The sequence below is a fragment of the Rouxiella silvae genome (assembly GCF_002093625.1).
GTDB classification, from domain to species: domain Bacteria; phylum Pseudomonadota; class Gammaproteobacteria; order Enterobacterales; family Enterobacteriaceae; genus Rouxiella; species Rouxiella silvae.
Map to the genome: position 1 here is coordinate 1 of NZ_MRWD01000034.1, position 56,425 is coordinate 56,425.

Annotated in this window: 52 protein-coding genes and 1 rRNA gene; 19 read left to right on the forward strand and 34 right to left on the reverse strand. The window is 50.9% G+C overall.

Going from position 1 to position 56,425, the window contains the following annotated elements; all coding sequences use genetic code 11:
- The first annotated feature begins 249 nt into the window (after positions 1–249).
- Together rrf and BS639_RS14410 are read left to right on the forward strand one after the other, a co-directional pair.
- Positions 250–365, forward strand: a 5S ribosomal RNA gene (gene rrf / locus BS639_RS14405).
- A 290-nt stretch (positions 366–655) separates the two neighbouring features.
- On the forward strand, positions 656–1,954 hold the full coding sequence (locus BS639_RS14410) for an MFS family transporter (protein ID WP_055776355.1): 1,299 nt from the start codon (positions 656–658) through the stop codon (positions 1,952–1,954).
- 36 nt (positions 1,955–1,990) lie between these two features.
- Here the strand turns inward: BS639_RS14410 and BS639_RS14415 are convergent, their stop codons facing one another.
- The 5 genes from BS639_RS14415 to trxC all read right to left on the reverse strand — a co-directional run bounded on the left by BS639_RS14415 (position 1,991) and on the right by trxC (position 7,937).
- Positions 1,991–2,326 carry a YfiM family lipoprotein gene (locus BS639_RS14415; RefSeq protein ID WP_055776358.1) on the reverse strand — a complete coding sequence of 112 codons (336 nt, stop codon included), beginning with the start codon at positions 2,324–2,326 and terminating at the stop codon, positions 1,991–1,993.
- Positions 2,327–2,408: 82 nt separating this feature from the next.
- Positions 2,409–3,764 carry a CDP-diacylglycerol--serine O-phosphatidyltransferase gene (gene pssA / locus BS639_RS14420; protein ID WP_055776361.1) on the reverse strand — a complete coding sequence of 452 codons (1,356 nt, stop codon included), beginning with the start codon at positions 3,762–3,764 and terminating at the stop codon, positions 2,409–2,411.
- 181 nt (positions 3,765–3,945) lie between these two features.
- Positions 3,946–6,621: a bifunctional acetate--CoA ligase family protein/GNAT family N-acetyltransferase gene (locus tag BS639_RS14425; RefSeq protein WP_084983439.1), complete on the reverse strand. Its 2,676-nt coding sequence runs from the start codon at positions 6,619–6,621 to the stop codon at positions 3,946–3,948.
- Between the two features lie 31 nt (positions 6,622–6,652).
- Positions 6,653–7,357 carry a tRNA-uridine aminocarboxypropyltransferase gene (locus BS639_RS14430; RefSeq protein WP_055776367.1) on the reverse strand — a complete coding sequence of 235 codons (705 nt, stop codon included), beginning with the start codon at positions 7,355–7,357 and terminating at the stop codon, positions 6,653–6,655.
- Between the two features lie 160 nt (positions 7,358–7,517).
- Positions 7,518–7,937 carry a thioredoxin TrxC gene (gene trxC, locus BS639_RS14435; protein WP_084983468.1) on the reverse strand — a complete coding sequence of 140 codons (420 nt, stop codon included), beginning with the start codon at positions 7,935–7,937 and terminating at the stop codon, positions 7,518–7,520.
- A 222-nt stretch (positions 7,938–8,159) separates the two neighbouring features.
- Here trxC and BS639_RS14440 point away from each other — a divergent pair, with 222 nt between their 5' ends.
- Complete coding sequence (locus BS639_RS14440) at positions 8,160–9,299, forward strand: tRNA/rRNA methyltransferase (RefSeq protein WP_055776370.1); 1,140 nt, start codon at positions 8,160–8,162, stop codon at positions 9,297–9,299.
- An 80-nt stretch (positions 9,300–9,379) separates the two neighbouring features.
- On the opposite strand, the gene BS639_RS14445 is transcribed toward BS639_RS14440, so the two are convergent.
- A complete protein-coding gene (locus BS639_RS14445; protein WP_084983440.1) occupies positions 9,380–10,321 on the reverse strand; it encodes an AraC family transcriptional regulator in 942 nt (313 codons plus the stop codon).
- A gap of 116 nt (positions 10,322–10,437) precedes the next feature.
- Between BS639_RS14445 and BS639_RS14450 the strand changes: the two genes are divergently transcribed.
- Entirely contained in the window at positions 10,438–11,451 is a 1,014-nt protein-coding gene (locus BS639_RS14450; protein WP_084983441.1) for a zinc-dependent alcohol dehydrogenase family protein, read from the forward strand.
- Between the two features lie 63 nt (positions 11,452–11,514).
- Here the strand turns inward: BS639_RS14450 and emrB are convergent, their stop codons facing one another.
- The 5 genes from emrB to BS639_RS14475 all read right to left on the reverse strand — a co-directional run bounded on the left by emrB (position 11,515) and on the right by BS639_RS14475 (position 18,041).
- Positions 11,515–13,053 (reverse strand): multidrug efflux MFS transporter permease subunit EmrB, encoded by a 1,539-nt coding sequence (emrB, locus tag BS639_RS14455; RefSeq protein ID WP_072156443.1) that lies wholly within the window; start codon positions 13,051–13,053, stop codon positions 11,515–11,517.
- A gap of 17 nt (positions 13,054–13,070) precedes the next feature.
- A complete protein-coding gene (emrA, locus tag BS639_RS14460; protein WP_055776378.1) occupies positions 13,071–14,249 on the reverse strand; it encodes a multidrug efflux MFS transporter periplasmic adaptor subunit EmrA in 1,179 nt (392 codons plus the stop codon).
- A 26-nt stretch (positions 14,250–14,275) separates the two neighbouring features.
- Entirely contained in the window at positions 14,276–15,730 is a 1,455-nt protein-coding gene (locus tag BS639_RS14465; protein WP_055776381.1) for an efflux transporter outer membrane subunit, read from the reverse strand.
- 27 nt (positions 15,731–15,757) lie between these two features.
- A complete protein-coding gene (gene mprA / locus BS639_RS14470) occupies positions 15,758–16,273 on the reverse strand; it encodes a transcriptional repressor MprA (RefSeq protein WP_055776383.1) in 516 nt (171 codons plus the stop codon).
- A 565-nt stretch (positions 16,274–16,838) separates the two neighbouring features.
- Positions 16,839–18,041: an MFS transporter gene (locus BS639_RS14475; RefSeq protein WP_084983442.1), complete on the reverse strand. Its 1,203-nt coding sequence runs from the start codon at positions 18,039–18,041 to the stop codon at positions 16,839–16,841.
- 118 nt (positions 18,042–18,159) lie between these two features.
- Between BS639_RS14475 and BS639_RS14480 the strand changes: the two genes are divergently transcribed.
- On the forward strand, positions 18,160–19,044 hold the full coding sequence (locus BS639_RS14480) for a LysR family transcriptional regulator (RefSeq protein ID WP_084983443.1): 885 nt from the start codon (positions 18,160–18,162) through the stop codon (positions 19,042–19,044).
- Positions 19,045–19,121: 77 nt separating this feature from the next.
- Here the strand turns inward: BS639_RS14480 and proX (BS639_RS14485) are convergent, their stop codons facing one another.
- The 6 genes from proX (BS639_RS14485) to BS639_RS14510 form a co-directional block, all read right to left on the reverse strand.
- Complete coding sequence (gene proX, locus BS639_RS14485) at positions 19,122–20,117, reverse strand: glycine betaine/L-proline ABC transporter substrate-binding protein ProX (RefSeq protein WP_055778147.1); 996 nt, start codon at positions 20,115–20,117, stop codon at positions 19,122–19,124.
- A gap of 17 nt (positions 20,118–20,134) precedes the next feature.
- Positions 20,135–21,118: a glycine betaine/L-proline ABC transporter substrate-binding protein ProX gene (gene proX, locus BS639_RS14490; RefSeq protein ID WP_407690308.1), complete on the reverse strand. Its 984-nt coding sequence runs from the start codon at positions 21,116–21,118 to the stop codon at positions 20,135–20,137.
- 44 nt (positions 21,119–21,162) lie between these two features.
- The gene (proW, locus tag BS639_RS14495) at positions 21,163–22,368 is read right to left on the reverse strand and encodes a glycine betaine/L-proline ABC transporter permease ProW (RefSeq protein ID WP_055776395.1); all 1,206 of its coding nucleotides are present in this window, start codon (positions 22,366–22,368) and stop codon (positions 21,163–21,165) included.
- Positions 22,365–23,564 (reverse strand): glycine betaine/L-proline ABC transporter ATP-binding protein ProV, encoded by a 1,200-nt coding sequence (gene proV, locus BS639_RS14500; protein WP_055776399.1) that lies wholly within the window; start codon positions 23,562–23,564, stop codon positions 22,365–22,367. Before proV ends, proW begins: the two co-directional genes overlap by 4 nt.
- Positions 23,565–24,086: 522 nt before the next feature.
- Positions 24,087–24,800, reverse strand: coding sequence for a response regulator (locus BS639_RS14505; protein WP_084983445.1), 714 nt, complete (start codon positions 24,798–24,800; stop codon positions 24,087–24,089).
- 15 nt (positions 24,801–24,815) lie between these two features.
- Positions 24,816–26,483, reverse strand: coding sequence for an ATP-binding protein (locus BS639_RS14510; RefSeq protein WP_084983446.1), 1,668 nt, complete (start codon positions 26,481–26,483; stop codon positions 24,816–24,818).
- Between the two features lie 205 nt (positions 26,484–26,688).
- Between BS639_RS14510 and BS639_RS14515 the strand changes: the two genes are divergently transcribed.
- Both BS639_RS14515 and BS639_RS14520 read left to right on the forward strand, forming a co-directional pair.
- Entirely contained in the window at positions 26,689–28,080 is a 1,392-nt protein-coding gene (locus BS639_RS14515; protein ID WP_084983447.1) for a 2-hydroxycarboxylate transporter family protein, read from the forward strand.
- Positions 28,081–28,359: 279 nt separating this feature from the next.
- Positions 28,360–30,030: a lytic polysaccharide monooxygenase gene (locus tag BS639_RS14520; protein WP_158086934.1), complete on the forward strand. Its 1,671-nt coding sequence runs from the start codon at positions 28,360–28,362 to the stop codon at positions 30,028–30,030.
- Between the two features lie 77 nt (positions 30,031–30,107).
- On the opposite strand, the gene nrdF is transcribed toward BS639_RS14520, so the two are convergent.
- The 5 genes from nrdF to BS639_RS14545 form a co-directional block, all read right to left on the reverse strand.
- On the reverse strand, positions 30,108–31,091 hold the full coding sequence (gene nrdF / locus BS639_RS14525) for a class 1b ribonucleoside-diphosphate reductase subunit beta (RefSeq protein WP_084983449.1): 984 nt from the start codon (positions 31,089–31,091) through the stop codon (positions 30,108–30,110).
- Positions 31,092–31,114: 23 nt separating this feature from the next.
- The gene (gene nrdE, locus BS639_RS14530) at positions 31,115–33,265 is read right to left on the reverse strand and encodes a class 1b ribonucleoside-diphosphate reductase subunit alpha (protein WP_084983450.1); all 2,151 of its coding nucleotides are present in this window, start codon (positions 33,263–33,265) and stop codon (positions 31,115–31,117) included.
- On the reverse strand, positions 33,247–33,651 hold the full coding sequence (nrdI, locus tag BS639_RS14535; RefSeq protein ID WP_055776421.1) for a class Ib ribonucleoside-diphosphate reductase assembly flavoprotein NrdI: 405 nt from the start codon (positions 33,649–33,651) through the stop codon (positions 33,247–33,249). The genes nrdE and nrdI overlap by 19 nt, the downstream gene beginning before the upstream one ends.
- An 8-nt stretch (positions 33,652–33,659) precedes the next feature.
- Positions 33,660–33,899, reverse strand: a complete 240-nt coding sequence (gene nrdH, locus BS639_RS14540) for a glutaredoxin-like protein NrdH (RefSeq protein WP_084983451.1) — start codon at positions 33,897–33,899, stop codon at positions 33,660–33,662.
- Between the two features lie 421 nt (positions 33,900–34,320).
- On the reverse strand, positions 34,321–34,629 hold the full coding sequence (locus BS639_RS14545; protein ID WP_055776428.1) for a DUF883 family protein: 309 nt from the start codon (positions 34,627–34,629) through the stop codon (positions 34,321–34,323).
- Between the two features lie 357 nt (positions 34,630–34,986).
- Here BS639_RS14545 and BS639_RS14550 point away from each other — a divergent pair, with 357 nt between their 5' ends.
- Positions 34,987–36,183, forward strand: coding sequence for an MFS transporter (locus BS639_RS14550; RefSeq protein ID WP_055776430.1), 1,197 nt, complete (start codon positions 34,987–34,989; stop codon positions 36,181–36,183).
- A 133-nt stretch (positions 36,184–36,316) separates the two neighbouring features.
- Entirely contained in the window at positions 36,317–36,652 is a 336-nt protein-coding gene (locus tag BS639_RS14555) for a DUF2002 family protein (RefSeq protein WP_084983452.1), read from the forward strand.
- A gap of 51 nt (positions 36,653–36,703) precedes the next feature.
- Here BS639_RS14555 and BS639_RS14560 read toward each other — a convergent pair whose 3' ends face one another.
- Complete coding sequence (locus BS639_RS14560; protein ID WP_055776435.1) at positions 36,704–37,144, reverse strand: DUF1198 domain-containing protein; 441 nt, start codon at positions 37,142–37,144, stop codon at positions 36,704–36,706.
- Between the two features lie 146 nt (positions 37,145–37,290).
- Between BS639_RS14560 and BS639_RS14565 the strand changes: the two genes are divergently transcribed.
- Together BS639_RS14565 and BS639_RS14570 are read left to right on the forward strand one after the other, a co-directional pair.
- On the forward strand, positions 37,291–37,818 hold the full coding sequence (locus tag BS639_RS14565) for a class IV adenylate cyclase (RefSeq protein WP_084983469.1): 528 nt from the start codon (positions 37,291–37,293) through the stop codon (positions 37,816–37,818).
- 44 nt (positions 37,819–37,862) lie between these two features.
- The gene (locus BS639_RS14570) at positions 37,863–38,744 is read left to right on the forward strand and encodes a PhzF family phenazine biosynthesis protein (protein ID WP_084983453.1); all 882 of its coding nucleotides are present in this window, start codon (positions 37,863–37,865) and stop codon (positions 38,742–38,744) included.
- A gap of 7 nt (positions 38,745–38,751) precedes the next feature.
- Here BS639_RS14570 and BS639_RS14575 read toward each other — a convergent pair whose 3' ends face one another.
- Both BS639_RS14575 and BS639_RS14580 read right to left on the reverse strand, forming a co-directional pair.
- Positions 38,752–40,029: a lysine N(6)-hydroxylase/L-ornithine N(5)-oxygenase family protein gene (locus tag BS639_RS14575; RefSeq protein WP_084983454.1), complete on the reverse strand. Its 1,278-nt coding sequence runs from the start codon at positions 40,027–40,029 to the stop codon at positions 38,752–38,754.
- Positions 40,030–40,078: 49 nt separating this feature from the next.
- Positions 40,079–40,933 carry a LysR family transcriptional regulator gene (locus BS639_RS14580; RefSeq protein WP_055776444.1) on the reverse strand — a complete coding sequence of 285 codons (855 nt, stop codon included), beginning with the start codon at positions 40,931–40,933 and terminating at the stop codon, positions 40,079–40,081.
- 225 nt (positions 40,934–41,158) lie between these two features.
- On the opposite strand from BS639_RS14580, the gene BS639_RS14585 reads away from it, so the two are divergent.
- The 3 genes from BS639_RS14585 (at position 41,159) to BS639_RS14595 (ending at position 44,914) form a co-directional block, all read left to right on the forward strand.
- A complete protein-coding gene (locus BS639_RS14585; protein WP_084983455.1) occupies positions 41,159–42,346 on the forward strand; it encodes a M20 family metallopeptidase in 1,188 nt (395 codons plus the stop codon).
- Positions 42,347–42,419: 73 nt separating this feature from the next.
- Entirely contained in the window at positions 42,420–43,226 is an 807-nt protein-coding gene (locus BS639_RS14590) for a transporter substrate-binding domain-containing protein (RefSeq protein ID WP_084983456.1), read from the forward strand.
- Positions 43,226–44,914: a M28 family peptidase gene (locus BS639_RS14595; protein ID WP_084983457.1), complete on the forward strand. Its 1,689-nt coding sequence runs from the start codon at positions 43,226–43,228 to the stop codon at positions 44,912–44,914. The genes BS639_RS14590 and BS639_RS14595 overlap by 1 nt, the downstream gene beginning before the upstream one ends.
- 11 nt (positions 44,915–44,925) lie before the next feature.
- Here BS639_RS14595 and BS639_RS14600 read toward each other — a convergent pair whose 3' ends face one another.
- Both BS639_RS14600 and BS639_RS14605 read right to left on the reverse strand, forming a co-directional pair.
- Positions 44,926–45,381, reverse strand: coding sequence for a GNAT family N-acetyltransferase (locus BS639_RS14600; protein WP_233427679.1), 456 nt, complete (start codon positions 45,379–45,381; stop codon positions 44,926–44,928).
- Between the two features lie 10 nt (positions 45,382–45,391).
- Complete coding sequence (locus tag BS639_RS14605; RefSeq protein ID WP_084983459.1) at positions 45,392–45,946, reverse strand: helix-turn-helix domain-containing protein; 555 nt, start codon at positions 45,944–45,946, stop codon at positions 45,392–45,394.
- Positions 45,947–46,021: 75 nt separating this feature from the next.
- On the opposite strand from BS639_RS14605, the gene BS639_RS14610 reads away from it, so the two are divergent.
- Both BS639_RS14610 and ada read left to right on the forward strand, forming a co-directional pair.
- Positions 46,022–46,543 (forward strand): GNAT family N-acetyltransferase, encoded by a 522-nt coding sequence (locus BS639_RS14610; RefSeq protein WP_084983460.1) that lies wholly within the window; start codon positions 46,022–46,024, stop codon positions 46,541–46,543.
- Between the two features lie 76 nt (positions 46,544–46,619).
- Positions 46,620–47,681 (forward strand): bifunctional DNA-binding transcriptional regulator/O6-methylguanine-DNA methyltransferase Ada, encoded by a 1,062-nt coding sequence (gene ada, locus BS639_RS14615; protein ID WP_084983461.1) that lies wholly within the window; start codon positions 46,620–46,622, stop codon positions 47,679–47,681.
- 33 nt (positions 47,682–47,714) lie between these two features.
- On the opposite strand, the gene BS639_RS14620 is transcribed toward ada, so the two are convergent.
- Entirely contained in the window at positions 47,715–48,428 is a 714-nt protein-coding gene (locus BS639_RS14620; RefSeq protein WP_084983462.1) for a GNAT family N-acetyltransferase, read from the reverse strand.
- A gap of 283 nt (positions 48,429–48,711) precedes the next feature.
- Between BS639_RS14620 and BS639_RS14625 the strand changes: the two genes are divergently transcribed.
- Entirely contained in the window at positions 48,712–50,238 is a 1,527-nt protein-coding gene (locus tag BS639_RS14625) for a glycoside hydrolase family 28 protein (protein ID WP_084983463.1), read from the forward strand.
- A gap of 77 nt (positions 50,239–50,315) precedes the next feature.
- The gene (locus BS639_RS14630; protein WP_084983464.1) at positions 50,316–51,095 is read left to right on the forward strand and encodes a HalD/BesD family halogenase; all 780 of its coding nucleotides are present in this window, start codon (positions 50,316–50,318) and stop codon (positions 51,093–51,095) included.
- A gap of 64 nt (positions 51,096–51,159) precedes the next feature.
- Here the strand turns inward: BS639_RS14630 and BS639_RS14635 are convergent, their stop codons facing one another.
- Entirely contained in the window at positions 51,160–52,263 is a 1,104-nt protein-coding gene (locus BS639_RS14635) for a DUF2817 domain-containing protein (RefSeq protein ID WP_084983465.1), read from the reverse strand.
- 59 nt (positions 52,264–52,322) lie between these two features.
- Positions 52,323–53,102, reverse strand: coding sequence for an ABC transporter substrate-binding protein (locus tag BS639_RS14640; RefSeq protein WP_055776481.1), 780 nt, complete (start codon positions 53,100–53,102; stop codon positions 52,323–52,325).
- 211 nt (positions 53,103–53,313) lie between these two features.
- Here BS639_RS14640 and BS639_RS14645 point away from each other — a divergent pair, with 211 nt between their 5' ends.
- Positions 53,314–53,790 (forward strand): GNAT family N-acetyltransferase, encoded by a 477-nt coding sequence (locus BS639_RS14645; protein ID WP_084983466.1) that lies wholly within the window; start codon positions 53,314–53,316, stop codon positions 53,788–53,790.
- A 91-nt stretch (positions 53,791–53,881) separates the two neighbouring features.
- Here BS639_RS14645 and BS639_RS14650 read toward each other — a convergent pair whose 3' ends face one another.
- The 4 genes from BS639_RS14650 to BS639_RS14665 form a co-directional block, all read right to left on the reverse strand.
- A complete protein-coding gene (locus tag BS639_RS14650) occupies positions 53,882–54,316 on the reverse strand; it encodes a GNAT family N-acetyltransferase (RefSeq protein WP_055776485.1) in 435 nt (144 codons plus the stop codon).
- 129 nt (positions 54,317–54,445) lie between these two features.
- On the reverse strand, positions 54,446–54,838 hold the full coding sequence (locus tag BS639_RS14655; protein ID WP_055776488.1) for a VOC family protein: 393 nt from the start codon (positions 54,836–54,838) through the stop codon (positions 54,446–54,448).
- A gap of 33 nt (positions 54,839–54,871) precedes the next feature.
- Positions 54,872–55,954 (reverse strand): bifunctional transcriptional activator/DNA repair enzyme AdaA, encoded by a 1,083-nt coding sequence (locus tag BS639_RS14660; protein ID WP_084983467.1) that lies wholly within the window; start codon positions 55,952–55,954, stop codon positions 54,872–54,874.
- A gap of 169 nt (positions 55,955–56,123) precedes the next feature.
- The gene (locus BS639_RS14665; protein WP_055776494.1) at positions 56,124–56,372 is read right to left on the reverse strand and encodes a hypothetical protein; all 249 of its coding nucleotides are present in this window, start codon (positions 56,370–56,372) and stop codon (positions 56,124–56,126) included.
- Positions 56,373–56,425: the final 53 nt, after the last annotated feature.

Consider the following 56,425-nt stretch of genomic DNA (forward strand, 5'->3'; position numbering starts at 1 on the left):
AGCTAACCAGTACTAATGACCCGTGAGGCTTAACCTTACAACACCGAAGGTGTTTTAGAGAGACACAAAGACTTAAGTAAATTTTTCAGCAGGTTCCAGATAAAGAATTCGCGGGAACGAAAGATTTTGCGCTGAAGCCAGGCGGCAACGGAGTGTAATGAAGGAACATACAGAGGTATGTGACAGAATTACGCGAAGGCGGCCAACGCAGCAGCAGGGTAAAAGATTCGTTTCATGCACCAAGATTTGCCTGGCGGCAGTAGCGCGGTGGTCCCACCTGACCCCATGCCGAACTCAGAAGTGAAACGCCGTAGCGCCGATGGTAGTGTGGGGTCTCCCCATGCGAGAGTAGGGAACTGCCAGGCATCAAATAAAGCACAGAACCTCAGCGAAAGCTGGGGTTTTTTGCTAATTGGCGTTTGTAAAAGGGCGAAAAGCCGGATCAACTGCCACGAAAAGCAGGCCCCTGTCTGACGACAGGGGCCTTTTTGCGTCAGGGTTTTGCATCCCATAGCTCACAAATCATTCATTCAAATTGATAAATAAGCATTAATTCTCGCGTTTACCCCCTATCTTCTGCTTAACTAAATGGTCAGATTGCATAAAAAATCATATAAGACCACCTTTGGGCTGCACTTCGCAGGAGAGAATAAAAATGACAGAGATATCTCGTTCAACTTCGCAGGAAATGGCGGATAAAGATAAAAAGAACCGAATATTTGCCATCGTCGGCGCATCATCAGGAAATTTAGTCGAGTGGTTTGATTTTTATGTCTATTCTTTCTGCTCGATCTACTTTGCCGCATCGTTCTTCCCGAGTGGAAATAGCACCACTCAACTGCTACAAACGGCAGGAGTATTTGCCGCTGGATTCTTTATGCGACCGATCGGCGGCTGGTTATTTGGATACATTGCAGACAAACACGGTCGAAAGAACTCGATGTTAATCTCGGTATGCATGATGTGCGCCGGATCGTTAGTCATTGCCTGTCTGCCGACCTATGAAATGATTGGCGCTTGGGCACCTGCCTTACTGCTATTTGCGCGTTTGTTTCAAGGGCTTTCCGTGGGGGGGGAGTACGGTACCAGTGCGACTTATATGAGTGAGGTTGCGATTAAGGGGCGTCGCGGATTTTTCGCCTCTTTCCAGTACGTTACCCTGATTGGTGGTCAGCTTCTTGCATTATTGGTGCTGGTAGGCCTGCAACAAATCCTTTCTGGCGACGAATTAAGAGCCTGGGGATGGCGTATTCCGTTCGCTCTGGGTGCCGTTTTGGCCGTAGTAGCACTGTTCTTACGCCGCTCACTCAATGAAACCTCGGATGCAAAAACGCGGGCGCATAAAGACGCAGGGAGTCTTTCGGGCCTTTGGAAACATAAAAAGGCTTTCCTTATGGTGTTGGGTTTCACCGCAGGCGGTTCATTAAGCTTCTATACTTTCACCACATATATGCAGAAATACCTAGTGAATACTGCCGGAATGGAGACTAAAACGGCAAGTGGATTAATGACTTTGGCACTATTCGTATTTATGCTACTTCAGCCAATAGTGGGTGCGTTGTCCGATAAAATAGGGCGCAGAAATTCAATGCTGATATTTTCAGGCTTCGCGACGTTGCTGACCATTCCTATTCTTTATACTCTGCAAAACGTCACTAATCCTTATTTAGCATTCACTTTAATTGTTATTGCCTTGGCGATCGTAACGTTCTATACCTCTATTAGTGGCCTGCTAAAAGCTGAAATGTTTCCTGCTGAGGTCCGTGCACTAGGGGTGGGATTATCCTATGCCGTTGCTAACGCCGTATTTGGTGGATCGGCAGAATATGTCGCGTTGAGTTTTAAATCGTGGAATATGGAGGAAGTCTTTTTCTGGTATGTTTCTGGAATGTGCCTGATAGCCTTTATTGTCTCAATACGTTTGCACGCTAAGGGCAAAGAGGTCCAGCTATAACAAAATTTCGAATATACAAGGGCCTCTGCTGAGGCCCTAATTGTGACGAATCAGCTGATACGCGCTATATCCAGCGGCAGCGCCGGCAATATCCCAGCTAAAGTCTTTCCAACTCCAGCCACTGCCTGCTTCACGACTGTCGTATAACTCTTTTCCTGCTCCTAATCCCACGGAAAACATCAGTCCGAATGAGCGGCTTTGTGCCGAATTCCATCCTTGGTTGTTCGCATATGCAGTGCCTGCAGCAGCAAGGGCCGCAGACGCAACAAAGTGTTCAGCCTTGTCCTTACCCGTCCAGCTGTCATTAGCCCAGTGACTACATCCGCTGCAAATAAGCAACGGCCCGATAGCAATAGGTAAAAGTATCCGCATTGGGTAACGTTCCTCAAGGTGTTAAACCATAAAAATAGCATAAAAAAGCCTGGGACCAAGCCCAGGCTTTAAATATAGCGAATTACAGTATACGGCTGATTAAGCGGTCAATTCGAATGCGTCGCAAACGGCGGATAAGTTTGCGGACTTTCACCGGATAATTAGGGATGCTTTCAAGTTCCATATAGTGCGAGACAATTTCGGTATGTTCACGAATATTATCCAACTCTTTCTGACGCTGTACTAACATCTCCTTATTCGGGTCGTGAATAAGGATCGCATTTTCAAGATCAAGCCGCCAGGCGCGTGGATTGAGGTTATTACCCGTGATCAATTGCCAACGATCGTCGACCCAAATTCCTTTGAGATGGTAGCTATTTTCACCATCTTTCCACAATCGGACGATAAGCTGTCCGCTGTCGATAAAACGTTGCAAACGGCCAAGAAAACGACGTAGGTTTATTTCATACAGATAAGGCAGAGCGCCGATAATTTTAAAAGGCTGATCCTGTGGAATATAAAAATCATTTGCCGTTTTATCGCCGACGATAATTTCAACCTGCTTGCCACGACGCAGAAGTCCCATAATATTTCGGGCCAGCAGGGCTGGCATATTAAAATATGGCGTACAAAGCGTCAGTTTTTCATCGGTACTGGCCATCAAATGATAGATGGTACGGTTCAGCTCGTTTTGCTTGCCCAAGCCAACCATCGGCGTAACCGCCAGTTCGTTCTCGGAGGCCGCATCTTGAAAATGATAGCCACAGTCTCGCAAAGTCTGGCGGAATTGGCGGGTCTCGTTTTTGATCTCTGGACTTTTTGGACGATCTTCACGATCCAGACGTTGAACCGCACTGGCGCTAAGCAAAGACTTTTGAATATAGTTGACCATAGTATCGGCCAGCGGGGCATTGCTCAGCAGGTGATAGCGATCGTAGCGGTATTTATCGTGACGATGCAGATAAACGTCATTCAGGCTTGCACCGCTATAAATAACGCGATCATCAACAATGTAGCCCTTGAGATGCAATACACCCAGCGCTTCACGGGTGTTTACCGGCACGCCGTAAACGGGAACCGCAACATCAGGGTTCTCTTTGGCCATTCTGCAATACCAGTCAGCATTGGTGTTGGTCGCAGCTGCACCGATGCGACCTCGCTGTGCACGGTGCCAGTCAACCAGCACGCAAACTTCTAGCTCAGGACGTTGACGCTTGGCTTCATACAGCGCCGATAATACATCTCGCCCGCCGTCATCGTTCTCCAGATACAGAGCAACCAGATAAATCCGTTGGGTGGCGTTGGCGATGACCTCAAGCAGCGTCGAACGGAAATCTGTGGCGCTGTACAGAGTCTGTACAGCATCAACCGATTGGGGGAGTTTAGGCAGTTGGGCAAGATGTTGTTGATGTTTATTTCGTTTGAATTTAGACAACATCACAGTGCGCTTCTTCTCTCTTTAATGAATGGCAATTGCGGCACTCATAGACAAAACAGACCGCACAATCGGTCGATAATACCATTACTCTCATCCGATGTGCGCAAGTTTTGCCTTAGAGGCCGTCTTAAATCTGTAACGCTGCATCATTAAATCTTAAAAACTACAGATTAAAATCGTTTTATTTCGGCAGTTTTTGGCTATTTTGTCCGTCCTGCAATAGCAGGGAAAGGCTAACGATCCCCTCCGACAACTGCACGTCCACCTCAAATCCCAGCTTGCGCGCCAATGCCAACATGCCACGATTGTTTGGCATGGTGATGCCGGCCAAACGATGAATGCCGTGCTCGGTGGTGTAGGCAATCATCTTCGACAGCAATCTTCCTCCCAGGCCAAGTCCTTTGAGGTCAGAGCGGACCAACACCGAAAATTCGGCATCAATATTATCGGGATCTGAAATCGCGCGCGTGACGCCGATAATTTCAATTTCATGCGTTTGCCCGCGCACCGCGACGAAAGCCATTTCACGATCGTAGTCGATTTGGGTCATATTAGCCAAATCCTCATGAGTGAACTCGTTGATCTCGCTGAAGTAGCGGTAATAGAGGTCCTCTTTGGTGACCTTCTGGATGAATGCTTTTAATAAAGGCTCATCTTCAGGCAGGATAGGGCGGAACAGGCAGGGAGAGCCGTCTCTCAGCGTCACTCTTTCTTCAAGCCCCTGCGGGTAAGGTCGAATAGCTAAACGCGCCTGCTGGTCATTTTTATCGGCGCTGAGCTGAAGCGAAACGTCGAGCAGCGTTAACTCATTGCCCGAAGCCAACAGGGGATGAATGGTCAGCTCTTTAATTTCCGGGCAATCAATGATCAAGTTTGATACCTGCACCAGCAAGTGGCTTAGTGCCGGAATATCTAATGGACGCAGCGCATTGCGCTCGCGGATTTTTCCACTCTTTAGCCCCTGAAGAACCAAATAGCGCGCCAATGCCATGTTTAACGGAGGCAGTGCGACAACGGCATGTTGCTCCGGTCGCCACTCTATCCCACCCTCGCTAAGCATAATCAACGGTCCAAAAACGGCATCGTATTGCACTACAATCCGCAGCTCTTGTGCCCCGGGGCGGTTAGCCATAGTTTGTACTAACAAACCATTAATGCGAGCTTGAGGAAATGCCCGCTTTGCCCGTTGGAAAATGGCATCTGCCGCTTGGCTCACCTCATCAGGAGTGCGCAGATAGAGCATTACACCCTGCACTTCGGAGTTGTGGTCAATATCCGGTGAGCGCAGTTTGAGTGCCACAGGATAGCCCACTCGACTAGCAATCTCGACGGCTTCGGCACTGTCGCCAGCGATCCAGGTAGGCAGTACGGACATGCCATAATCTTTAAAGATAGCCCTGACTTCGTGAGTATCGAGTCGGGTGGTTCCGCTGCGCAACGCATCTGCCAGTAGACTGTGTGCCCGATCGGTATTTTTATTCAAATCCAGCGGCAGCGAGGGGGTCTCTTTAAGCTGTTTCTGGTTGCGGCGATATTCAACCATGTGCATAAACGCCGTTACCGCGCCTTCTGGCGTACGGTAGGTCGGCAGACCCGCTTCAGTGAACAATCCACGCGCTTCAACCGAAGAAAACTCACCACACCAGTTAGTCAGCAGCGTAACGCGCTTGCCTCGCGGGTGTTGTTGAATCGCTTCGATAATCCGTTGAGCCGTAGCCGTACCCGGAGAGGCTGCGCTTGGGGCATGAATAACCAGAAGAGCATCATAGTCTTGGCTGTCCAGAAGCGTAGTAAGCACTGACTGATAAAGTTGAGGGTTGGCATCGTCGCGTAAATCTAAGGGGTTTCCTACGACGATATTTTCCGCCAACTGTTCCCGCAGGCGCTGGGCCGTTTCATCACTCAACGAGGCGAGCTTGCCGTTATGGCTTAGTAGCTGATCTAACGCCATTGCCGCTGGAGCCGCCCCGTTGCTGACGATGAGTAAGCGCTCACCTCGAAGTGGTCTCATGTGGCTCAACGTTTCAACCGCCGAGAACAGTTCATGGGTGTCTTGCACACGCAGCAAACCGGCACGTTGAATGGCGGCGTCATAGGCTGCATCCAGACTCAACGGGCTATTGAGCAGCGTTTGTGCCTGCGCACTGCGTCCGCTTTTGATGACTAAAATGGGCTTATTGCGCGATGCACTGCGAGAGGCTGAGAGGAAACGGCGCGCATCGCTCACATGTTCAAGGTAAAGTAGAATGGCACTGGTTTTGCTGTCGCGTGCTAAAAAATCAAGCAAATCATCGATATCTATATCCAGACTATCGCCGAGAGAAATAAAGTAGGAGAAGCCTACGGAACGCTGCTGCGCCCAGTCGAGAATAGTGTTGGCCACCGCCGCAGACTGGGAAATAAAGGCCAGTTTGCCGGGCAAAATAGGCACCGGCGAAAAGCTGGCATTCAGCCCAAGCCAGGGGGCCAGAATCCCCAGACTGTTTGGGCCGAGCAGGCGCATTGCATAGCGTTGGGCGGTGCTTTTGAGCGCGGGGAACTGCTGCTGGTGTGAGGAAAGAACGATCACCGTCTTACAGCCCAGCTCGCCAAGTTGCTCAAGCAGGGCAAGATTTCTGTCGGCGCGGGTGCAAATCACCGCCAGATCGGGCGTCATCGGCAGGCTAGCGACGTTGGGATAAGCCAATACGCCGCACACGGCTTTCCAGGCAGGGGTCACCGGCAGCACTGGCCCTTTGAAGCCGCCGGCCAGCAGGTTACGCATCATCAGATAACCGGCGCGACCGGGCTTATCCGATGCACCGAGTACTGCGATTGATTTTGGTCGTAATAAAGCTTCTAACCCGCGCTGGCTCATCCTGCCTCCTGTTAATTACGTTCCCTCGATTCTAGAGGCTTTCGTCAGAGATTGCTGTGAGTTGATGCACCGGATGATGAGGTTTTCCAGCTAAATATTGCGTACGGAAAAGACTAAACAGTGCCGACATGCTTTCAGATGCCTGAATATCACCCGATTTTTCGAGCAATGCTGCGGCAACCTCTACCGTGCAGTGTTGATCTTCACGCGGCGATTCACGCAGCACATAGCTCGATTTTGCGCTGACATCGAGTGAAAATACCGGCAGTCCATCAAGGTACGGGCTTTTACGGAACATTTTGCGCGCTTCATTCCAGGTACCGTCGAGCATGATAAAAAGCGGCGGTTTGGCGTGGGTCGGCAATTCGGTAAATACCTGACGCGGCGCGTGCGCAAATGAGGCGGGGAACACCACGTAGGGCTGGCGACTCGGGTCTGAAATGGCTGCCAGCAGTGCAGGGTCAACCTCGGTACGCGACCACATAAATGCTTGCGTATCCGGTAAAATATCGGCGATTAACCGCCCAGTATTGCTCGGCTTTAGCGGCTCGGTATCGAACATCACCAGACAGAAACGGCTTTTTGCGCGCTGTGCCTTAACGTGGCTGCACAGGCAGTTGCGTTTGGGTAGCAGACAAGACTGACAGCGGATCACGCGGGAGCCACGAGCTAGATAGGGGCGTGTAGATTTTGCGAGGCGCTGGGCGCGCAAGCGTAGTACGGCATTTTCCGGCATGGGGGATCCTGCAACGGTAAATCGGACTATTGTAATCCGATGCGTCGCACATCGATAGTGCCAGAGTCGGGTTGATAAACGTTGCGATAAAAAATGCGAGGCGTTGTGAAGAAATCAACTGGCCCCTCGACAATGCAGGGGCCGACAACGTCGTTATGCGTTACAATGATTCATTGAGCCATTGATTGAACGGAGCCTTAGGCATGGCGCCGCTCAGCTGATCGACCATTTTTCCCTGGTTGAACACCATAATGGTGGGAATACTGCGGATACGGAAACGCGCACCAAGCTCAGGTTCATCCTCGGTATTCACCTTGATAAAACGGACTTTACCCGCGCGTTCTCCCGCCACGTCTTCAAAAATTGGCGCGAAGTTAACGCAGGGGCCGCACCAAGGCGCCCAAAAATCGATGACGACCGGCAAGTCATCCTGCAGGTATTTATCGAGCGTCGCGGCGGTTGCGTGCACAACCTCACCCTGGAACAACGGGTGACCACAGCGACCACATTTGGCTCCGTCGTCAATACGGTCTTCAGGTAAACGGTTTGTCGCCTGACATGAAGAACAAATCGTATTAATAGTCATAGTCTAGCCTCTGTCATTGAGACCGTATCCCGCCTGCGAAGAAATTGCGGGTGTTCAGGATACGAAGAAATACGGACAATTATGCGGTTTGACAACGATGTGAACAATGCGATTTACCCAATGAATACGATAGTTTTTAGCTTTTGGTCCAAAGCAAGTGGCTTACCACTCAGACATCAGGTAATCTTCGCGCCCAGCGCGTAGGTGGAGAAAATAATGAACGATTCATTCAGTGGCAAGAACGGCAAAGTCAAAGTGATGTACGTCCGCAGTGACGACGACGGCGATAACCGAAATAAAGATCAACGTCCTTCTAACAATAAAGGACGTCCCGGTGATAAAGCTCGCCCGGGTTCCCGTCCCTTTGAAGGTCGCAATAACGAGCGTCGCGGCAGCGATTCCCGTGGCAGTGACTCGCGTGGTCCGGATGCACGTCGCGGTGACTCACGTCCCGCCCGACCCGCTAGCCGACCAGGCCGTGATACTGAAGGCTCAGGTTCATCTTCACCGTGGGAAAATTCCTCACCGTGGAAAACTGTTTCCCGTGCACCTGATGATGAATCAGTACCGGACCACGGTGGCATCAGCGGTAAAAGCTTTATCGATCCCGAGCAGCTGCGTCGTCAGCGTCAGGAAGAGACCCGTGTTTACGGTGAAAATGCCTGTCAGGCGCTGTTCGCAAGCCGTCCGGACTCAATCGTTCGTGCCTGGTTTGTGCAGTCTGTTACGCCGCGTTTTCGTGAAGCGCTGCGTTGGATGGCCGCTAACCGTAAAGCGTATCATGTGGTTGAAGACGATGAGCTGGCGAAAGCTTCCGGCACTGAACACCACGGCGGCGTGTGCTTCCTGATTAAAAAACGTCAGGGTCTGGACGCAGAGACTTATCTGCAAACTGCTCCAGCAAAAGACTGTGTCTTGGCGCTGGAAAACGTCGGCAATCCGCATAACCTCGGCGGTATCATGCGTACCTGTGCGCACTTTGGTATCAACGGGATGCTGGTGCAGGATCCGGCACAGCTGGAATCCGGTGCCGCAGTGCGTACCGCTGAAGGCGGCGCAGAACACGTGAAAGCAATCATTGCCGATAACTTTATCGACGTACTGGCAAACTTCCGTAATGCGGGTTACACCATCGTCACTACTTCCAGCCATAAAGGCACCGCACTCGGTAAAGCCGAACTGCCGGCAAAAATGGTGTTGGTATTGGGTGAAGAAAGTGATGGTTTGTCCGACAGCGCATGGCAGCAGGGCGATCTGAACGTTTCTATCGGTGGCACCGGTAAGGTTGAAAGCCTTAACGTTTCCGTCGCGACCGGCATTTTGCTGGGCGAATGGTGGCGTCAGAATCAAGGCTAATTTCTGCAGTTTGCCGCAATAACCCTGCTTCAATAGTTTTGCTTAAAACGGACGCACATTGCGTCCGTTTTTGTTTTCTGCTATTTCGCTTGTACCTCCGCCGTAGGCAATGTCAGTCCCTGCTGTTGACGATATTCGCCGGGCGTAATGCCTTGAAAACGTTTAAATGCCCTGCCTAAAGTAATCGCCGAGTCATAACCGACGCGTTCTGCAATGGTAGTAAGCGTTAACTGGGGGTGCCGCAGCAGGCAGCGCGCTCGATACATGCGCCACTGGGTCAAGTAGTCTCCAGGCGTGTCTCCGGTTACTGCTTTGAAATGAACGGCAAAAGATGAGCGCGACATTGCCGCCTGAGACGCCAGTGACTGGAGGCTCCAGGGGTAAGCGATGTCATGATGTATTTTTTGGATTACCCCACGTAGTTTTGCGTCTGACAGTGCGGCAATCCATCCCCTCTGAGTCTGCTCACGTAAACAGTGTGCCCGTATTGCCTGCACAAAAAGCACGTCTGCCAGCCTGCTTATCACTATTCTCGAGCCAAGGTTTTTCTCAATCGTTTCTAATGCCAGCAGTTTTAGCGTTGCTTCCAACAGCGGTGAGCGAGTGGCATCGGCAGGGATCGTCACTACCGCAGGCAGTAATGAAAGCAGCGGCTCGGCACCTGAGTTATCAAACGTCAAATAGCCGCAAAGCATGTCCGCAGGTTCGCCGGCTCCCCCAAAACGGCCTTCTTCTCCAGCATTGTCGGCAAAGACCTCCTCGCACCAGCGCGTTGGGCTGGTGGGGGTATCTCGAAGTGAAAATGGCGTATGGGGTTGAACGATAAAACCTTCGCCCTGTTGCAGGAAAATAGGGCAGGCAGCGCCGTCAATCACCAGCCAGCCCGAACCTTCAATCATAAAGCCAAAACGGATAGAAGCACTTTTGACAAAACTCACGCCCCATGGCGCACGCGGCGTGAGGCGAGAGTAGAGCGCGCTTTGCAGGCGCATAGCGGCGAATACGTCGTCGAGAGGATCCATAACAAACTCACTAATGTGGACGATGAGTCAGTAAAAATACTCTTTCAGTCATTCAACGTCCAGGCGTTGGGCATTAAGGTAGAGCAACACTTTAAGCAGGATGAAAGGAAATCGTTATGCAAAGCTATCGTCTTGAGCATTTTGGTCGTATCGAAGGGTTGCACTTGGTCAATGAGGTGCGCCCGGTTCCCGAACACAATCAGGTGTTAATTCGCGTTCGTGCCTGTAGCCTGAACTACCGGGACCTGGCTATTTTGCACGGCACCGGTACGCTTTCGCCAAAACCGGGCCTGATACCGCTGTCGGACGGCGTTGGAGAAGTCGTCGAGGTTGGGGAGAACGTGAGTTTATTTTCCGTCGGCTGTCGCGTGGCGGGTAGCTTTTTTCCCTACTGGTTTGTGGGTCCGCTGGATACCGCCGCGGGCAGAGGTGCCTATGGCACACAGGCTGACGGCTGGCTGACCGAGTACAAGGTTGTTGATGAAGAGGCGCTGGTGTCTATTCCTGATTACCTGTCTTGGGAACAGGCGGCAGCTCTGCCTTGTGCGGCGGTCACGGCCTGGAACAGCCTGCAAAAATCGCGTCCGCTGCAGCCGGGAGAAACGGTGCTGACGCAGGGTACCGGCGGCGTTGCCCTGTTCGCCGTGCAGTTTGCCAAATTGATGGGCGCACGAGTCATTGCGCTGACCTCGAGCGACGAAAAGGCCCAGCTTTTGACCTCGTTGGGCGCCGATAGCGTCATTAATTATCGTCAACATCCTGAGTGGTCGAACAATGTGCGGGAATTGACTCAGGGAGCGGGCGTGGCGAGAGTGGTTGAAATTGGCGGACCGGGTACCCTGAACCAGTCGCTGTTGTCCTGCCAGCCCGGAGGAGAAATTGCTCTGCTGGGATTCGTCGCCAGCGGCGGTCCATCCGTCGATTTTATGACGCTGTTTAAAAGTGGGGCGACGGTGCGTCCTTTTAGCGTTGGCAGCCGTGAAGATTTTATTGCCATGAACCGTGCGCTGAGTTTTAGTGAGCTTCAGCCGGTCGTTGACCGCGTCTTTACTTTTGAACGGGCGATAGAGGCGTGGCGCTACTTCGACAGCCGCCAGCAAATTGGCAAAGTGATTATTTCGATGCTTTGAATCAGCCATTAAAAAACGGACGTCTTAGACGTCCGTTTTTATATTTCAGCGAAGGCATCCGCGCTAGTGCGCGCCGCCTCCATCACCGCCTGCGGTAAACGGTGCACGAGCAAACCACACCAGAATCAGCAACAGAATGAACACACCGCCCGCCGCCCAGAAGACCTCATTGGCGGAGATGATAAGCCCCTGATTGGTTATCTCTCGCGCTATCCAGCCCGACGCCTGCTGGTGGCTCATTCCCAAGCCTTGCAGCTGGGCATAAGTCTGCTGGGTTGCGGGATCAAAGGGCGTAATGCTCTCAGTAAGATGCGCATGATGCAGTGATTCCCGATTACTCCACATGGTGGTGGTTATTGAAGTACCAATCGAACCAGCCAGCGTACGGGTAAAGTTGGACAGGCTCGATGCTGCCGCCATTCGAGAGGGAGGTAGCCCCGACAATATGATGGTTATCAGCGGCATGAAGAAGCAGCCTACGGCAAAGCCCTGTACAAACTGCGGCCATGCCGATGCACCAAAGTCCATTCCCGGCTCAAATGTATAAGCACGCCAGTAAAAGCACACTGCATACATAATGAAGCTGAAGGTCACCAGCCAGCGCATGTCCAGCCGGTGGGCAAATTTACCGATAATCGGCGACATCAGAACCGGCAGGATCCCGACCGGTGCTGACGCCAGACCCGCCCAGGTTGCGGTATAGCCAAATACCTCCTGTAATAGCTGCGGCAAAAGAACGATAGAGCCGAAGTAGAGCATGTAGGCCAGACTGATACACAGCGTACCGATAGTGAAGTTTCGCGATTTAAACAGCGATAAATCGACTATCGGGTTTTCATCGGTCAACTCCCACACGATAAGGAACGCTATGCACACCACGGCGACAATGGTTAGGGTTATTATCTCCGGCGAGTTGAACCAGTCCAACTCTTTTCCTCGGTCGAGCATCACCTGCAAACAGCCGATCCCCAGCACCAGCAGCACTAATCCCACACTGTCGATTGGCCTGATTTGGGTCTCAGTCTCTCGCCCTTTCAGGGTTCTCAGCGTCAGCAGCACCACCACAATACCGATAGGAATGTTGATAAAGAAGATCCATCCCCAGTGGTAGTTATCACTGATGTAGCCGCCCAGGATCGGGCCGCATATCGGCGCCACGATAACCGTCATCGACCACAGCGCCAGCGCGGTACTTCGTTTGGCGGGAGGGTAGTTGTTTAGCAGCAAACTTTGCGATAGCGGAATAAGTGGACCTGCCACCAACCCCTGAATAACGCGGAAGAAGATAAGCATTTCGAGGCTGTTTGAGATACCACACAGCCAAGACGCGAGGGCAAACAGCCCTGTCGCCCAAAGAAATAGCCTGACCTCACCGACACGCTTTGCCAACCAGCCGGTGATCGGGATCGAGATGGCGTTGGCCACCCCGAACGAGGTAATGACCCAGGTACCTTGAGAGTTTGATGCCCCCAGGTTACCGGCGATCGTCGGGATCGCCACGTTGGCAATGGTCGAGTCCAATACCTGCATAAAGGTGGCCATAGCCAGCGCCACCGTCATCCAGGCGAGGGGCGCGCCTTCCAGCGGTTTTCTAGCAGCCACGATGACCTCCGAAGCACTTAGCCCGCATTAGCATTGATAACGTCATTAATAATGGCGTCAACCGGAGCCAGATTTAAGGTCAGCGCAGATGTCTGATAAAGCGGCGTTGTACGGACTTTATCCGACAAAATCAGGCCATCAAGATTTTGAGTATCTACCGTGACCAGCGTAGAAAGCCCGATGCGCAGCGGATGCTGTTTCACTTCGTTGGCATCAAGCTCGATACGAACCGGCAGGCGCTGAACCACTTTGATCCAGTTACCGGTGGCGTTCTGTGCTGGCAGCAGGGAGAACGCGCCACCAGTACCCATGTCCATGCCGACCACTTTACCGTGGTACACCACGTCATCGCCGTAGATATCACTGACAACGGTCGCCGATTGGCCGATGCGCATATTCGCCAATTGAGTCTCTTTAAAGTTGGCATCTACCCACACGTTGGTGGCAGGCACAACGGCCATTAGCGCGGTGGCGGTGTTAATTTGCTGGCCGACCTGCACGCTGCGGCGCGACACATAGCCGTCAACTGGGCTGACAATTTTTGTACGCTGTAGGGCTAACCAGGCATCACGAACCTGTGCGGCGGCCTGCAACACCTGCGGCTGTTGGTCAACCGGAGTATTAAGGACCATCGCCTGATTGGCGTTGAGTTGCTGAACGGCGACTTCAAGCTGTGCCTTGGCGCTGTCAACGGCATCATGGGCGTGTTGTAACTCTTCACGACCGATAGCGTCTACCTGTCCCAACACCACGCGGCGTTTCAGGTCTGCCTGCACCTGATTAAGCTGGGTCTGGCGCAGCGTCACGTTGGCCTGATACTGCTTGCTGTTAATAATCAGCTGATGCGTTTGACGCACGCTGTTGGCCAGTGCGGTCTTGGCGCGCTCGAATGCCTGCTCGGCGTCCGTCGGATCCAGAACGACTAGCGTGTCACCTTTTTTAACGTAATCGGTACTGTCGAAATTGACGTCGGTGACGCTGCCTGAAACCTGCGCCATAATCTGCACCTGGTTACCCGCGACATAGGCATCGTCAGTATCTTGGAAGTGACGCAATACCAAAAACCAGTAAATCAAATAGGCAATGGCAATAATGATAAAAATGCCGGTCAAGACGAGCAACGCCACTTTCCGCGATCTCTTTTTCTTATTCACTGGTGGCGGGGTCGGTTGTTGAACTTCCGCGTTTGCGCTCATGATTTTCTCCACGCTGGGTCTTGTTATTATGCTTTAGTGTCCGCTGCAGGGGCCTGATAACCGCCACCCAACGCACGAATTAAACCGATTTTCGCCTGCAAAACATTACTGGCGGCGGTCAGAGCGGCCTGCTGCTGTTGTAATAGCGCAGCCTGGCTGGTGAGGAGCTGATCGCGTCCGATAGTGCCAGCGGAATAACGAGCACTGGCAACGCGATAAACGTCCTGCAGGGATTTTTCTGCTGACAGCGACTGCTGCAGTTGCTGAGTCGTGCTTTTTTGCACGGTTATCGCATCGGCAGTTTGTTGAATTGCATTCAGCAACGTCTGGTTATAAGACTCAACGGATTGGTCATACAGCGCCGACTCTTCACCTAATTTGCTGCGCAGCGCGCCTGCGTGGAATATTGGCAGTGAAATAGCCGGGGCGAGGTTCCAGGCCTGGCTCGCGGCTTCAAGCAGGTTCGGACTGGTACTGCCGTAGTTTGTGGTGCTTAAACCGGCAAAAGCGCTGATCGACAGGCTTGGATAGAAATCTTTTTTCGCGGCGGCAATGCGCTGCGAATAGGACTCAACCAGCTCACGCTGTGCCACGATATCCGGACGCTTGCCCAGAATATCTATCGTCAATTCACCTTTGGGAGCCAACACGTCGTCACCCGGCAGCGCCACAGGACGCAGATGATTCATTGCATCCGGGCCCTTGCCGGCCAAGGCGGCCAACTGATGTTTCTGTTGGTCAATCTGCGACTGGAGTTCAATAATCTGCTGTTTGGCACCGTCGGCCTGAGCCTGCGTCTGCTGCGGAATATCTATTCCGTAGACGCCGGCCTGATACTGCGCTTTTCGCAGATCGGCTAAATGTTGGTTGTTGTCGACCTCCTGCTGCAGCACCTGTTGCACGGCATAGTTGGCCTGCAGTTGGTAATAGGTCGCCACCACCGAACTCGACAGGGAAAGTGCTGCCTGCGCCTGTTCCGCACGCGCCGAATCTACTTGGGCCTTCGCGGCATTGACCTGATTACGGTATTTACCCCACCAGTCAAATTCGTAGCTGAGGTTCAGCCCCAGATTATTCGTGGTTTCGTACACTGGGCTAGCAGGGTATCCGCCGAGGAACGGCTGATAGGTATTCTGGGAGATCTTTTGACGGTTGCTTGAGGCATTCAAGTCAACATAAGGACCATTGGCCGCATTGGTTTCGCCGACAACGCTTTGAGCTTCGCGCACGCGCGCGGCTGCCTGGCGTAAAGACGGCGAATTCTGCAGAGTTTCGGTCATTAAACTGTCGAGCTGCGAATCGTGAAGACCTCGCCACCACTGTGGGCTGATAGCCAAAGAGCTGACTTTTGGCTGTGTCAGATTCAGCTGCTGGTTATCCAGCAGCGTGGACTGAGGCGCAATATTATTGCTGGAGGCACAACCCGCCAATAATAAGACAGCAAACAGCGGCGTAAATCTCCAGCTGACGTGAAGAGACATGGATTAATTACCTGAACAAATAATCGGTTATGAAATCGAGTTAGCGTCCATCTGGTCGAGGCGTGTCAACAGTTTGCGCGTAAGCGTTTCTAACTGTTTTTGTTCTTCGATGTCCAAAGTAGACCAGAGTAAATGCAAACTTTTGTGCTGAGGTGGCAACAGTTGCTGAATAAACGCTTCGCCGTCTGCAGTCAGGTGCAAGTGCAGGCAACGACGGTCGTTATCGCTCTCACGTCTTTCAATCCATCCGCGTTTTTCTAACTCATCGGCAATACGCGTCGCATTGGTGCGAGACGACCCCAGCGCAGCACTCAGTTCAGAAGGCTGGATACTGTGCGATTCCCGAGCATCGAGCGTGATCAGCGCCATAAATAGCGTTTCGTTGATCCCCTGCGCTTTCAGCATTTTATTTCTGTTTTCCAGCAGCTTACTGTGCATGTGCATACACAGTCGGGTGAGCAGGATTTCCTGATAAGGGAAATCTTTCTGCTTTTTAGCGCGGAAATTTAACATGTGTTCAATAGGTGCGAATGAACTTTCCATCGTGAGAAACCTCATTAGTTACAATTGAGATAGTAACCAGTGTAATTAATAATGTAAATGTCATAAGCCATTAAATAGTTAGCTATTCGTGTGGTTTCATGACGGTTGAAGGTGAAGAATTTTTTCATAGCGAACAGGATTAAGTGTTCGCATGGGTAAAACATTGCGACGCCGCCCAATCGATTGCGTAGTCGTCAACACTCGGCGGGCAATGGCGTAAATCAAGGTGGAGAAAAACAGACGATTACGTAGGGGAGAATCAGTGACTGCCACACGAAGCCCAGAAAAAAAAGAGACGGGTAGAGAGCCACGGATGTCTGGCTCGCGGTTAAATACGCTCTTTACCAAGGCGTAAACACCCGGTTCTGAAGAATTTTCTTGGGTTGTGTCGCTATACATAAGAGGTTTGCTGCTAAATAAAAGCAAAATGTTTCGTTAGCGTATAATTTATGGAAAAAATAATATCAGACTGTTAGTAATCTTTATACCCTTTGGTTCAAAAAAAATATCTTGCAAAATTATTTGCATGCTAATGAGGGGCGTGACCATCACGCCCGTTATACTTTTAGGCGATTTTATGTTTATGTCCGAAGAGCCAGATAACCAGATTGATTAGGCAAAACGCCGCGCCAGCCGCACAGACGCCATTCCATCCTGCCATTTCAAAGGCGGACGCCGAGACCAGCGACCCCACCGCACCGCCGATAAAATAAGTGGTCATGTAGCCCGCCGTCAGTCGGTTACGCGCTTCCGGCATCGATTTATAAATCACACTCTGGTTAGTGATATGTACGCCCTGAACGCACAGGTCGAGCACGATGATGCCGATAATCAGGGAAATAACAGAATGCTGGCCGTAAACAATAGCTATCCAGGAAAGCAGCAGCAGAATCAGACCGCCGGTGGTGGTCAGATGGGCTTTACCTTTATCGGCAAGATGTCCGGCGCGGGTGGCGGCAAGCGCACCGGCGGCGCCAACCAAGCCAAACAGTCCAATCACGCCTTCGGAATACCCAAAGTTAGGCCCTGCGAGCAGGAAGGCCATCGACGTCCAGATAATGCTGAAATTGGCAAAAACGAACATCCCAAGCAGGGCGCGGGTACGCAACACCGGTGTGAAGAAGAACAGGGTGAAAATCGATTTCATCAGTTGGAGGTAGTTTAGATGCGTTTCCTGCTTGTGGCGAGGCAGTGCGCGCCACAGTACCAGCGCCATCACCACCATCAGCACACTGGCAACCCAATAAACTGTGCGCCAGCCACCGAGCGAGGCCAGCAGGCCTGCCACGGTCCTTGCCAGCAGAATACCCAGCAGCAGGCCTGACATGATCATGCCCACGATTTTACCTCGGCGCTCCGGTTCGGCGAGGGTCGCCGCCAGTGGCACCAATACCTGAGCCACCACGGAAAAGAGTCCGGTCAGCGCGGTGCCTATCAGCATCATCGTAATCGACGTTGAATTGGCGGTAATCAGTAATCCGGCGGCCGACAGCAGGGTCATCACCACGATCATCGTTCGACGTTCGAACATATCGCCGAGCGGCACTAAAAACAGCAAACCGAACGCGTAGCCGAGCTGGGCGGTCGTGACAATAAATCCAGCCTGATTGACCGACAGATGAAAGGCGCGGGCGATGGTTTCCAGCAACGGTTGGGCATAATAGTTGCTAGCGGCGGCCAGTCCGGTGGCAACGGCCATCAGCAGGATAAGACCCGGACTGAGTACCGGAGCGGACTTTTTCGCAGCTGTTTGAGCTGAAGTTGTCATAAGATTTATTTCTTTTAAAGGGAAAGATTTAAGGGATTTCGGGGTGAGTATCTGTTAATTAAAAGTAATAAACCAATGTATAATTACCATCCCAACTATCTCATTTCGAGATGACTAAATGAATCTAAAGCAGATCCGCTTTGCGCTGGCCGTTGCTCAGGAACAGAATTTCACACGGGCCGCAAAACGCTGTCATACCGTGCAATCCGCTTTGAGTCACCAGATAGCCAAGCTTGAAGAGGAATTAGGCAGTCAGCTATTCGAACGTACCTCAAGAAAGGTCGAGCTTACCGCTGCCGGGCGAGCATTTTTGGTGCCAGCCGAGCAGTGGCTGGCCGCGCATAATCATTTGCTGGATACCATGGAAGCGCTGAAAGGGGAGCTTGGCGGCACCCTAACGGTTGGAACCATATCAACGCTGAATACGATTGATCTTATTGGGCAGCTCGCGCGTTTTAATCAGCGCTATCCTTTGGTGAATATTCGCTTGTACGTCGCGATGAGTGAAAAACTGGTGGAGGACATTCAGCAATCGCGAACCGATGTTGCCTTTGTGGGTCTGTGGCCCGGTGACAAGGAGAGGCTGGCGATGCCACATAAGCTGTTGAGCGACGAACCGCTGGTGGCGATAGTGAGCCGAGAACACCCGTTTGCCGGTCGTGAGCGCCTGCGTTTATCTGAACTCTCTCAGGTGCCTCTGGTCGATTTTTATCAGGGTTCCGGTGCCAGAAGGCAAACCGACAAAGCTTTTTTGGCCGAGGGCGTGACGCGGCATGTCAGTTTTGAAATTGACCATATTGAGTGGTTGGAAAATATCGTGCGTAAATCGCTGGCAGCGGGCATTGTGCCACTATCGACGGCTGAACATGCCAAGGGATTGGTATCTGTCCCGATTGACAGTGCGATTCGACGTCAGGTGTTTTGCGTCTGGCAGCACAGCCTGTCGGCGGTCGCTGAGCGGTTCATGGCGTTCTCTCAGGAAGAGGGTAGAGTTAGCGCCTAGCTTGCCGGATGCTGCATAAAAAAGGGGCAACAGAAAGACCTGTCACCCCGTATTCAACGATCAGCTGATGTTAAGTCTTATTTTGCTGCCGCAGCGGCTTCTTTCACCCAACCGTCAAACGTAGCCTGGTGGGCTTTGATCCAGCCGTTAGTCTGCGCTTCAATGTCTGCTTCAGAACTCTGACCGTTGTGCATCGCGGCGTTTTGCGCATTGATGTCTGCCAGCGGCAGTTTCATGATAGCAAACAGCTTGGCAGCAGCCGGGTTAGCCTGTGCCCATTTCAGGTTAGCGACAATGTGCATCGTGCTCACCGGGAAGCCATAGTTTTTGCCATTAGGCAGTTTGGTATCGGCATTTTTCTGACCCGGGATCACTGAGAATGGCACCTGCAGCCAGACGGTGTCTTTACCCGGGATAAGCACATTACTCACCCAGTAAGGCGTCCAGGTGTAATACAGGATCGGTTTGCCTTCTTTATAGCGAGTAATGGTGTCGGCAATCATCGCCGAGTAGTTACCCTGATTGTGCTGCACGGTATCGGTCAAACCGTAGTCTTTGATTTGCTCGTTCAGCGCCGTTTCACAACCCCAGCCCGGCGTACAGCCAGTCAGATCGGCTTTACCGTCGTTATTGGTATCAAACAGCTTGGCGATTTTTGGGTCTTTTAGCTGTGCAATATTGGTGATGTGGTATTTATCGGCGGTTTTCTTGTCGATCAAATAGCCCTGAGCCGCGCCGGTCACGTAGGTTCCTTCACGATAGAACTTTTTGCTGCCGCCGGCGGCTTCGTACATGTTGTCGTGCAGCGGCTTCCAGTTGGCGGCCATAAAGGTGCCATCACCCTCAGCGATGGTGGTGTATCCAACGTTGTAGTCAACTTCACGAATAGGCTGAACGGTGTAACCGAGTTTTTCGAGCGCCTTGTCAACCAGCAGCGTTTGGAAGGTCTCTTCACTGATGGTGCTCTGGATTGGCGTCACGGTCACGCCTTTACCCGGCAGATCGGCGGCAAAGGTGGACGCTGCGCTGAAGGTCGTCAGGGCGGCAACCGCCCAGAGGGATTTCTTGTTCATCATGGTTGATTCCTTTTTTATTTTTTGGCCGCAGCGGTCGCGGTGTTAATCCAACCGTCAAAGGTTGCCTGATGCGCTTTGACCCAGCCATCGACCTGTTGCTGGATATCCTCAGCCGAGGACTCGCCGTTGTGCATACGCATGTTTTGGGCATTCACGTCGGCCAGAGGTAATTTCATGATGGCAAACAGTTTTGCCGCCGCCGGATTGGCCGCTGCCCACTGCTTATTGGCAACAATATGTTCTTCATTCACCGGGAAACCGTAGTTCTTGCCGTTAGGCAGGGTGGTATCCAGGTTTTTCTGGGAGCCCGGGTTGGCCGAGAAGGGTACCGTTAGCCAGACCACGTCTTTACCCGGTTTTAGCACGTTGCTGACCCAGTAAGGCGTCCAAGTGTAGTAAAGCACCGGTTTGCCCTGCTGATAGCGGGCCAGCGTATCGGCCATGATTGCCGCATAGTTGCCGGAGTTTTGCTTAACCGTATTGGCCAAGCCGTAGGCTTTGATCTGAGTTTCAATGACTTCGCCACAGCCCCATCCCGGCTCACAGCCGACCATATCAGCCTTACCGTCACCATCGGCATCAAACAGTTTGGCGAGCTTCGGATCTTTTAGCTGCGACAGGTCGTGAATGTGGTATTTATCGGCCGTTTTCTTGTCGATGAGGTAGCCCTGAGCAGCACCGGTAATGAACGTGCCCTGACGGTAAAACTTCTTGTCCCCCCCGGCGGCGTTAAACATGTCGGTTTGCAGCGGATCCCAGTTCACGGCCATGTAGGTGGAGTCACCGCTGGCAATCGCGGTATAGGCCACGTTGTAATCGACCTCACCGGTTTGCTGAACGTCATAGCCCAGCTTGGTCAGCGCGCGGTTAACCAGCTCAGTCTGAAACGATTCTTCAGCGAGGGTGCTTTGCAGCGGTTTAACCACCACGCCTTTGCCAGGCAGGTCTGCTGCCATAGCCTGTGAACTTACCAGCACGGTGAAAGCCAGAGTGACCATGCCGCGGTTACGTAATTTATGGGTGTTATTCATCGGTATGTTCCTCAAGCTTTTTTAATGAAAGGTTTGGTTAACAGACCGATAGGACCATGAGCATACCAACGGGTAATGCCTTTGCTGCGACGGTCGCGGCCTAATGCCTGCGTCAGACGGTCGAGAATAATGGCGAGAATAACAATACCTACCCCACCAATCGACGCCAGACCCATGTCAAGACGACCGATCCCGCGCAGAACCATTTGACCCAAACCGCCGACCGCAATCATGGAGGCAATCACCACCATTGACAGCGCCAGCATCAGCGTCTGGTTAATACCGGCCATAATGGTCGGCATTGCCAGCGGCAGCTGAACTTTAAACAACAGCTGGCTTGGGCTGGAGCCGAACGACTCGGCGGCTTCTATCAAGTCTTCGGGTACCTGATTGATACCCAAAATCGTCAGGCGCACGATAGGCGGCAGGGCGAAGATGATGGTGACCACTACGCCCGGAACGTTACCGATACCAAACAGCATCACGATAGGCACCAAATACACAAACGCCGGCGTCGTCTGCATGGCATCGAGCAGGGGACGAATAATTTTGGCTGCACCTTTGCTGCGGGCCAACCATATGCCGAGCGGCAGTCCTATCAATACGCAGAAGAACAGCGAGGTGAGCACGAGCGCCAGTGTGACCATCGCCTGTGACCACGCGCCAATCGCACCGATAATCACCAGCGACACCAGCGTAGTAACGCCCATGCCGACCCCGGCCATTTGCCAGGCGATCAGCGCAAAGATGATGATGGCTAAGGGTGCAGGCAGGGACTCAAGGCCGTGCTGGAAGCCGCTCAGAACGAAATCTACCGGTACGCGGATCCCTTGAAAAACAGGACGGAAATGTGAAACCAGCGAGTCGATCCCGTAGGTTACCCAGCGGTCGAGCGGGATCAGCGTGTTGTGAAACGGATCGAGAATATTAAAATGCTGGTGCTGCTCTGGTGCCACGTTCAGCCAGCTGTCGGCGCTGGGCGCACTTTGCGCCGCGGCGTGATGTGCGGCATCCGGCGTGCTGGTGGCCGCATCGCTACCGCCCCAAGGGTCACTGCTGCCTGCGCTGCTTGAAGCCGAATCAGCAGGGGCTGGGGCTTGTGTGGCGGCATCGCTGCTGCCACTGGCCCATGGATCGTTGGCGTCGGCGGCCTGTGCGGCCTGCGCGTGCTGTGCGATATGAAGATTAGTCGAAGAACTGGTTAACTGTTGACTCATTCTGATGTCCCCTCTTTATCCAACGCCTGAAGCAGCATGGCCTTGGAAATAATACCGATATAGTTGTTCTCTTCGCTGACGACGGGCACCGCACAGGGTGCGGCCGCCACCTGAGAAATCAGTTCGCTGAGCGGCATGTCTGCCGGTACCGGAGCCGGTAATTCCAGCAAGGCACTTTCCAGCGGTTGATTCTCTTTAAGCGCACGTTTCAGAGAATCTGCCGACACAACGCCGATAAATTTCTGTCCACGCTCAAGGACATAACCATATTCGCGGTCTTCATCTTCAAGCAGCTTCAGAGCGGCACGAGGACCAAAACCAGGGGTCTTGCGGATAAGCGTCACCGGACGACGGCGGGCAATATCTTTGGCGCTGAATACCTGACTGATATCCACGCCGCGGAAGAAAGTGCGCACATAGTCGTTGGCCGGGTTGTTAAGGATCTCTTCCGGCGTGCCGACCTGCACCACTTCGCCGCCCTGCATAATGGCGATACGGTCGCCGATGCGCATGGCTTCATCGAGGTCATGAGAAATAAACACGATAGTGCGCTGATGCTGAGCCTGCAGTTTTACCAACTCATCCTGCATTTCTGTACGGATCAGCGGGTCAAGCGCCGAGAACGCTTCATCCATCAGGAGAATGTCTGGGTTATTGGCCATAGCGCGAGCCAGACCCACGCGTTGACGCATACCGCCTGACAGTTCATCGGGGTAAGAGTGGGCGTAGTTTTCCAGACCGACTTGGCGCAGGGCATCAAGCGCCTTGGCGTTACGCTCACCTGTGGGTACACCGGCCAGCTCCATACCAAAGGCGGTGTTATTGAGCACGGTAAGGTGTGGCATGAGGGCGAAAGACTGGAAAACCATGCTGATTTTGCTTCTACGCACCTGGCGCAGTTTTGATTCAGATATTTTGGCAATATCTTCACCATCAATCAGCACTTCCCCACGGGTTGGTTCTATCAGACGATTGAGAAGGCGTACCATGGTGGATTTTCCGGAACCGGAAAGCCCCATGATGACAAAAATCTCGCCTTCTTCAATGGCCAGACTGGCGTTTTTCACACCAAGTGACAGACCCGTTTTCTCGAAAATCTCTTCCTTTCCTTTGCCGGAATCAATCAGCTTAAAGGCTCGCTCAGGGTGCTCGCCGAAGACTTTATATAAGTTCTTAACTTCGATTTTAATTGCCATGCAATTTTTCGTTCCCTTGGTCGTATTTTAAATACTGTTATTTGAATGCGTGCTATAGAAAATTTCCTGTAAACAGAATATCAAGCGGTCTATACCCTAACACACTAGAAATCTGAGACAAGTCTCAAGCTTCGGCGAGAGGAATTAGGACGAGTCCAATTATTATCTCAAATTATTGGCCTGAGGCCTTGTCCGTTAAGGGATATTTGCGGTTGAGGTAGGCTAATTATTATTTGTCATATTTATAACGTAAACGGAACTATTTTAGGCCATTTTAATTGATTTTAAATAATAAAATCTACATGTTAAGTTATTGTTTTTAATGTGTTTGTGTCGCGCTATTTGATTTAATTTTTTACAGTGTAAATAACTGTAATGTGAAAATTTCAAGATATTGCGGGGATGGGCGGGAATAGGCGTGTTAATAGGCCGTGTTGTGGGGATGGGAAATGCCTGGAAAGCGGGCCGTTGAGTCACTGAAATAGGTATTTTAATGCCGATTTTTTTCATGAAAATACGCCACTATTTTATGGCGTTTTCAGGAGAATTAGCTTTCCGATACAGGCGTCTCGGATGGCCAATATTGCCGTACTGCATCTCAACCATTATGAACGCCGTTTCGACGCAATACTCCAGATATCGGCGACCAGTCGTTTTACTGATGCCCACCTGCTCTACCACCTGATCTACCGACCAATTTCTCTCCGGTTCACTGATGAAAACCTGCTTCACCAGCTCCAACGTATTGGGTTCTATGCCTTTGGCCAGCGGTGTTTCCGGCTGTTCGCTGCCGGGCAAATTAAACAGCTTGTCGAGGCTCTGCTGATCCAGTGTTTTCACATGACGCAGGCTTTGCGCCAACTGCAGAAATCGCGTCAGCGAACTTTGTAGACGATGAAACGAAACCGGTTTGATAATGTAATCAAAAGCGCCCGCCCGCATCGCCTGACTACAGGTCACCATATCGCTGGCGGCGGTGATGAAAATAACCGAACAATCCATGCTCTTGAGCAGCGAAGAGTTGATGAGTTCAATGCCTTGACCGTCGGGCAAAAAGTTGTCGAGCAGCACCAGACGCGGCCGATAAAGCTCGAGCAGCTTTTTGGCCTGTGCCAGCGTTGGCGCAATGCCTACTACGCGCAGGTTAAAGTTTTGCTCGATGAATTCACGGTGCAGAAGGGCGAGATGGCTTTCATCCTCGACGATCAGCACGTCCATGGCACTGTAGTTATTCATAATTGTTATCGTTATTCACAGTAGAGAGTCATCTTGCGGGTTCCTGGGAGTCAATGGCGACGGCTCGTCTAAATAGGGGATAAACACCGAAAATACGGTGCCGCGTGGGCGATTATCCGAGATTTCAATCATCCCCTGCGCCTGACGGACGTAACTTGCTACCACATAAAGGCCGATACCATGTTCACAACCGATGTGCTCAGAATGGCTAACAGCCTTGCTGCTGACGCCCTGTTCAAACAGCAGCGGGCGCAGCTTGTCGTCGATACCTGCTCCGCAATCGGCAACCTCGATAATCAGCTGGTCTTTGCTTTGGGTCAAATAGAGTTCCACCGGCGCGTGCGGTGCATCAACTTTCAGCGTGGCTTCCACCGCATTATCGAGCAGATTACCGACTATCGACATTAGCTCATTTTCGCTAAGCGCGGAGGGTATTTGGCTTACCCCACAGGCAGGGTCAAAGTGTAACTCAACGCCTTTTTCTTTGGCGCTAACGAATTTACCCAGCAGCAGGCCGCACAGCGCGGGTGACTGAAAACGCTGCGAAACAAAGTCCAGCACCGCCTGAGCGCCCGCAGACTGCGCCTGAATGTATTTCAGCGCCTCGTCATAGCGCTGCATTTGCAGCATTCCGGCCAGCGTAGCGGTCCAGTTGAGCTGCTCGTGGCGCATAATGCGCAGATTGTCGGCGTAGCGTGTCACCTGACTTAGTTGGCTGCTCAGGGTATTAATGTCGTTTTTATCACGAAAACTGAACACCCAGCCGTGCAGCGCCGGTGCGGGAAGCTCTATCGGCACGCGGTTGACGATAACCTGCCGCTGATTAAAGAGTGCAATCTCGTCGTGGCGTTCACCCAAACGCTTGTCGGAGGTAAAAAAGTCATCTGGCGTAGCGATAACGTCCGTGAGGTTCTGCCCAATGAGTTGCTGTTCCGGCAGCGTTAAGCCCAACAGCTCGCGCGCCGCACGATTGATGGTCAAAATATGCAGACGATCGTCAATGGCGATCACCCCCTCATAAATGGCCTCCATCAGTGCTTTCTGCTGACGCACCAGCATCGCTATCTCGCGGGGTTCGAGCCAAAACATCTGCTTCTTAAGATTCTTGCTAAACAGCCATGAAAAGCCAAACAGCGCCAGCAGTAGCAGACCGCCAAAAAACAGCGCCTGAGCCAGCTGTTTTAACGTAATTTCATCAATGTACGAGGTAAGATACCCCACGGACACAATGCCAATCACCTGATGATGGGCATCCAGAATCGGCGCCTTGCTGCGCAGCGAAACACCAATTCCACCCTGACGAATCGAAATAATGGTTTTACCGGCCAACACTTCACCGTTATCACCGCCGACCATCGGATGATTAACGCTTTGCGGCTGACTGGAATGATAAAGATGAATCTCATGTTTATCGCCAATAACAATATAGCTGGCATCGCTGTGCTGGCTCAGTGGGTCCATCAGTCGCGCGATACCGACGGTGTCGCGTGCAGCAACCCGTGTCGATAATTCGGGGATCAGCGCAATCTCGCTGGCCTGAACTTTGGCGCGATTGCCTAAATCACGGTGCATTTGCTTATCGACAATATGGAACACAAAAGTGCCGAGCAGCACCAACAGCAAACAGGAAAAAGCCACCAGGCAGAGAAATAATTTTATTTGGAAACTCAGTTTTACTCTCATGCACCAGACCTGACTTTTTGAAGGGGTAATTCTCGGTTTTACTAAAAAAACGCTAAAAATTATATGATTATTAACATTAACTCCATAAAAACCATTATAACCTTTAACACTGCGGTTTTAATTTGAGTACTGTCACAGCCCGATGCCCCCATGATTTCTATTCTCTTTCCTAATACCAACAAGAAATAAGAAAGAGGTCATGGCCATGAGCACAACCGATGATTCTTACATTGTCGTAAAAGAAAAAGATCCTGTGGCAAAGGAGCTCGCCGCTGCCCGTCATACCGCGGCTAAAACTGCCCTGCGCGACAAATGGTGGCGCGTACTGGATAATTACAAGGTCGGCATTATTCCTCTGCCATTCTTTGTTCTGGCTGGCGTTCTGATTCTGCTTGACTGCCTGAGTGGTAAACTCCCCAGCGACATTGTCGTCATGGTGGCTACGTTGGCCTTTTTCGGCTTTGCCTGCGGCGAGTTTGGCAAAAGGCTGCCGCTGTTGGGGAAACTCGGTGCGGCGGCGATTTGTGCCACCTTTATCCCCTCGGCGATGGTGCATTACGGACTGTTACCCGACGTAGTCGTTGAATCAACCACTAAGTTCTACAAGTCGACCAACATTCTCTACCTTTATATCTGCTGCATTATCGTCGGCAGCATCATGAGCATGAACCGTCAGGCGCTGATCCAAGGTTTCCTGCGTATTTTCGTGCCGATGCTGTGCGGTGAAATCGTTGGCATGCTGGTGGGCATGGCGGTGGGTATGGCCATGGGACTTCCGCCATTCCAAATCTTCTTCTTCCTGATCCTGCCGATCATGGCCGGTGGCGTCGGAGAAGGGGCGATCCCGCTGTCGATGGGCTATGCGGCAATCTTGCATATGGAACAGGGTGTGGCGTTGGGTAAAATCTTGCCTATCGTGATGCTTGGCGGACTGACCGCCATCGTGCTGGCCGGTATTCTTAATCAGATAGGGAAACGCTACCCGCATTTGACCGGTGAAGGCTCGCTGATGCCCGCCAAGAAGGGCGCTATCGCTAACGGCAATGACGAATTTGAAGGCACCCCAGGCGTCAACGCTTTGGCTTGCGGTGCGCTGCTCGCTATTCTGCTGTATATGGTCGGCATGTTGGGACAGCGGCTGATTGGCCTGCCTGCCCCCGTCGGTATGCTGTTTGCTGCGGTAGCGGTGAAGCTGGTGCACGGTGTTTCACCGACCATTCAGCACGGTTCCATGGCGGTCTATAAGTTTTTCCGCACCGCAGTGACTTATCCGATTCTGTTTGCCGTGGGTGTGGCTATTACGCCTTGGCAGGAGCTGATGGATGCCTTCACGATTCAAAATCTGGTGGTGATTGTCTCAACCGTTTGTGCACTGGTGGGGACCGGCTTTATCGTCGGCAAAAAAATCGGTATGCACCCGATAGACGTGGCGATTGTTTCCTGCTGCCAAAGCGGACAGGGCGGTACGGGTGATGTGGCCATCCTGACCTCGGGTAACCGTATGACATTAATGCCGTTTGCACAGATTGCGACTCGAATTGGTGGCGCGATTAACGTCTCGATTGGTTTGTTAGTATTGGCGAAATTCTTCTCGTAAGCACTCAAAGCCCTTGCCTTGCAGTGCCTAGGCAGGGGTTATCCTCTCACTATTTTCGATAATCCGCACATTTCAGCCCACCGTAATCGCTACCTGCTCAACTCACCTCGAGATTTTTCTCCATAATGAATCCATAAGTCTGATTCTAAAGGGCTACATTCCCGTCAGTTTATTTCTTATTATTTCTAAATATTACCGAAAGTAATTACTCAAGTGAAAGAGGTCGATTTTCTTCTCTGTTTCGCAAGGATGAATTTTTACTATAAATGGATCAAAATAATGAATATAAAAAATCGAACTTTATTATCTCTAGTCATCGGTAGCCTTTGTGCGGGCGCTGCACCTACTGCCTTTGGTCACGGAGCATTAGTCAGTCCACCAGCACGCCAGGTTGCCTGCATAGACTCAGGTATGGCGGGTAACTGTAAAAAAGCCTCAGCAGACAGTAATGACGGTGGACAATCAATTTACACATGGCAAGAGCTGACGGGTTTTGTTTACGGTAATCACAGTGCAGCAGAGGCCAGAAAGGCTATCCCTAGCCATCTTATTTGCTCCGGCACTTCTAAAGGATCTGGATTCAGTCAGCCTAGCGCAGATTGGAGGACCACAACGATCACACCGAATAACAACGGTAAGGTCACGATGCGTTATGGCTATACTCAGCCACACGACGTTTCATGGATTGAATTCTACATCAGTAAAAAAGGGTTCAATCCGGCTGAGAAAGCATTAGGCTGGGATGATATCGAACTACTGGATACGGTGGTTTCCTCCAAATCGGTTAGCTCAATAACGGGGCAGAGATATAGAAGCTATGAGGATTATAAAATCAGTATCCCGGAAGACCGAAGCGGCCGGGCTGTTATATTTACCCGCTGGCAGCGTCAGGATAATGCCGGTGAAGGTTTCTATGGCTGTAGCGATGTGATTATTGATAGGAATGGCGGTGAGCAACCCCCAGTGACAGATGATCCGGAGATAGGTGAAGAGGACGGTACCGATTGGGTTGAATCAGGCAAATTTGCCCAGGACCATAAACCCGCAGTCGGTAACTATGTTCACTTCCGTGTAATGGGAGGTACCAAAGGCAATAATCTGGTTGATATCAGTAAAAAGATCACCAGTGCTAACGTCAACGATAAGTGGATTTCTGAGCTGGCTTTTGACATTAACACCAACCATTCCAATATCGTTCTGATTGGTAAGCAAGATGGCGGTGGCATAGTTAACTTTGATCCTGCGAATTTACGTGGCAATAGTATTTTCCTTCGCGATAGCAAGCAGTCTGCGGTCTTGAGCGTTGAAAAAGCAACGGATGCACCGGTTGCCGTGGCACCTGCTGACTTTACCGTGACAGAAAATGCGGCTAGCAGAGGCTATGATTTAGATGGCTCTCAGAGTCAGAATGCGGCATCTTACCTTTGGACAATTATTGACTCTGACGGGGGTAAGTTTACTCTGCAAGAGCGGAACGGGGGTTCCTGGGTATCGCAAGTAAAACAGGCGAAAGCGCGTGCATTAATTAAACCTAATACCCATGGCAAAGCGGTTTACCTATTAACCGTGACCGGTAAAGACGGTAGCAAAGACGCTAAGCGTGTGACTGTGACGGTTAAAGCCAACGGTACGGTAACGCCGCCGACTCCACCGACGCCACCGACTCCTCCAGTAGGCGATTTCCCAGCCTGGGATCAGGGGAAAACCTACGTTACCGGTGATAAAGCCAGCTTGAACAACGTCAACTACATTGCCAAGAATTGGACCCGATCCAAACCGGGCGTAGGCAGTGACTGGACATTTGCTGATGCGAGTGTGGTTACCGAGTGGAGTTCTTCAATGACCTATACCAGTGGCAACTTGGTCACCTACGGTGGAAAAACCTGGAAAGCGGCGTATTGGAGCGTCGGCAATACGCCGGGTCAACACGCAGTTTGGGTTGCGCAATAATATTCCAGTAAGGTAAAAAAAATGCCTGCACGTTATGTGCAGGCATTTTTTATCTGTTAAACCCTATGGAGGGGAAATTAAAAATTCCAGTCTTCATCTTCAGTATTTACCGCTTTACCAATTACGTACGACGATCCAGACCCCGAGAAGAAGTCGTGATTTTCGTCGGCGTTTGGCGATAAAGCCGATAATATGGCCGGATTTACATCCGCCATGCTGGCCGGGAACAGCGCCTCATAGCCAAGATTCATCAGCGCCTTGTTGGCGTTATAGTGCAGGAATTTCTTCACGTCTTCACTCCAGCCCACGCCGTCATACAGCTCTTCGGTGTAGCGAACTTCGTTGTCATACAGGTCCTGAATCAGGTCAAACGCCTGATCCTTTATCTGCCGCTGACGTTCGGTGCTTTCAAGCTTCAACGCCTGCTGGAACTTATAACCAATATAATAGCCGTGCACCGCTTCGTCTCGAATGATCAGACGGATCAGGTCGGCGGTGTTGGTCAGCTTGGCGCGGCTCGACCAGTACATTGGCAGGTAGAATCCTGAATAGAATAGGAACGACTCCAGGAAGACGCTGGCGACTTTCTTCATCAGCGGATCTTCGCCGTTATAATAAGACAGTACGATCGCCGCCTTGTTTTGCAGCGCGACGTTTTCCTCACTCCAACGGTAAGCATCGTCGACGTCTGAGGTCATGCACAGCGTTGAGAAAATCGAGCTGTAAGAGCGCGCATGAACCGCCTCCATAAAGCAGATATTCGAGTAGACCGCCTCTTCATGCGGAGTCACAGCGTCTTTCATCAACGTGGGGGCACCGATAATATTCTGCACGGTATCGAGCAGCGTCAGGCCGGTAAAAACGCGGATCGTTAACTGTTTTTCTTTCGCATTCAGCGTTGCCCATGAGGGAATGTCATTGGATAACGGCACTTTTTCCGGCAGCCAGAAGTTAGAGGTCAGTCGGTTCCAAACCTCTAAATCTTTATCATCCTGAATTTTATTCCAGTTAATGGCTTTGCTGATCGGCTGTGCTGGCAGCAGTTGTTTAACCGAGCTCATACTTTTTCCTTAATTTTAATCAGTTAAAGCGTGCACGACACACAGCCCTGAACTTCAGTCCCTTCCAGCGCCATTTGACGCAGGCGGATGTAATAAATGGTTTTAATGCCTTTACGCCAAGCATAAATCTGCGCTTTGTTAATGTCGCGCGTCGTGGCGGTATCGCGGAAGAACAGTGTCAATGACAGCCCCTGATCTACGTGCTGCGTCGCCTCGGCGTAGGTATCAATAATTTTCTCGGGGCCAATCTCGTAGGCGTCCTGGTAATACTCCAGATTATTGTTATCCATAAACGCCGCCGGATAGTAAACACGACCGATTTTGCCCTCTTTACGAATTTCCACTCGCGAGACAATCGGGTGAATACTGGAGGTCGAGTTGTTGATGTACGAGATAGACCCCGTCGGCGGTACCGCCTGCAGATTCTGGTTGTACAACCCGTGTGCCATCACCGACTCTTTCAGCGCGGTCCATTCGGCGACGCCCGGAATAGCGATGCCGGCCTGTTCGAACAGCTCGCGTACGCGCTCGGTTTTCGGATGCCAGATATCCTGCAAATATTTATCAAAGTAGGTGCCGCTGGCGTAGGTCGAATCTTCAAATCCTTTGAAGGTTGTGCTGCGTTCAATCGCAAGCTGGTTCGAGGCGCGCACGGCGTGATAAACCACGGTATAGAAGTAGAGGTTGGTGAAGTCCAGACCTTCCGCCGAGCCATAATAAATACGCTCCCGTGCCAGATAGCCGTGCAGGTTCATTTGACCCAGGCCAATGGCGTGCGAGTCATGATTACCTTGCTCAACCGACGGCACCGAGCGGATGTTGCTCATGTCAGAAACCGCCGTCAGCGCGCGGATCGCCATTTCGACCGATTGCCCAAAATCTGGCGAATCCATGGCGGCCGCAATGTTCAGCGAGCCGAGGTTGCAGGAAATATCCTTCCCCACTTTCTGATAAGACAGGTCTTCGCCATACACGGTCGCCGAGTTAACCTGCAAAATTTCCGAGCACAGGTTACTCATATTGATACGACCCTTAATCGGATTCGCACGATTAACCGTATCTTCGAACATCATATAAGGATAGCCAGACTCAAACTGAATTTCGGCCAGCACTTGGAAAAACTCGCGGGCGTTGATTTTGGTTTTGTGAATGCGCTTATCATTAACCATTTCGCGATACTTCTCGCTGATGCTGATTTCAGACATCGGCACGCCGTACACTTTCTCGACGTGATAAGGCGAGAACAGGTACATGTCTTCGTTATTTTTCGCCAGCTCAAACGTAATATCTGGGATCACGACGCCGAGCGACAGCGTTTTGATGCGAATTTTCTCATCGGCATTTTCGCGTTTAGTATCCAGGAAACGCAAAATATCCGGATGATGGGCATTGAGATAAACCGCACCCGCGCCCTGACGTGCACCCAGCTGATTCGCGTATGAAAAGGCATCTTCCAGCATTTTCATAATTGGGATCACACCTGACGACTGATTTTCGATGCGTTTAATAGGCGCGCCGACTTCACGAATGTTGGTCAGCATAAAGGCCACGCCGCCTCCGCGTTTAGACAGTTGCAGCGCCGAGTTCACAGAACGACCAATCGACTCCATGTTGTCTTCAATGCGCAACAGGAAGCAGGAGACCAGTTCACCGCGCTGCTTTTTACCGCAGTTAAGGAAGGTCGGCGTGGCGGGCTGGAAGCGGCCGCTAATAATTTCATCCACAAAATGACCGGCGAGTTTGATATCGCCCTGCGCCAGCGTCATCGCCACCAAACAAACGCGGTCTTCATAGCGCTCAAGGTAGCGCTTGCCGTCGAAAGTTTTTAAGGTGTAGCTGGTGTAGTACTTAAAGGCGCCCAGAAAGGTCTGGAAGCGGAATTTTTTGGCGTAAGCCTGTTTAAACAAACGCTTAGTTGACTCAAAGTCGTAAAGACTGAGCACGGCGGCGTCGTAATAGCCTTCTTCGACCAGATAACGCAGCTTTTCAGCCAGGTTGTGAAAGAACACCGTGTTCTGATTCACGTGCTGGAGGAAGTATTGGCGTGCGGCGAGTTTGTCTTTATCAAACTGAATTTTACCCTCGGCATCGAACAGATTTAACATCGCGTTAAGCGCGTGATAGTCCGGTGTGCCGACACCCGGATCGGTGATTGCTAGTTCTGTCGCTGCCAAAATTCAGTTACTCCCTTCTTGACCTTTGCAACGTCCTCCGGTGTGCCCAGTAGTTCAAAGCGATACAGGTAAGGAACCTGACACTTTTGCGAGACGATTTCACCGGCAATGCAGTACGCTGCGCCGAAATTAGTGTTGCCAGCGGCAATGACGCCGCGGATGAGTGAACGATTGTGTTCGTCGTTGAGGAAGTGGATCACCTGTCTAGGAACTGCCCCGAGCGCCGTTCCCCCGCCGTAGCTGGGAACCAGCAAAATATACGGGCACGTCATTCGCAATTTTTCGCCTTGTGCTGCAATCGGTATTCTGACTGCCGGCAAACCGAGTTTGCCGACAAAGCGATGGGTGTTTTCCGACTTACTCGAAAAATACACCAGGCTGTTCATTACCGGCCTCAGTGCACTTCTTGAAACTGGCGCAGGGCGGTAATTTTGTCAGGACGGAAGCCTGACCAATGGTCGTCACCGGCTACAATCACCGGCACTTGCTGATAACCCAGCGCGCGGACTTGCATTAATGCCTGCGCGTCCTGCGTCAGATCGACAACGTGATAGTCAATGCCATGTTTGTCCATAGCACGGTAGGTGGCGTTGCATTGTACGCAGTCTGGCTTGCTGTAAATGATTATGCTCATGATTCGCATTTACCTTTAGGGTAAGATGACTGAATTGTTTACGGCTTATGTTCTGCCTGTTATGCAGGAAATAAGCCGTAAAATGAGTATCGAACGGTTATCTGCTGTCGACCAAAAGAATACTAGATGTAGTGGTGATAATTATCAACCCGACTAGATATAGGCTTTTTGAATGATTGATTATCATTTGGCCGGAAAGGGCCGTGAAGCCGCATGGAATCTGGCTTAGCTTTTTTTCGATATTTTAAAGATTTTTTGTAAAGGTGAGGCCGCTCGGATTTTGAACGATTTTTGCTTGCAAAAATGAAAAAGCCCCAATGCGGGCAATCCGGCATGGGGGCTTTGAGGGAATGATCATTTACCGCAAAAACGAGTTTGGTACAGCAAAAAAAGAGTTTGGCGTCAGGCTATCGCCGTTAGGCTATTTACGAGCCAGCAGTACACCCAGCACGATACCGACTGCGGCACCCACACCTACGCCATGCCACGGATTTTCTTTCACGTAATCTGTCGCTTGGTTGGCGGCATCACGGGCATGCTGAGTAAGATTGCTATTGCCGTTAAAACGGGCTCGTGCATCGCGCAATACGCCTTCTGCTTTGCCGCGAATTTTTTCCAATTCATCTTTGGTTTTCGAGTTACCGGATTTCAACACTTCATCCAAGGTATCGGCCAGCAAAGTAATGTCCTGGTCTGCGTCACGCTCGATTTTTTCTGATTTCTTAAACATTAAGCTCTCCATGTTTGAACATTTTGTTTAGAACGGGGTTTCGGATAATACTCACCGTTCACTTTTTTATCAGCCTGTTAAAAGCATAGCCTAAAATAGGGCTATGTGACCGATATCACGTTGGATCGCTCAATAATCACCCACAAAACAGAGTAATATGAGGAAAAAAGAGCGGTATGGCGGGTAATTTTCTTCATTGGTGACGCGGACTTGCATCTGCCGTCTCGGATTTTTCTGCAAAATGGGCCGCTGACAGACGATTGATGACATTTTTAAAACGTTTTTTCATTTGCAGCATGGAAAAACCTGTTTATGCTGTGAATTCCACAAAACTGTGATCTACATCCAGGTTAGTCCATGTCCCCAAGTAAGTTTCAAACTAATTTGCAGTTAAATAAGCGCATACTGTCGATAGTTATTTTCACATTTGTTTGCTATTTGAGCATCGGTTTACCCTTGGCGGTACTGCCCGGATTCGTTCACGGCAAGCTCGGTTTCAACTCTGTTCTGGCGGGTCTGATTATCAGCGTGCAATATTTCGCCACGCTCGCCAGTCGTCCTCACGCCGGACGCTTCGCGGATAACATTGGTCCCAAAAAAGTGGTTATTTTCGGACTGGCCTGCTGTGGCATCAGTGGCTTGTTCTACGTATTAGCCTTTTTAAGCAGCGCTATCCCCGTGCTTAGCCTGATTCTGCTGTGTGTGGGTCGCATCTTTTTGGGCGTAGGCGAAAGTTTTGCTGCCACGGGCACCATTTTATGGGGAATTGGCGCAACCAATCCCATTCACACTGGACGAGTTATCTCATGGAACGGGGTGGCAACCTATGGCGCAATGGCCGTGGGCGCGCCGCTGGGCGTGTTGCTTAACCTGCATTGGGGACTGGCGGGCGTTGCAGGCTTTGTGATGATTATTGCCGTGCTGGCGATAACGCTGGCCTCGACTAAACAAGCCATTACTGTGGTCACCGGTAAGCGCATCGCCTTTCGCGCCGTGGTGGGCAAAATTTGGATGCACGGTCTGGGATTGGGCTTCGGTACCATCGGTTTTGGCGTGATTGCCACCTTTATCACCCTCTATTATGCAGACAAAGGCTGGGAAGGCGCGGCGTTTACTCTGACGCTGTTCAGCCTGGGTTTTGTCGGCATGCGATTGATATTCGGCAGCAATATTGCGCGCTTCGGCGGTCTGAAAGTGTCAGTTGTGTCCTTTGTGATAGAAATTATTGGCCTGTTAATGATTTGGCAGGGGCACAGTCCGTTCAGCGTTGAACTCGGCGCGTTTCTTACCGGTTCTGGCTTCTCGCTTATCTTCCCTGCACTGGGCGTAGAGGCGGTGAAGCAGGTGCCACAGCAAAATCAGGGTACAGCCTTAGGGACATATTCGGCGTTTCTGGATCTCGGTCTGGGCATTACCGGTCCCGTTGCCGGCCTGGTGATTTCACACTTTGGCACGCCGTCAATCTATCTCGCCGCTTCGTTCATGGTGATGCTGGCGATAGTGATAACGCTAAAAATGATGCGTATCGAAAATCGTAGAAAGCAAAATGAATAGGGCAAATATTTAAACGATCCTGCTGGCAAAAGCTTAGATAATTCCTAAATAGCCGTGGATTAAGGCTAAATGCATTGTTTGACAGATTTATTGCGGTAAGGTCGCCATGCGGTTTAGATAGCGAGGACAAACCATGTATTTACGGCCCGATGAAGTGGCAAAAGTGTTAGAAACATCCGGATTCGAACGAGATTTTATTGACGACAAAGCCTATGGTTATCGTCGAGGTGAGCACTACGTTTACGTCAATCGAGAGGCGCGTTTTGGTCGCACGGCGTTGGTTATCCATCCTGCAATGAAAGAGCGCAGTGAGCGATTTGCCGAGCCGACGGCGTCTTCTCGCAGCAGTCACGTTTACACCCAATTTCCTCTCGACCTTGAGAGCGAAGCCGTTACTTATTATGGAATTTGTCACGGTTTCAGTTCACGTCAGATCCTGAGCAACTATCTGGATAACGTCTTCAGATAAGCCACATGATGCTCCTTCCCCTTTCAGGGGAAGGTTAGGATGGGGTGTGTTTTAAACCAAGTGGATTTGATTAAAGGTTTCGTTGTAACTGCGGCGAAACTGCGCCAGCTCGAACGGTTCAATGTCGAGTTCGGCGAAGTAGAATAATGCCAATTCGGCGTGCTCACTGGTCAGCATCGGGTCGAGATGAGCGCGAATCAATACGTTGCGCCAGTGGGTAATATTTTCATCAGAGGCATCTTTGATGAACGTATGATAAATAAACACGATATAGGCCGCTTTACGGATCTCTTCCGCGTACCCCCCGCTAATCGAGCGAATAAACATCGCGCTCTGCCGTTTGCCCATCTCCAGCAGCATCGAATCAATATAAACCGGTTTTATCTTTAACAAACTGGCCAGTGAATCGTTAGCCTTTCTGGTATCTGCGGTCATAATCCAATAGCCGACAACAAAAACCACCACCAGTGCAGCAATCATAATCCATATCATTCTTGACTCTGGCCTCCGGCCTGGGTGCGTAATGCCAATGAGTTTATAGGGTTACTGCGCTTAATCAACCGCAAATCGTCTGGCGAATTTTTGCGTTCATAATGTAATGATAAACTGAGTTATTCCCCTCGTTTATGGAGTTTGCCGTGGCCCGTAATATTGAAATCAAAGCACGAATTGACGACTTTTCTGCTCTTTACGCCAAAATAGCCCTGCTGGCCGACGGCATTCCCGACATCATAGAACAGGATGACACCTTTTTTGTTTGTCCGAATGGCCGTTTGAAACTGCGTACGCTGGCCGTAGACCGCGGTGAGCTTATCTTTTATCAGCGGGTGGATCAGGCCGGCCCTAAAACCAGTTTCTATTCTCTTTCTGAAACTCAGGATCCGAACGGACTGCGCGAAACGCTGACCTTGGCCTTGGGCAGTGCGGGTCGCGTTATTAAGCAGCGCACGCTGTTTATGGTCGGACAAACCCGTTTGCACCTCGACCGCGTAAAGGGACTCGGTGATTTTCTTGAATTTGAAGTCGTGTTGGAAGAAGATGAAACCGAAGCGCAAGGTATTGCTATCGCGGAAGATTTACTTGAGCGTTTGCAGATTCAGCGTCAAGAACTGGTGGATCAGGCCTATGTCGATTTGCTCAATCAACGGCAACAGCACCCCCTGTGATAGCTCATTCACACAGTCCAATTTCTTTCATAAAAGCAGGTGTTATGTCAGTTAAACGTCGTTACAAACAGGTTGATGTTTTTACCGCCCAACCGCTGAAGGGCAATCCGCTGGCCGTTATTCTTGAGGCTGAAGGTCTTGAGGACGCGCAAATGCAGGCGATTGCCCGTTGGACCAACCTGTCAGAGACGACCTTTGTTCTGCCGCCGACCGACCCCACCGCCGATTACCGCGTGCGTATTTTTACCCCAGACTATGAGTTGCCTTTTGCCGGTCATCCTACTCTGGGTACGGCGCACGCGCTGCTCGAGAGCGGGTGGGTGCCTAAAACGCCGGGCCAGCTGATTCAGCAGTGTGGTGTGGGGCTGGTGCCTGTCAATCTGTTGCCGGAGGGCGGATTAGCCTTTGGCGCACCTGCGGCCAACATTACCGCGTTGTCTTCGCAAAGCCATGCGCTGCTGGAGGCTACGCTGAACAACATCCCTCGTGCATCAGGCTTTGAAGCGTACATTGTTGACATGGGTATACGCTGGCTGGTGGTAAGAATGACGAGCGCCGAGGCCTGTTTGCAGCTCAATGTTGACGCGACGGCCTTGGCGAAACTCCAGCAACAAACGCAGGTTAATGGCATCGCGCCGTATGGCCCGTGCTTGAATGATCCTACGCTGGACTATGAGCTGAGGGCGCTGTTTATTGAGCAGTCGCAGCTGATAGAAGATCCGGTGACCGGCAGTGCTAATGCGTGTCTGGCACGCGTGCTGACCCTGTTGGATTTCCCCGACGGTGGCGAAACGTCTCGTCAATATCGCGTTCGTCAGGGGACTCAACGCCAGCGGGATGGCAGAGTATTTGTGCGCTATGAGCAAGGGCAGCCTTGGATTGGGGGCGAAACCTGCACGCTAATCGACGGCACGATCGCAGTGTAAGCCCCTCTTATTTATTGGGCCACCACTGAACCAGCGACTCACAGGGGCTGATATCATAGAAAGCCTGCCCGAGCAGGTGGTTGATGATTTTTGCCGATCGCCAGGCGGTTAATGTCAGTTGGCCCTCTGCCGCGCCGTGGCTGTGTATCCCGGCATTCACCGCGTAAATACGGTGAGTCTCAGGCCCGTTCCAGCGCAGATTAAAATTGGCTTCCAGCGGCAGATGCTGCTCATGGTCATAGGGAATGCGTGCGAGCAGCGGCGCGAGATAGTCGGGCAGTGCAGGCCGATAGCCGGTGGCTAAAATGACAAGATCCGCCTCAAAATGCTCTTCGCATTGGCTTAGACCGTGAGTAGCCAGCAGTTGGAAACGATCATCGGCGGTCCGCGTGATGTTTTTCAGCGCTCTGTGCGGCAGCAGTGAGACGTTTCTCGGCTGCTGAAGCACGTCGAACCTGTGGTAAAGATGGTGATAAATCTTTTCCAGCGTGTGATAGCTGATGCCGTCCGACGGTAACTTTTGCGTTTTTATCTCTTCCTGTCTGACTTCGTCGGGCAGGGTGTAGAAATAGTTGACGTATTCCGGCGTGAAATATTCATTGGTGAATATCGACTCGTCCAACGGTTGAAAATTAGGCCGCCGCGATAACCAGGCGAGGTGTGCCGGCTCTCCCCAATGCCCGTCTAATGTATTGAGCATAATGTCTGCTCCACTCTGGCCCCCGCCGACGATCATCACTTTTTTGCCGCGAAAATCCGGCTCCAGCAGCTCAATCTCTGCGGCGTGAAAACAGTTTTCCCCTAGCGCTGAACGCGCTGAAAACGGGACCCACGGCGCATGGCCTGTGCCCAAGCAGATATGCCGCGCGCGATATTCTCCTTCAGGCGTTTGCACCTGAAAACACTTATCGCGGTCGTTAAAATCGATGCTTTCTACTGGATGTGAAAAGTGCAAATTCGACATTTTTTTGCAGGCCCACAGCAAGTAATCTGAAAATTCATCGCGGCTGATGGTCAACTGCTCGGTGGCGAGAAAACGGTAGATTTTCTTGCGTTCCACCAGGTAATTAATAAATGAAAATTCGCTGCGTGGTGAAACCGTGGTGACTAAGTCCTGTAGAACATAGGTCTGCATCGTGGCAGTTGGCAGCAGCATGCCAGGATGCCAGCCGAACTCGCGGTTAGCATCAAAAAAAGCACTCTGAACAAGGCCCGTGTCCTTGGCCATTGCCGCAAGACTGAGGTTAAAAGGGCCGATGCCGACGCCAATAAGATCAAGAGTCATGTCCGTTGCTCCATGAATAGGTTGCCCTAAGCATAGTTCACGAAAAGGCTTAAAGCGGAGTGCTCTTAAGAATATGAATAAAGGACTGCATAACCGGAGATGACTCAATATTATGCCGATAAAGCAGCCAGGTACGGTTTTTAACCTGTTGGCCCTCCAGAGAAATGGGGCGGCGATAAAGGCTTTCAGGCAGAGGCAAATAGCTCGAAATAATTGCATATCCCAGCCCGTGTGTGACCATTCCCAAACAGACTTCAAGTTTGTCGACAGTCATGGCAATGTTAGGCGCATGAGAGAAATTAGCGTTCCACCACCTGTCGAGCAGCTGTGTGACGTGCTGGCCGTGAACAATGCGAATTTGCGGCAAATGTGGCAACAGAGCGAAATCGAAATCCTGATGACTTATCAATAAATAATCATCCTCATCAATCAGATCTTTACCTTCCTTCCAGTGATAGTCGTCTTTGACAATGGCGATATCAATATCGCCACGCTGCAGCAGGGTGAATATTTCTTCGCTCAGACCGCTCATTAAATTAATGCGAATACCGGGGTGTGACAGACGAAAACGGCTCAGCAGTGGCGGCAGTCGATACGCCGCATAATTACTGGATACGCCGATAGAAATCTCGCCCTGCTGCGCCATCTCTAGACTGTGCAGGTTTTCCTTGAGCAGCTGTAAATCGCGCAGAACCTTCTGCGCATGCTGCGCCAGATATTCCCCCTGCGCGCTAAAAACCAGGCCCTTGTGTCCGTCTTCAAATAGCCGAATTGCCAGCTTGCGCTCTATTTGCTTAAGCCGATAACTCAGGGCGGGCTGTGAACTATAAAGCTGCTCGGCGGCACGGGTAATATTTTTATGTTGATAAACGATGAGAACGGTCAGCCAGTCTTTTTCATTCATGCTTGTTTCCCCGACGTCTGCGTAGCCTGAAAATTTCATTCAGCGCGGTGTATAAAAAAGTGTCATAAAAGAATTTTTGCATGAAAGCGTCTGTAGATAAAAACACTTAATTGGACGGTCGCCTTGAAATCGCCTATTTGTGGGAGATGTTGAGAATATCTTCCTATTTTTATCAGGGTAAAGCCGGAAATTAAGGCGTTATCTGCACTTGCTCAGGGAAAAATCATGTTTGAATGCACCAAAAAGAGTCAAAAAGATAAAATTATTTATACCGTCGACAGTTTGGCTCCTCGTCTTAAACATTTGGCGTTAACGATTCATGCTAATCCCGAATTGAGTTTTGAAGAATTTGAGTCGGCGGCAGCGCTGATTGCTCCTTTGCGTGAAGCCGGATTTCAGATTGAAGAACGGCTAGGCGATTTGCCTACCGCATTTCGTGCTGTCTACGACAGCGGCAAGCCGGGACCGACTCTCGGTCTGTTGGCAGAGTACGACGCATTGGTCGGGTTGGGTCACGCCTGCGGGCACAACCTGATAGGCACGGCATCAATAGCGGCAGCGTTGGCCTTAAAAACCGGGTTTCCAGAGTTTAGCGGGCGCCTTGAAGTGATTGGAACACCGGCGGAAGAAGAGGGCGGCGGCAAAATTATCCTCGCCGAAAAAGGCATCTTTGACCACCACGACGCGGTGATGATGTTCCATCCACGCGACAAAACGATGGTCGTTCGCGGCGGGCTGGCCTGCGTGGACGCCGTATTCAAGTTTTATGGCAAGGCGGCGCATGCAGCCTCTGCGCCGCAAAACGGCATTAGCGCGCTTGACGCCGTGATCCACACCTTTGTCGGAATCAATGCGTTGCGCCAGTTGTTTACCGACGACGTGCGCGTGCACGGAATCATTACCGATGGCGGCAGTGCAACCAACATTGTGCCCGCCTACGCCGAGGCAAAATTCCTGCTGCGTGCCAACACTGTCAAAGGGCTGGCCACCGTGCGCGCCAAAGTCTTCGCTGCGGCGCAGGGCGCGGCAGACATGAGCGGGGCGCGCCTTGAAATTGAAGAAGGGCTGACCTACGCCGAGCGCAATAATAACCTGACCTTGGCCGACTTTTTCAAACAAAACCTCGACATTTTGGGCGTTGAAGTGGTGCCACCGCCGCGCAGTGGCGGAATTGGTTCATCTGATATCGGCAACGTCAGCCAAATCACTGCTGCTATCCATCCTTATCTGCGCATCGGTGATGTTATGCCGCACACCCCTGAATTTGCCGAAGCCGCTGCATCTGACGCCGGCCTAGAGGCGATGCTGAACGCGGCAAAAGCTCTGGCCATGACCGCCGTTGACCTTATTGAAAGCCCCGAGATGCTGCGTGCGGTAAGAGACGAATTCCTCAGTTGGAAAGCGCAGAACTGAAAACCGGTTGTGTTGCAGAAACCATGGTCCTCAGAAAATAAACTTTTAAGAAAAAAAGACGGGAAAAAGAATAATGAAAACCACCATCAAACACACTCTGGGCCTTGCCCTGCTGGGCCTGACGTTGAACACCGGCGCGGCTCATGCCGCCGGGGAAACGCTACGGGTTGCCGCCGATCTCAGCTATCCACCTTTCCAATTTCGCGATGCGCAAGGGACGCCGAGTGGTTATGAAATTGACGTGACTAACGCTATTTGCAAAGAGATGCAGGTGACGTGCAACTATGTTGTCACCAGCTTTGACGCTGAAATACCCTCGCTGCTTGCCAAAAAAGTTGATTTTATTTCTCCGCAGGGTGCCACTGAAAAACGTCGAAAAGTCATCGACTTCAGCGATTTTGTTTACCATATTCCGACCAAGCTGGTGGTGCAAAAAGGCAGTCCTCTGCTGCCGACGCCAGAGTCGTTGAAAGGTAAACGCGTTGCGGTGCAGCAAGGATCCATTCAGGAAATGTATGCCAACGCTTACTGGCTGCCGAAGGGTGTTGACGTTGTCGCCTATGCCGATCAGGACACCATCTATCAGGATTTAGTCGCCGGTCGTCTGGACGCCGCGTTAAGTCCGGCGGTGGCGGTGACTTACGGCTTCCTCAATAAACCGGAAGGTAAAGATTTCACTCTGACCGGCCCTGAAGTGCGCGACGACAAACTGTTCAGCATCGGTTCATCCTACGGCGTACGTCAGGGCGATACCAAAACCAAGACGCTTCTCAACCAGGGACTGGCAAAAATCATTGCCGACGGCACGTGGGACAAAATTCGCAGTAAATACTTTGGTGATCTCGACATCGCCGTGCATCAGGGCGCTGGTGTCAAATAATGGCTTTTTTTGCCCCTGTTTATGAGCAACTGATGCCGGTTATGAATGAGCTGCTGCTGGCGTATTCTTCGCTGCATCGTTTATCCGGTAGCGAAGATGCCGAGCACGCTGCCAGCCTGCTGGTAAATTTGCTGCGCTCGCACGGGCTAGAAGCTCGACTGGAAAAGTGCCCGCTGCTGCTGAGCGACCCTATTACGGGTAGCCTGACGTTGACCGATTTTCCCGATTGGCAGTGTCAGGCCAAGACCCGCTCCTTCTCCGCCCACTGTCCACAGGGGGTCGGCGCAGCGCTTTATTACGATGCGCAGTCAACGTTGGCGCGTACCGACCTTGAGTGGCAGGCGTGGGCGCAGCAGGTTGAGGGCAAGATTGTGGTTGCCGACCAGGGCTTTGAGGATTACGTACAGCGTCTTGATGCTGCGCGGGCGGTGGGCCTAGTGCATATTTGGACCTCAGCCGAAACTGCGCTGCATGAGGAAACGGTAGGGCCTATTTGGGGAACGCCGACGTTGGAGGATGCTCAGCGTTATCCAAGGCTGCCGGTGATTTCAATTAACCAGCGTGACGGACAGCGGTTGCTGAACACTATGACTCACACCCGTCTGCCGGTTCGCGCCGAACTGCGCACTGAGTTAGCGCGGCATGTGCGCACATGCAGTCTTCCCGTTGTTGAGATTGCCGGTCAGAGTGACGAGTTTGTGCTGCTGTCATCCCACTATGATTCTTGGCATGAGGGCGTTACCGACAACGCAACCGGTAATGCGCTTTGCGTCGCGATGGCCATTCACTTTCAGCAGCAGTCGGCGATGCTTAGGCGCGGGCTGCGCATTGCCTGGTGGCCGGGGCATTCTAATGCACGCTACGGTGGCTCAACCTGGTACGCCGACAACTATCGTCAGCAGCTCGGAGAACGCTGCGTGGCGCACATTAATGTTGATTCACCGGGCTGCCTCAATGCCGTTCAGGTAGTGATCAATGCCAGTGGTGCCGAGTCAAATTCCTTTCTAAATCAGGCTGTAGAGGTTATTACCGGCAAGCCGGCGCTGCGCATTACGCCTCTAGGAAAAGGCGGCGATCAGTCATTTTGGGGCAGCGGCGTGCCGTTACATTTTGCGCTGCGGGAAGTGCCCATTGAGAAAACCAGTGATTCACCGGGCAGCGGTGGAGGGTGGTGGTGGCACACTGAAGAGGACACTTACGACAAAGTGGATTTGAACATTCTCTGGCGCGATTGCCAAATTCACGCACATTGGCTCAGTGCTCTGCTGATTGAGCCGTCGCTGCCGATAGATGCCGTCGATTACCTTGAAAATAACCGGCAGGCGTTACGTCAACTACAGCAGAGGTTGGACCCTGAATTTAGCCTGGAGCAGATCGCACAAAAGTTACGGGATTTGCAGGATCCGATCGCCCATCTTCAGCATTTGTCGCACAGCCACCCCGATCGTTGGCAATCGATTTTAGTGCGTACCGTGGCAGATCTTCATCGCCTTCGTTACAGCGCTACCGATGATTTTCACTATGATCTCAGCTATCGCGGCGGTGCTTTTCCCGGTTTTCAGCCACTGGCGGCAGATCTAGGACAAACCACTCCCGAAACAGCACTGATGATGCAAACGCAGTATCGCCGCCAGTGCGATCGCGCCTTGGCGCTGCTGCAAAAAATCAGTGACAGGCTGCAGAAATAATCAACCGATGATTACTGCAAGTCTTTAAGCATAAAAACGCTCAGCGGATCGTCGAGATAGTCGCCAAAACGCTCGGTGATCATAAAACCACATTTTTGATAAAGGCCGATCGCCGCCTGATGATCAACGCCGGTTTCCAGATAAAGGCGCGGCAGCCGCAGCCGTCGCGCCTGGGCTTCAACTGCCGTCATCAACTGTTCGGCAATACGTTGTCCGCGAAACTGCGGATTGACGTAAACCCGCTTAATTTCCGCCAGCCCGTTGTCGCCAATATATAAACAGCCGCAACCGACGCCCACGCCCTCAATGTCGGCGATAAATGGGTAATGTTCATTATTTGCCATCTCCTCGAGCGGAATGCTGTAATCACTTTCGGCTGGATATAACACACTCTGGTAGGCATCCAACTGACTGACTAATTTAATAAACTGCGGGTCCTGCAAGGTGGTGAGATTGATAGTGAGCACGTGTATTTCCTTATCCTTGGTTAATCACTAGCAGATATCGACAGGGTTGTGCATCGACGTTATCAAAAGTGACAGGTAAATCAACGCCAAAAACCAGCACATCGCCGGGCAATAACGAATAGCAATTTTCGCCATAATGCACCGTCAACTCACCCTCAACTAGCCACAGGCGCTGCTTATACGGTCTGTTTCCCCAGCTTGGATAACTCACCCGAGACTTGGCTGGCAGAGTCACTTCAATCATCTCAAGAGCTGTTTGCGCCTCGGGTGGCAATACTTGGCGGCGTAAATAACCGATGTCGGGATCGCGCCAAACCGCCTGTTCATCACGGCGCATAAAATGTTTTGGTCTGTCGCTGTCGTCAGATAACAGCTGCGTAACCGACACGCCAAGCCCGGCGGCCAGCCTGCCGAGGATTGTCGCGCTAGGACTGCTCTCTTGGCGTTCAATTTTGGAAATCATTGCTTTGCTTACCTCGGAAAGCTCGGCTAACTGCTCTAGATTCAGGCCCTTACTCTTGCGCAAAGCAAGAAGGCGCTTTGCAATGACTTCATCGATTGACATTTTTTTGTTGCCCTGTTTACTTTCATGGAATTAATTCTACTATATTGGAATTAAGTTTAACAAGAGGGGATCGTTATGAATCAGATCGACTGCACTGAATCTCGACACGGTGGCGCTATACTCGAGATCTTCAACGAGGCTATCCTTAACTCAACGGCGCTTTATGACTACCGTGAGCGTGATATAGGAAGTATGGGACCGTGGTTTGCCGCTAAGCGCAATGGCAATTTTCCGGTGATTGGATTAGAAAATAGTCAAGGCAAACTGCTCGGATTCGCCAGCTATGGGACTTTCCGCGCTTGGCCTGCTTATAAGTATTCCGTTGAGCACTCGATTTATATTCACCCACAGCATCGCGGTCAGGGGTTGGGGAAAGTTTTACTTGATGCCATCATTGAAGAGGCAAAACGGCGACAGGTTCACACGCTGATTGGCGGAATTGACGCGACTAATGCCGCCAGCATTGCACTGCATACCCAAGCTGGATTCATTGAGGCGGGGATTATCAAGCAGGCCGCCTATAAGTTTGATCGCTGGCTGGATTTGGCATTTTATCAGCTGATTTTGTCAACGCCTGAGCATCCAGTCGCGGAATGAAAAAGCAAGCCGTGGAGTGTTATCAACACGCAAAGCTTTTAGGCTCAGTGTATTGAGCCAGTGAGAGAGATTGACCATGAAGCATGATAAATATAATACCGACGACGAAGCCTGCTGGCAGGCGATTATCAGCCGCGACGCCAAGGCTGATGGTGATTTTGTTTACGCCGTTAAAACGACCGGAATTTACTGCGCACCCTCATGCCCGTCACGAATGCCCAATCGTGACAACGTGGAGTATTTTACCGACGCCGTTCAGGCTGAAAATGCAGGATATCGCGCCTGCAAACGCTGTCGTCAGGGGCGCAAGTCTTTGCTCGAGCAGCACAGTGCGCAGGTTGAGCAGGCCTGTCGTCTACTTGAGAGTTGTGAAAAAACGCCAACGCTGGAGCAGATTGCCCAGCAGGTGGGCCTCAGTGCTTATCATTTTCATCGCCTGTTCAAGACTTTTACCGGACTCACTCCGCGTGCCTACGCGGTAGCCAAAAGACAGCAGCGAGTTCGAGAGAAACTGGTAGAAAGTCCATCGATCACCTCGGCCATTCTTGATGCGGGCTATGCTTCAAACGGCAATTTTTATGCCTCCTCACCGGCCAGCCTCGGCATGACGCCCAAGGCCTTTCGCGCCGGAGGCAAAGGCATGGCGGTGTGGTTTGCTGTGGGACGATGTTCGCTCGGTGATATTTTAGTGGCAGAAAGTGCTCGTGGGATCTGTGCGATCCTGTTAGGAGACAATCCACAGGCGCTGATCGAAAGTCTGCAGGATAATTTTCCTCATGCGCAACTTACCGGTAATGATGAGAATTTTGAAAAAAGAATCGCCACCGTGGTCGGTTTCGTGGATCAACCGGGTACCAGCCTGAAGCTGCCTTTGGATATTCGCGGTACGGCATTCCAACAGCGAGTTTGGCATGCGCTGCGCGCTATTCCTGTCGGAGAAACGTTGAGTTACGCTGAAGTGGCTGAAAGAATCGGTTCGCCCAAAGCGGTACGTGCCGTTGCGGGCGCCTGCGCGGCCAATTTACTGGCCGTTGCCATACCTTGTCATCGGGTAATAAAAAATAATGGTGCGCTTTCAGGCTATCGCTGGGGAGTCGAAAGGAAAAAGTGCCTGCTGGAAAAAGAGCAGGGCACGTAGCCGCTGATTTTCCAGCATGGCAGCCCTGCTGATTTATTTAATCGCCACTCTGAAACTTTCAAGTTTTTGTTTTTGCTCACCTTCAGGCGTAAAGTTCTCGGCGTTAAGCCAGTGCTGAAACGCCGTTCTGATGGGCGCCCACTCACCGTCGAGCATCGAATACCAGCAGGTATCGCGATTATGACCTTTAGTGAGCATTGCCTGCCGGAAAGTACCTTCAAACTGAAAACCAAAACGTTTAGCCGCAAGATTGGAGGCTTCATTCAGGCTGTTGCATTTCCATTCACAGCGGCGATAGCCCAATTTATCAAACAGATAGGTAAGCAGCAGGTAAATTGCTTCGGTTCCAAATCGCGAGCGCTTCATCAGGGGTGACCAGTTTACCCAACCGATTTCTGCCACACCGTTTACCGGATCAAGGCGCATTAACGAGACGCCGCCAATCGCGCGCAGAGTTGCCTTGTCAATCACGGCGAAATAGAGCGGATCTTTCAAACTGGAAATCTTGGTGATGTAGGTGTCACAGTCGTGCTGGGTAGCCGGACGATCGATTGAGAAATAGGTCCAGTCGCGATCGTCATCAATGCTGTGCCATGCGTCAAACAGTGACTCGCTGTGCTTATTAACGTCTAGCGGTTCGAGACGGCAATATTGTCCTTCCAGCGTAATGCGCTCAGGGAGTGGACGCGTTTTCCAGCCGGAGACTTCATCACCAATCGGCTGTCCAAAATGATTAAGGGTAGTCATCGTTTTCCCGTTGTGTTTGAACAAGATGCGTTTTACATGGTGAATATAAAATCAGAAGTCGCTATCTATCGCAACCGCCATCACCTGGCATCATGCCACTTTCGGCATTAGTGCAGGTTCCCTACAAATTGCGAGTGCAATCACAACCTTCGTCTATTTTTCATCCACTGACCCCGCAATGTTGTATAACAACTTTTACTTTTTGATGATATTTAAGCTAATTATCAACCAAACCTGTGTGATATCTTTGGGGGGTAATGGTTTTTTAGCGTGGGAGTGAGCAATGGAAAATCAAAACATTGAAGATAAAAAACAGCAGACTTCTCCTCTGTCTCGTCGTCATCTACTGCAGTGGGGGGCCGCTACCCTAACGCTTGGGCCGATAATGCTGCCGCGAAGCACGCTGGCCGCCGAGGCAACATCTCCGCCGCCTTCGCGTTCACAATCAGCCGAAAATTCAGTATCTATTCCGCATTCTATGGCACAGGGATGGCACGATTTACCGCCGATTTTGGCTCGAATAAAAGCGCCTAAGTTTCCACATCGAGATTTTACGATCGCCGATTTCGGTGTTAAACGATCGGGAGAGGATGCCTCACAGGCAATTAAGCAGGCTATCGAAGCCTGCCATCAGGCTGGCGGTGGGCGGGTTGTTATTCCGCAGGGTATTTTTTATACGGGCCCAATCTGGTTAAAAAGCGGGGTGAATCTGCACCTCGCCGACGGTGCTACCTTAAAGTTTTTCACCGATCCTCAGAAGTACCCTAACGTGCTTACGCGTTGGGAAGGCATTGAATGCATGAATTTTTCCCCGCTCATTTACGCCATTGATGCCGAAAATATTGCCATTACCGGCAAAGGAACGCTCGACGGGCAGGCCAACAAAGAGAACTGGTGGGCTTGGAAACAGGCCGATGGCACGCAGGTTAAGCAATACAGCGACATGAAAAAACTGATGCAGATGGGGGAACAGGGAACGTCGGTAGCCGAACGGGTGTTTGGTCTTGGACATTTTTTACGGCCTAATTTCATTCAGCCTTATCATTGTAAAAACGTTTTGATTGAAGATATTACGATCATTAATTCACCGATGTGGGAACTGCATCCTGTCCTTAGCGAGAATATCACTATTCGCGGCGTTCAAATTCATTCACACGGGCCAAATAACGACGGATGTGATCCCGAATGTTGCCGTGATGTATTAATTGAAAACTGTGTTTTCGATACTGGGGATGACTGTATTGCCATCAAATCTGGCAAAAACAACGACGGTCGCCGAGTCAATACGCCGTCAATCAACATTGTTATTCGCGGTTGTAAAATGTTGGACGGACACGGTGGCGTGGTGCTTGGTAGTGAGTGCTCGGGGAATATCTACAATGTATTTGTTGAAGACTGTGAAATGGATAGTCCACATTTGGACAGAGTATTACGCTTTAAAAACAATGCAGTACGCGGCGGTAAACTAGAGAATGTTTTTATGCGTAATATTCGCGTCGGTCAGGTTAGCGAGGCAATATTGACTGTCGACTTCTTGTATGAGGAAGGTGAGAAAGGGCCTTATAAACCGGTAGTCCGCAACGTGTATATTGAGCAAGTCACCAGCAATAGCAGTCCAAGAGTGATGTATATCGCCTCATTTAAGGGGGCCGAAATAGACAATATCCATTTTTCAGACTCTGTTTTTAGCGGCATTACTTCCAGCGAAGTCATGTCTACTTCGGGAACCGTCTCCTTTCGCAACGTGGTGATTGAACCCAAAAATAGACCGCAGGGGCTTAACTCACGTTTGCCTGCTCAGGGATGGTAACTTTCATTTCCCAGCGATTACTTGATTGGTTAAAGTGGAAGCAAGTGATTTTTTTCTGATTAATTCCTGAGGCCATGATGCAAGAACTCGATACGATCGTAAATTTGGCGGCTAATCCGATTTTGGATGCGAATTTTTTATCCCAGTGTAAACGCACCCTGGATGAAAAGGGCGCGCTGGTCTTGCATCATTTCCTTAGCCCGCCAGCATTGACCGCCATTAAGCTGGAAGGCGATGAAAATCGTCATCTGGCCTATTACACCAGCAGTAACCACAATGTGTACCTACAGAAGCCTGATGTTGAACTGCCGCCAACGCATCCGCGCAACCGGCAGATTGTTTCCTCGAAAGGCTGCATTACAGATGAAGAGATCCCGCAGAACTCGGCGCTGCGGGCTTTGTATGATTCTGCGGATTTTCAAGCGTTTCTGTGTACCGTGCTGGGAGAAAAGCAGCTTTATCCGTACGCCGATAAGCTTTCTTCTATCAATTTGCACTACGCCAGTGAAGGCCAGGAGCTGGGCTGGCATTTTGATAACTCCTCATTTGCCATCACCTTGCTGATTCAGAAACCGCAGGCAGGCGGCGTGTTTGAGTACGTTGAGAACCTGCGCGATGCGGATGCGGGCGATATGAACTATGCCGGCGTCGAGAAGTTGCTGAATAAAGAAACGGAGCCGAAAAAACTGGGTATCGAAGCGGGTGATTTGGTGCTGTTCCGCGGTCGTAATGCCATTCATCGCGTTACCCCGACAGAGGGAGACACCACGCGCATGCTGGTGGTGCTAGCTTATAATTCTCAGCCTGATATTTCGCTGTCAGAAACCGCTAGAATGACTTTTTACGGGCGTATTTAACCGTCTATAAAAAAAGGATGCGGGTTCTACGTCGAGTGAATCAGCATCCTGCTGTTATTATTTGCTAGAGTGTTGGCAGCGCGCTGAAGGCGCGATTAAAAATCTGTTGAGTTCGCAACTGCACCAACTGCTGCCAGTCTTTATCCTGCGGGTAAAATCCTTCAAACAGTTCACTCTTGATTTTTTTGCCCTGCGCGCTCTGCGGATCGCCATAAAGATGCAGCCAGTGGTCATCGCGCACCAGATGATGCATCGTTTCCCCGTCATAGGTTCCACACTCAATCACCAACTGAATCAACTGTGCATCTGGCAAATTATTGAGCATAAATTGAGACAGGTAGCCGGTTGCCGTAGCGGTTACGCCTGTGTCGCTACCCCTATTCTTGCCGGTTATCAGAACGTACAGCCACGGGCCAAATACGTCACGCGCCTGCTGTAATGCCGGATAGGCTTTTTGCGCGATAGCCATCAGCATCGGATGACCATAGGCCCCGGCACCGGTATGCAAATCAAAACTGATAATATTTTTTGCGTGAGACAGATGGGTCTGGATAATTTTTAGCAGCGTGCAGTTTGACCAACTCGGCTGCTGACCGCCAAAGAAAATACCGTCAGGGTGAAGGTATTGCCCGGCTTCCACAATTTTCTTTACCTCATTCCAGCCTGATCCCTGCGAATATTTATCCATCAAATCATCTGCCGCGGCGCGCTGTGGGCCATGCAGATCTTTACTCAGATAAATATCATGTAAATCTTCATATTTCGCATTGGCTGGCAGCGGTTGACTAAAATCTACAAAGTTTCGATTCAGATCCATGTTGTCTTCGTTAACTCGGCGGAGATGCGCGGTTCCCCACGGATTGATCAAGTGGATCATCACTACGGCGGTATCGGCGGGCAGGGGATCGGCAGAGTTCATTTTCAGCCAGTCAATTTGGCTTTGCGATCCATAATAGCCTTCGACCCCGTGGGTGCCTGACACTATCACCAATAAACGTGAGGAAAGCGGGTTACCGAGAATGGCGACATCGGTTGCTAATGCTTCACCTGACGGGCCCTTTAAGGGGTGGGGATAGTGTGTAACCTTGGCACCTGCCGCTTCTGCGGCTGCAAGAAAACTTTCACGTTGAACGGTGTAATCCGGGAGTCGCGCGTAACCTTGCAGCATCAGTCTTTCCTTGTTTTATCTATTTATTGTTCGGCCAGCCTCAGGCTGGCCAATCGTCTTTAAGACTTTTTGTTATAGACTTCAAAGCTGAAGTATTTTTTCTCAATTTTTTCAAAAGTACCGTTCTGATGAATAGCGACCAGTGCCTTGTTAATCATATCCAAGTGCACTTTGTCGCCCTTACGCAGACCAATGGCCGTACCGGCACCCAGATATTTCGGGTCGTTCAGCATCTCGCCGCTAAAGGCAAAATCCTTACCGGCGGCGGTATCGAGGAAGCCCGACTGTGCCGCCGCGGCATTCGTCAGAGTGGCATCGACGCGGCCAGACTGCAGATCCTGATTGACTAAATCCTGATTCTGATAGGACACAACGTTAATCCCTTTGCTCTGCCATAGCGCTTGAGCATAGGCTTCCTGAATGGTGCCCTGCGCTACGCCGATAGATTTACCCTTTAAAGATTCTGGAGTGGGCAAGATACCGCTGCCCTTTTTAGCCACCAAGACGCTTGGAATATGGTAAAGCATGTCGGAGAAATCAACCTGAGCCTGGCGTTTTGGCGTGACGGACATGGCGGATAACACCGCATCAAACTTTTTAGCATCCAGAGCTGGGATGATGCTGTCAAAGCCGGTTTCAACCCACTGGCATTTCACCTTTAACTCCTGACAGATGGCATTGCCCAAATCGACGTCAAAACCTACTAGGCTGCCGTCTGCTGCCTTGGTTTCAAAAGGGGCAAACGTTGGGTCAACACCGAAGCGCAAAACTGATTCTGCATTGGCGAGAGAGCTAAATGAGGCCAGAGCCAGCAGGGTTAATAACGCGCTTTTTTTCATCAGAAAATCCTCAGGGTAAAATGATGGCCGATCTGAGTAAGATACAACCTATCTTTAAAATTTCATCTGAGAATACCTGAGTGGCGATGCTTTCAAAACACAGTAAATAAAAACAGTTTATTGCTCCAACCCGAGGTGATAGAACAGGGGGAATATAGGGTGGGGAGTGAAATGCAGGGAGTCTTTCTCTGAATACCTAAGGGGATAATTTATGAAGATCAGAACTGCAAAACAACAAGATGCGCCGGGATTATGGCAATTACGCAATCGTGCGCTGCGCCATGGCTGTGCTGAGGTTTATGATCCGTCAACCCTGAGCGCCTTTACACCCGAACTCATGCCAGAAGGAATGAGAAAGGTCATCACAGAAAATCAGGTTTTCCTCATTGATGCATCTGAGGGAACAGTGCCCTGTGCGTGCGGATATCTGGACTTAATGACGGGTAATGTTGAGGCTATTTTTACCCTGCCAGAGTATCAGGGCAAAGGCTTGGCGGCGGCTATTATTTCGGCCATAAAGCAGCAGGCCAGAAGCCTGAATATCAGACAACTGACCTTATCATCTACGCCGAATGCGGTGGGGTTTTACGAAAAACAGGGATTCAGCGTAGTGACGTGTGGAAAATATTTCTCTCACTCTGCACAAGCCGATCTTGACTGTGTTGAGATGCTTTGGCGGGATCATTAAGATCTGGCTGTCTTACAGACTCTCGTCAAGCCGTTAAATCCTAGAGGGTAGTCTCGTCAAAACGCGGCGATATTTTGTAGACTCAAGCCAGTTATTGCGGCAGCAAAGCTTTACTCATAAACACCCTGCTGCTGCCAGTTGGCAGGCAAGGAACTTCACCAAAGCGCTGCCAGCCGTGCTTGGTATAAAAATCGGGGGCTTGGAAACTGAGAGTATAGAGTACCGCTGCTGTGCATCCGCGTTTCGCGCCCTCCTGCTCAAATTGCCGCAGAATTTTGGAGCCTAGGCCCGATCCTCTCAGCTCGCTGGGAAGGTAAAACAGTTCGACAAACAGCAGGCCGAGGGAAGATCGCCCGAGCATGCCGCCCAACACTTTTCCTGTCTCAGGATCTTTAACAACAATGGCCAGTGACTGTCTATCCTGAATGCCGGCGGTGTCGACATTAAACCTGTCAAGCCCATCGCCGATGACCTTTTTTATTTCATCATCAACGACATCGGTCATTTGTAACTGATACTTATCCATCCTCACCTCTGCCAGTACTTTATCAGTAAATTCTGTACCGATAATGGCGCTGAGCCAGAGTAAAGGTCAAGTGAATCCCCCGTGACATTGTTCATCTAAATGAATGATATAGGAGGGACTAGCGTGGCTTTATTCAGCATTGTGGCAGCAAACGTGCAGCTTGTTACCCTCGGGGTCACGGAAATAAGCGCCATAATAGTTTGCGTGATAGTCCGGACGCAGGCCCGGTTTTCCTTCACATTCGCCGCCCGATGCTATCGCCGTTTTATAAATGTGATCTATCAGGGCACGCGATGACGCAAGAAAAGCGGTCATTTGGCCGTTTCCTGCAGTCGCATTTTGCTTGTTTTGAGGACGAGTGATAATTAACAGCGGCCGATCGGCATCGGCGGGCTGCCAAGCAGCCCAGGGGATGTTGCGATCGCAAAAACGCAGCTTCAGGCCAAGCGGAGTCAACACCGCGCTATAGAAGGAGAAGGCTTGTTCAAAATCGTTAACGCCTAATGTTATGTGTGAAAACATCGGTGAACCCTTTTTAGCTAACAATAGTCTCGATTATTTATCCAATAAGTCGACGGAGGAGTTATTCAAACGCATTCTTCTTTCATGTTCAATCAACCACTGCTTTCGCCACAGGCCACCGCCGTAGCCTGTTAATGAACCATCGGCCGCTATAATGCGATGGCAGGGGATTAAAATCGAAATCTGATTAGCCCCATTGGCTCTGGCGACGGCGCGCGAGGCTGAGGATTGGCCAATGTCTCGTGCAAGAGCCGAGTAGCTACGCAGCTCACCCACTGGAATAGCTCTTAGCGCATCCCAAACTTTTCTGGTAAATATCGAGCCGAATTCAACCAATTTGGTCTTAAAAGTCAGATTTTTTCCTGAGAAATAATCGGCAAGTTCATGCTTTAGTTGTTCAAGTGGTCTCGTGCTGCCAAATATAATTTCGGATGCAGTCTGTTGTTTCAGTTTATCAATTTCTCTCGGTAAAGCGGGGCGATCGATAAACTCAAGCAAATATAAAGCCTGCTTATCCGCGATAGCCAGCATTGTGCCAATTGGCGTATCCAGCCAGTCGGCATTCAAAAAATGATGCTTTCTGGCATGCGATGGGCTTAGGCCGATTTGGCGGATTATCGCTGATCTAAATCCGCTGGCGGACCCATAGTTTGCATCGAGCTGAGCATCAATCACCTGATTGCCACGGGTCAAGGCATCGACCCCTTTCCCCAGCCTGCGCAGTCTCGCCATTTCAAGAAATGTGATACCGAAGTGACGTTTAAAGGCGCGACGAACCGTTGAGGGGTCTACGTTTAAGGCCTGCACATCTTCCTCGGCCCATTTTCTATCGGGTGAATCTTCAAGCGCCGCCAGAAGTTTGATGACCAACGCTTCTTTTAGTCCATTTGGCATCAAAGGGCTACAGCGCTTACAGGGCCGATACCCAGCTTCCATTGCACCGACTATCGAGGAGTAAAATACCGAGTTTTCACGTTTTGGTTTACGAGCTGGGCAGGTCAAACGACAAAAAATACCGGTACTTTTAACACCCACAAATGCAAAGCCATCATAGGCTGGATCACGTGCAATCAGTGCGCAATAAAGCACGTCATCATCAGGTAAATCAAAAAGCATGATTTAACTCACAGTCAGAATTGGTGAGAAAAGCATAGAGGATCTCGTCAATATAAGACGACGATTTTCGGGCGTTGATTTTTAATATAAATTTACGAGCGATTTACCAAAGGTAACAAGGGGCTAACTTTTCCAGTAGCCGAGGCATAAATCCTCGGCATTCAGAAACTTAACGGTCTTTTGTAGACTGTGAAACAACTGAGCCTGCAAGTGTTTGTGTTACCTCACTTGATCTTGGATTTTTCAAAGCAGCTGATGCGATAGTTTGCAGATTTTCACCGGTCTGATTTTCGGTTCCAGACTGTGAAAGTACAGAACCTGCCAGGCTTTTCTCAATGACAGAAGCTTTCGGATCGTTGAGAATTTTTGCAGCGAGATGCGAAACGCTTTTAGATGATTTCTTAATATTCTTCGCCATATATATTTAACCTATGTAGGAGAGGGAATGTATTTGCAGTGTCTATATTATTG

Excerpts from the sequence above, each read along its gene's own strand:
- BS639_RS14410 (WP_055776355.1), top strand. The coding sequence starts at position 656 with ATGACAGAGATATCTCGTTCAACTTCGCAGGAAATGGCGGATAAAGAT.
- BS639_RS14415 (WP_055776358.1), bottom strand. The coding sequence starts at position 2,326 with ATGCGGATACTTTTACCTATTGCTATCGGGCCGTTGCTTATTTGCAGC.
- pssA (WP_055776361.1), bottom strand. The coding sequence starts at position 3,764 with ATGTTGTCTAAATTCAAACGAAATAAACATCAACAACATCTTGCCCAA.
- BS639_RS14425 (WP_084983439.1), bottom strand. The coding sequence starts at position 6,621 with ATGAGCCAGCGCGGGTTAGAAGCTTTATTACGACCAAAATCAATCGCA.
- BS639_RS14430 (WP_055776367.1), bottom strand. The coding sequence starts at position 7,357 with ATGCCGGAAAATGCCGTACTACGCTTGCGCGCCCAGCGCCTCGCAAAA.
- BS639_RS14440 (WP_055776370.1), top strand. The coding sequence starts at position 8,160 with ATGAACGATTCATTCAGTGGCAAGAACGGCAAAGTCAAAGTGATGTAC.
- BS639_RS14445 (WP_084983440.1), bottom strand. The coding sequence starts at position 10,321 with ATGGATCCTCTCGACGACGTATTCGCCGCTATGCGCCTGCAAAGCGCG.
- BS639_RS14450 (WP_084983441.1), top strand. The coding sequence starts at position 10,438 with ATGCAAAGCTATCGTCTTGAGCATTTTGGTCGTATCGAAGGGTTGCAC.
- emrA (WP_055776378.1), bottom strand. The coding sequence starts at position 14,249 with ATGAGCGCAAACGCGGAAGTTCAACAACCGACCCCGCCACCAGTGAAT.
- BS639_RS14465 (WP_055776381.1), bottom strand. The coding sequence starts at position 15,730 with ATGTCTCTTCACGTCAGCTGGAGATTTACGCCGCTGTTTGCTGTCTTA.
- mprA (WP_055776383.1), bottom strand. The coding sequence starts at position 16,273 with ATGGAAAGTTCATTCGCACCTATTGAACACATGTTAAATTTCCGCGCT.
- BS639_RS14475 (WP_084983442.1), bottom strand. The coding sequence starts at position 18,041 with ATGACAACTTCAGCTCAAACAGCTGCGAAAAAGTCCGCTCCGGTACTC.
- BS639_RS14480 (WP_084983443.1), top strand. The coding sequence starts at position 18,160 with ATGAATCTAAAGCAGATCCGCTTTGCGCTGGCCGTTGCTCAGGAACAG.
- proX (WP_055778147.1), bottom strand. The coding sequence starts at position 20,117 with ATGAACAAGAAATCCCTCTGGGCGGTTGCCGCCCTGACGACCTTCAGC.
- proX (WP_407690308.1), bottom strand. The coding sequence starts at position 21,118 with ATGGTCACTCTGGCTTTCACCGTGCTGGTAAGTTCACAGGCTATGGCA.
- proW (WP_055776395.1), bottom strand. The coding sequence starts at position 22,368 with ATGAGTCAACAGTTAACCAGTTCTTCGACTAATCTTCATATCGCACAG.
- proV (WP_055776399.1), bottom strand. The coding sequence starts at position 23,564 with ATGGCAATTAAAATCGAAGTTAAGAACTTATATAAAGTCTTCGGCGAG.
- BS639_RS14505 (WP_084983445.1), bottom strand. The coding sequence starts at position 24,800 with ATGAATAACTACAGTGCCATGGACGTGCTGATCGTCGAGGATGAAAGC.
- BS639_RS14510 (WP_084983446.1), bottom strand. The coding sequence starts at position 26,483 with ATGAGAGTAAAACTGAGTTTCCAAATAAAATTATTTCTCTGCCTGGTG.
- BS639_RS14515 (WP_084983447.1), top strand. The coding sequence starts at position 26,689 with ATGAGCACAACCGATGATTCTTACATTGTCGTAAAAGAAAAAGATCCT.
- BS639_RS14520 (WP_158086934.1), top strand. The coding sequence starts at position 28,360 with ATGAATATAAAAAATCGAACTTTATTATCTCTAGTCATCGGTAGCCTT.
- nrdF (WP_084983449.1), bottom strand. The coding sequence starts at position 31,091 with ATGAGCTCGGTTAAACAACTGCTGCCAGCACAGCCGATCAGCAAAGCC.
- nrdI (WP_055776421.1), bottom strand. The coding sequence starts at position 33,651 with ATGAACAGCCTGGTGTATTTTTCGAGTAAGTCGGAAAACACCCATCGC.
- nrdH (WP_084983451.1), bottom strand. The coding sequence starts at position 33,899 with ATGAGCATAATCATTTACAGCAAGCCAGACTGCGTACAATGCAACGCC.
- BS639_RS14545 (WP_055776428.1), bottom strand. The coding sequence starts at position 34,629 with ATGTTTAAGAAATCAGAAAAAATCGAGCGTGACGCAGACCAGGACATT.
- BS639_RS14550 (WP_055776430.1), top strand. The coding sequence starts at position 34,987 with ATGTCCCCAAGTAAGTTTCAAACTAATTTGCAGTTAAATAAGCGCATA.
- BS639_RS14555 (WP_084983452.1), top strand. The coding sequence starts at position 36,317 with ATGTATTTACGGCCCGATGAAGTGGCAAAAGTGTTAGAAACATCCGGA.
- BS639_RS14560 (WP_055776435.1), bottom strand. The coding sequence starts at position 37,144 with ATGATATGGATTATGATTGCTGCACTGGTGGTGGTTTTTGTTGTCGGC.
- BS639_RS14570 (WP_084983453.1), top strand. The coding sequence starts at position 37,863 with ATGTCAGTTAAACGTCGTTACAAACAGGTTGATGTTTTTACCGCCCAA.
- BS639_RS14575 (WP_084983454.1), bottom strand. The coding sequence starts at position 40,029 with ATGACTCTTGATCTTATTGGCGTCGGCATCGGCCCTTTTAACCTCAGT.
- BS639_RS14580 (WP_055776444.1), bottom strand. The coding sequence starts at position 40,933 with ATGAATGAAAAAGACTGGCTGACCGTTCTCATCGTTTATCAACATAAA.
- BS639_RS14585 (WP_084983455.1), top strand. The coding sequence starts at position 41,159 with ATGTTTGAATGCACCAAAAAGAGTCAAAAAGATAAAATTATTTATACC.
- BS639_RS14590 (WP_084983456.1), top strand. The coding sequence starts at position 42,420 with ATGAAAACCACCATCAAACACACTCTGGGCCTTGCCCTGCTGGGCCTG.
- BS639_RS14595 (WP_084983457.1), top strand. The coding sequence starts at position 43,226 with ATGGCTTTTTTTGCCCCTGTTTATGAGCAACTGATGCCGGTTATGAAT.
- BS639_RS14605 (WP_084983459.1), bottom strand. The coding sequence starts at position 45,946 with ATGTCAATCGATGAAGTCATTGCAAAGCGCCTTCTTGCTTTGCGCAAG.
- BS639_RS14610 (WP_084983460.1), top strand. The coding sequence starts at position 46,022 with ATGAATCAGATCGACTGCACTGAATCTCGACACGGTGGCGCTATACTC.
- ada (WP_084983461.1), top strand. The coding sequence starts at position 46,620 with ATGAAGCATGATAAATATAATACCGACGACGAAGCCTGCTGGCAGGCG.
- BS639_RS14620 (WP_084983462.1), bottom strand. The coding sequence starts at position 48,428 with ATGACTACCCTTAATCATTTTGGACAGCCGATTGGTGATGAAGTCTCC.
- BS639_RS14625 (WP_084983463.1), top strand. The coding sequence starts at position 48,712 with ATGGAAAATCAAAACATTGAAGATAAAAAACAGCAGACTTCTCCTCTG.
- BS639_RS14630 (WP_084983464.1), top strand. The coding sequence starts at position 50,316 with ATGCAAGAACTCGATACGATCGTAAATTTGGCGGCTAATCCGATTTTG.
- BS639_RS14635 (WP_084983465.1), bottom strand. The coding sequence starts at position 52,263 with ATGCTGCAAGGTTACGCGCGACTCCCGGATTACACCGTTCAACGTGAA.
- BS639_RS14640 (WP_055776481.1), bottom strand. The coding sequence starts at position 53,102 with ATGAAAAAAAGCGCGTTATTAACCCTGCTGGCTCTGGCCTCATTTAGC.
- BS639_RS14645 (WP_084983466.1), top strand. The coding sequence starts at position 53,314 with ATGAAGATCAGAACTGCAAAACAACAAGATGCGCCGGGATTATGGCAA.
- BS639_RS14650 (WP_055776485.1), bottom strand. The coding sequence starts at position 54,316 with ATGGATAAGTATCAGTTACAAATGACCGATGTCGTTGATGATGAAATA.
- BS639_RS14655 (WP_055776488.1), bottom strand. The coding sequence starts at position 54,838 with ATGTTTTCACACATAACATTAGGCGTTAACGATTTTGAACAAGCCTTC.
- BS639_RS14660 (WP_084983467.1), bottom strand. The coding sequence starts at position 55,954 with ATGCTTTTTGATTTACCTGATGATGACGTGCTTTATTGCGCACTGATT.
- BS639_RS14665 (WP_055776494.1), bottom strand. The coding sequence starts at position 56,372 with ATGGCGAAGAATATTAAGAAATCATCTAAAAGCGTTTCGCATCTCGCT.